43 protein-coding genes are annotated in these 48,647 nt (G+C 71.0%); 25 read left to right on the plus strand and 18 right to left on the minus strand.

Annotated features, from left to right (window positions below; translation table 11 throughout):
• Nucleotides 1-320: 320 nt before the first annotated feature.
• The 3 genes from ABT085_RS07555 to ABT085_RS07565 all read right to left on the minus strand — a co-directional run bounded on the left by ABT085_RS07555 (nucleotide 321) and on the right by ABT085_RS07565 (nucleotide 4,855).
• Nucleotides 321-1,127, minus strand: coding sequence for an HAD family hydrolase (locus ABT085_RS07555; protein WP_351603224.1), 807 nt, complete (start codon nucleotides 1,125-1,127; stop codon nucleotides 321-323).
• Nucleotides 1,127-3,616, minus strand: a complete 2,490-nt coding sequence (locus tag ABT085_RS07560; RefSeq protein ID WP_351603226.1) for a phosphoribosyltransferase — start codon at nucleotides 3,614-3,616, stop codon at nucleotides 1,127-1,129. Before ABT085_RS07560 ends, ABT085_RS07555 begins: the two co-directional genes overlap by 1 nt.
• A gap of 72 nt (nucleotides 3,617-3,688) precedes the next feature.
• Nucleotides 3,689-4,855, minus strand: coding sequence for an HpcH/HpaI aldolase/citrate lyase family protein (locus tag ABT085_RS07565; protein WP_351603228.1), 1,167 nt, complete (start codon nucleotides 4,853-4,855; stop codon nucleotides 3,689-3,691).
• A 202-nt stretch (nucleotides 4,856-5,057) separates the two neighbouring features.
• On the opposite strand from ABT085_RS07565, the gene ABT085_RS07570 reads away from it, so the two are divergent.
• A complete protein-coding gene (locus ABT085_RS07570) occupies nucleotides 5,058-5,861 on the plus strand; it encodes a TerD family protein (protein ID WP_351603230.1) in 804 nt (267 codons plus the stop codon).
• Nucleotides 5,862-6,031: 170 nt separating this feature from the next.
• Here ABT085_RS07570 and ABT085_RS07575 read toward each other — a convergent pair whose 3' ends face one another.
• The 6 genes from ABT085_RS07575 to ABT085_RS07600 form a co-directional block, all read right to left on the minus strand.
• Nucleotides 6,032-6,769: a TerD family protein gene (locus ABT085_RS07575; protein ID WP_351603234.1), complete on the minus strand. Its 738-nt coding sequence runs from the start codon at nucleotides 6,767-6,769 to the stop codon at nucleotides 6,032-6,034.
• Nucleotides 6,770-6,878: 109 nt separating this feature from the next.
• Nucleotides 6,879-8,024, minus strand: coding sequence for a DUF475 domain-containing protein (locus tag ABT085_RS07580; RefSeq protein ID WP_351603236.1), 1,146 nt, complete (start codon nucleotides 8,022-8,024; stop codon nucleotides 6,879-6,881).
• Between the two features lie 224 nt (nucleotides 8,025-8,248).
• Complete coding sequence (locus tag ABT085_RS07585; RefSeq protein WP_351603238.1) at nucleotides 8,249-8,824, minus strand: TerD family protein; 576 nt, start codon at nucleotides 8,822-8,824, stop codon at nucleotides 8,249-8,251.
• A 105-nt stretch (nucleotides 8,825-8,929) separates the two neighbouring features.
• Nucleotides 8,930-9,505, minus strand: a complete 576-nt coding sequence (locus ABT085_RS07590; RefSeq protein ID WP_351603240.1) for a TerD family protein — start codon at nucleotides 9,503-9,505, stop codon at nucleotides 8,930-8,932.
• A 113-nt stretch (nucleotides 9,506-9,618) separates the two neighbouring features.
• Nucleotides 9,619-10,077, minus strand: a complete 459-nt coding sequence (locus ABT085_RS07595) for a peroxiredoxin (RefSeq protein ID WP_351603242.1) — start codon at nucleotides 10,075-10,077, stop codon at nucleotides 9,619-9,621.
• Between the two features lie 154 nt (nucleotides 10,078-10,231).
• Nucleotides 10,232-10,669 carry a DUF3052 family protein gene (locus ABT085_RS07600; RefSeq protein WP_162468281.1) on the minus strand — a complete coding sequence of 146 codons (438 nt, stop codon included), beginning with the start codon at nucleotides 10,667-10,669 and terminating at the stop codon, nucleotides 10,232-10,234.
• A 363-nt stretch (nucleotides 10,670-11,032) separates the two neighbouring features.
• On the opposite strand from ABT085_RS07600, the gene aceE reads away from it, so the two are divergent.
• Both aceE and ABT085_RS07610 read left to right on the plus strand, forming a co-directional pair.
• Entirely contained in the window at nucleotides 11,033-13,765 is a 2,733-nt protein-coding gene (aceE, locus tag ABT085_RS07605; RefSeq protein ID WP_351603244.1) for a pyruvate dehydrogenase (acetyl-transferring), homodimeric type, read from the plus strand.
• Between the two features lie 78 nt (nucleotides 13,766-13,843).
• Nucleotides 13,844-14,611, plus strand: a complete 768-nt coding sequence (locus tag ABT085_RS07610) for a potassium channel family protein (protein ID WP_351603246.1) — start codon at nucleotides 13,844-13,846, stop codon at nucleotides 14,609-14,611.
• A 106-nt stretch (nucleotides 14,612-14,717) separates the two neighbouring features.
• Here the strand turns inward: ABT085_RS07610 and ABT085_RS07615 are convergent, their stop codons facing one another.
• Complete coding sequence (locus ABT085_RS07615; protein WP_351603306.1) at nucleotides 14,718-15,008, minus strand: small hydrophobic protein; 291 nt, start codon at nucleotides 15,006-15,008, stop codon at nucleotides 14,718-14,720.
• A gap of 307 nt (nucleotides 15,009-15,315) precedes the next feature.
• A complete protein-coding gene (locus tag ABT085_RS07620) occupies nucleotides 15,316-16,941 on the minus strand; it encodes an MFS transporter (protein WP_351603248.1) in 1,626 nt (541 codons plus the stop codon).
• A 94-nt stretch (nucleotides 16,942-17,035) separates the two neighbouring features.
• Here ABT085_RS07620 and ABT085_RS07625 point away from each other — a divergent pair, with 94 nt between their 5' ends.
• The 3 genes from ABT085_RS07625 to ABT085_RS07635 all read left to right on the plus strand — a co-directional run bounded on the left by ABT085_RS07625 (nucleotide 17,036) and on the right by ABT085_RS07635 (nucleotide 19,973).
• Nucleotides 17,036-17,689: a TetR family transcriptional regulator gene (locus ABT085_RS07625; protein ID WP_351603250.1), complete on the plus strand. Its 654-nt coding sequence runs from the start codon at nucleotides 17,036-17,038 to the stop codon at nucleotides 17,687-17,689.
• Nucleotides 17,690-17,816: 127 nt separating this feature from the next.
• Nucleotides 17,817-19,034, plus strand: a complete 1,218-nt coding sequence (locus tag ABT085_RS07630) for an alpha/beta hydrolase (protein WP_351603255.1) — start codon at nucleotides 17,817-17,819, stop codon at nucleotides 19,032-19,034.
• A 66-nt stretch (nucleotides 19,035-19,100) separates the two neighbouring features.
• Nucleotides 19,101-19,973 carry a DUF4429 domain-containing protein gene (locus tag ABT085_RS07635; RefSeq protein WP_351603257.1) on the plus strand — a complete coding sequence of 291 codons (873 nt, stop codon included), beginning with the start codon at nucleotides 19,101-19,103 and terminating at the stop codon, nucleotides 19,971-19,973.
• Nucleotides 19,974-19,988: 15 nt separating this feature from the next.
• Here the strand turns inward: ABT085_RS07635 and ABT085_RS07640 are convergent, their stop codons facing one another.
• Together ABT085_RS07640 and ABT085_RS07645 are read right to left on the minus strand one after the other, a co-directional pair.
• Nucleotides 19,989-21,005: an aldo/keto reductase gene (locus tag ABT085_RS07640; RefSeq protein ID WP_351603259.1), complete on the minus strand. Its 1,017-nt coding sequence runs from the start codon at nucleotides 21,003-21,005 to the stop codon at nucleotides 19,989-19,991.
• Entirely contained in the window at nucleotides 21,002-21,490 is a 489-nt protein-coding gene (locus tag ABT085_RS07645) for a MerR family transcriptional regulator (protein ID WP_351603261.1), read from the minus strand. Before ABT085_RS07645 ends, ABT085_RS07640 begins: the two co-directional genes overlap by 4 nt.
• A gap of 168 nt (nucleotides 21,491-21,658) precedes the next feature.
• Between ABT085_RS07645 and ABT085_RS07650 the strand changes: the two genes are divergently transcribed.
• Complete coding sequence (locus ABT085_RS07650) at nucleotides 21,659-22,480, plus strand: serine hydrolase domain-containing protein (RefSeq protein WP_351603263.1); 822 nt, start codon at nucleotides 21,659-21,661, stop codon at nucleotides 22,478-22,480.
• A 42-nt stretch (nucleotides 22,481-22,522) separates the two neighbouring features.
• Here ABT085_RS07650 and ABT085_RS07655 read toward each other — a convergent pair whose 3' ends face one another.
• Nucleotides 22,523-23,179, minus strand: coding sequence for a pirin family protein (locus tag ABT085_RS07655; RefSeq protein ID WP_351603308.1), 657 nt, complete (start codon nucleotides 23,177-23,179; stop codon nucleotides 22,523-22,525).
• 95 nt (nucleotides 23,180-23,274) lie between these two features.
• Between ABT085_RS07655 and ABT085_RS07660 the strand changes: the two genes are divergently transcribed.
• The 5 genes from ABT085_RS07660 to ABT085_RS07680 all read left to right on the plus strand — a co-directional run bounded on the left by ABT085_RS07660 (nucleotide 23,275) and on the right by ABT085_RS07680 (nucleotide 28,219).
• A complete protein-coding gene (locus ABT085_RS07660; protein WP_351603265.1) occupies nucleotides 23,275-24,480 on the plus strand; it encodes a PucR family transcriptional regulator in 1,206 nt (401 codons plus the stop codon).
• A gap of 87 nt (nucleotides 24,481-24,567) precedes the next feature.
• On the plus strand, nucleotides 24,568-25,488 hold the full coding sequence (locus ABT085_RS07665; protein ID WP_351603267.1) for an ACP S-malonyltransferase: 921 nt from the start codon (nucleotides 24,568-24,570) through the stop codon (nucleotides 25,486-25,488).
• A 22-nt stretch (nucleotides 25,489-25,510) separates the two neighbouring features.
• On the plus strand, nucleotides 25,511-26,512 hold the full coding sequence (locus tag ABT085_RS07670; protein ID WP_351603269.1) for a ketoacyl-ACP synthase III: 1,002 nt from the start codon (nucleotides 25,511-25,513) through the stop codon (nucleotides 26,510-26,512).
• 101 nt (nucleotides 26,513-26,613) lie between these two features.
• Nucleotides 26,614-26,862, plus strand: a complete 249-nt coding sequence (locus ABT085_RS07675) for an acyl carrier protein (RefSeq protein ID WP_029384719.1) — start codon at nucleotides 26,614-26,616, stop codon at nucleotides 26,860-26,862.
• A gap of 85 nt (nucleotides 26,863-26,947) precedes the next feature.
• On the plus strand, nucleotides 26,948-28,219 hold the full coding sequence (locus tag ABT085_RS07680) for a beta-ketoacyl-[acyl-carrier-protein] synthase family protein (RefSeq protein WP_351603271.1): 1,272 nt from the start codon (nucleotides 26,948-26,950) through the stop codon (nucleotides 28,217-28,219).
• 362 nt (nucleotides 28,220-28,581) lie between these two features.
• Here the strand turns inward: ABT085_RS07680 and ABT085_RS07685 are convergent, their stop codons facing one another.
• Nucleotides 28,582-29,076, minus strand: a complete 495-nt coding sequence (locus ABT085_RS07685; RefSeq protein ID WP_351603273.1) for a DUF3145 domain-containing protein — start codon at nucleotides 29,074-29,076, stop codon at nucleotides 28,582-28,584.
• 254 nt (nucleotides 29,077-29,330) lie between these two features.
• Between ABT085_RS07685 and ABT085_RS07690 the strand changes: the two genes are divergently transcribed.
• Both ABT085_RS07690 and ABT085_RS07695 read left to right on the plus strand, forming a co-directional pair.
• A complete protein-coding gene (locus tag ABT085_RS07690) occupies nucleotides 29,331-30,221 on the plus strand; it encodes an SGNH/GDSL hydrolase family protein (RefSeq protein WP_351603275.1) in 891 nt (296 codons plus the stop codon).
• Between the two features lie 15 nt (nucleotides 30,222-30,236).
• Complete coding sequence (locus ABT085_RS07695; protein ID WP_351603277.1) at nucleotides 30,237-31,208, plus strand: aldose epimerase family protein; 972 nt, start codon at nucleotides 30,237-30,239, stop codon at nucleotides 31,206-31,208.
• A gap of 486 nt (nucleotides 31,209-31,694) precedes the next feature.
• Here the strand turns inward: ABT085_RS07695 and ABT085_RS07700 are convergent, their stop codons facing one another.
• A complete protein-coding gene (locus tag ABT085_RS07700; RefSeq protein WP_351603279.1) occupies nucleotides 31,695-32,501 on the minus strand; it encodes an EI24 domain-containing protein in 807 nt (268 codons plus the stop codon).
• Nucleotides 32,502-32,792: 291 nt separating this feature from the next.
• Between ABT085_RS07700 and ABT085_RS07705 the strand changes: the two genes are divergently transcribed.
• Complete coding sequence (locus tag ABT085_RS07705) at nucleotides 32,793-33,938, plus strand: serine hydrolase domain-containing protein (RefSeq protein ID WP_351603281.1); 1,146 nt, start codon at nucleotides 32,793-32,795, stop codon at nucleotides 33,936-33,938.
• A gap of 197 nt (nucleotides 33,939-34,135) precedes the next feature.
• Here the strand turns inward: ABT085_RS07705 and ABT085_RS07710 are convergent, their stop codons facing one another.
• Entirely contained in the window at nucleotides 34,136-35,158 is a 1,023-nt protein-coding gene (locus ABT085_RS07710) for an NADP-dependent oxidoreductase (protein WP_351603283.1), read from the minus strand.
• A 107-nt stretch (nucleotides 35,159-35,265) separates the two neighbouring features.
• Between ABT085_RS07710 and ABT085_RS07715 the strand changes: the two genes are divergently transcribed.
• Nucleotides 35,266-35,727, plus strand: a complete 462-nt coding sequence (locus ABT085_RS07715; protein ID WP_351603285.1) for a MarR family winged helix-turn-helix transcriptional regulator — start codon at nucleotides 35,266-35,268, stop codon at nucleotides 35,725-35,727.
• 65 nt (nucleotides 35,728-35,792) lie between these two features.
• Here the strand turns inward: ABT085_RS07715 and ABT085_RS07720 are convergent, their stop codons facing one another.
• Nucleotides 35,793-36,818 carry an SCO2400 family protein gene (locus tag ABT085_RS07720; RefSeq protein ID WP_351603287.1) on the minus strand — a complete coding sequence of 342 codons (1,026 nt, stop codon included), beginning with the start codon at nucleotides 36,816-36,818 and terminating at the stop codon, nucleotides 35,793-35,795.
• A gap of 297 nt (nucleotides 36,819-37,115) precedes the next feature.
• Here ABT085_RS07720 and ABT085_RS07725 point away from each other — a divergent pair, with 297 nt between their 5' ends.
• The 9 genes from ABT085_RS07725 to ABT085_RS07765 all read left to right on the plus strand — a co-directional run bounded on the left by ABT085_RS07725 (nucleotide 37,116) and on the right by ABT085_RS07765 (nucleotide 48,554).
• Nucleotides 37,116-38,276, plus strand: a complete 1,161-nt coding sequence (locus tag ABT085_RS07725; protein WP_351603289.1) for a mandelate racemase/muconate lactonizing enzyme family protein — start codon at nucleotides 37,116-37,118, stop codon at nucleotides 38,274-38,276.
• Nucleotides 38,273-39,304, plus strand: coding sequence for a zinc-dependent alcohol dehydrogenase (locus ABT085_RS07730; RefSeq protein WP_351603291.1), 1,032 nt, complete (start codon nucleotides 38,273-38,275; stop codon nucleotides 39,302-39,304). The genes ABT085_RS07725 and ABT085_RS07730 overlap by 4 nt, the downstream gene beginning before the upstream one ends.
• 208 nt (nucleotides 39,305-39,512) lie before the next feature.
• A complete protein-coding gene (locus ABT085_RS07735; RefSeq protein WP_351603293.1) occupies nucleotides 39,513-40,481 on the plus strand; it encodes a hypothetical protein in 969 nt (322 codons plus the stop codon).
• Nucleotides 40,482-40,625: 144 nt separating this feature from the next.
• The gene (chvE, locus tag ABT085_RS07740) at nucleotides 40,626-41,732 is read left to right on the plus strand and encodes a multiple monosaccharide ABC transporter substrate-binding protein (RefSeq protein ID WP_351603295.1); all 1,107 of its coding nucleotides are present in this window, start codon (nucleotides 40,626-40,628) and stop codon (nucleotides 41,730-41,732) included.
• A 41-nt stretch (nucleotides 41,733-41,773) separates the two neighbouring features.
• Entirely contained in the window at nucleotides 41,774-43,324 is a 1,551-nt protein-coding gene (mmsA, locus tag ABT085_RS07745) for a multiple monosaccharide ABC transporter ATP-binding protein (protein ID WP_351603297.1), read from the plus strand.
• The gene (mmsB, locus tag ABT085_RS07750) at nucleotides 43,321-44,562 is read left to right on the plus strand and encodes a multiple monosaccharide ABC transporter permease (protein WP_351603298.1); all 1,242 of its coding nucleotides are present in this window, start codon (nucleotides 43,321-43,323) and stop codon (nucleotides 44,560-44,562) included. Before mmsA ends, mmsB begins: the two co-directional genes overlap by 4 nt.
• A gap of 54 nt (nucleotides 44,563-44,616) precedes the next feature.
• Entirely contained in the window at nucleotides 44,617-45,762 is a 1,146-nt protein-coding gene (locus ABT085_RS07755; protein ID WP_351603300.1) for an aldose epimerase family protein, read from the plus strand.
• A gap of 153 nt (nucleotides 45,763-45,915) precedes the next feature.
• Complete coding sequence (locus ABT085_RS07760; RefSeq protein ID WP_351603302.1) at nucleotides 45,916-47,562, plus strand: pyridoxal phosphate-dependent aminotransferase; 1,647 nt, start codon at nucleotides 45,916-45,918, stop codon at nucleotides 47,560-47,562.
• Nucleotides 47,563-47,780: 218 nt separating this feature from the next.
• Nucleotides 47,781-48,554, plus strand: a complete 774-nt coding sequence (locus ABT085_RS07765) for an intradiol ring-cleavage dioxygenase (RefSeq protein ID WP_351603304.1) — start codon at nucleotides 47,781-47,783, stop codon at nucleotides 48,552-48,554.
• The last annotated feature ends 93 nt before the right edge of the window (nucleotides 48,555-48,647 follow it).

Here is a 48,647-nt window from a genome sequence, read left to right on the forward strand (position 1 = left end):
GCCCTGCGGGGCCCTCGTGGGGCGCTTGTGGGGCCCTGTGGGGCGCTGTGAGACCCCGGGGGGAAGAAGTGAGGCTCCGTGACGGAGCGGGCGAGCGCGCCGCCGTACGGCACCGCCTCGCCCCGCCGTAGACACCGCCTCACGCCGCTGTACGGGGCAACGTGCCGCCGCCGTACGGCACCGCCTCGCGCCCCGAAACGGCACCGCGCCGCCGCTGTAGGCGCCCGCCTCGCCCCGCCGTACGGGGCACCATGCCGCCGCTGTGCGGCACCGCGCCGCCGCTGTAGGCGCCGCGCGGTGCCTGCAGCGGCGGCTCTCGTTCAGCCGCGGGTGGCGCGCAGGAACTCCCGCAGGATGCGTTCGCCCGCCAGCACACCACGCTCGGGCAGCGCGGTGACCGCGGGGGCCGTCCAGTCGTCGTCGGCCAGTTCGCCGTGGCCGGGCCGCCAGCCCCGGTCCGCCGCCAGCAGCAGGTCCGCGTCGAGCAGGGAGTCGCCCGCGGCGAGGGTGAGGTCGGCGCCGGTGCGGCGCACGACCTCGCGCACGGCCGCGCTCTTGGTGAGCGGCTTCGGCACCGCGTAGATCTTGCGGCCCTGGAGCGACACCGTCCAGCCGAGGTTCTCCGTCCAGGCCGCGAGCTCCTTCACCCACTCCTCGGGCAGCAGTTCACGCTCGACGACCAGATAGGCGAACAGGTCCTCGGCGACGCGCTGCTTGCGCAGCCAGACCGGATCCGCCGAGCGCGCGAGGTGCTCCTGCACCTGGGCCAGCGGCGCGCACTCGTCGGCCAGCCGCGCGGTGACCTGCGCGTGCCAGTCCGGATCCGACACGCCGTCCACCAGCAGATGACCGCCGTTGGCGCAGATCGCGTACGTCGGCGCCGGGCCCGGCAGGTTGATGCGCAGGTACTGCTTGCGGGTCCGGGTGGTGGTCGGCACGAACACCGCCGTGTCACCCAGCTCGGTGAGCAGCGCGGCCGCCGTCTCCGTCATGTACGACAGCGGCTTGTTCTCGTGCACCTCCACGCACAGCAGCCGCGGGGCCCGCGCGTCGGGCATGGTCAGCGCGAGCGCCGCCGCGGAGTAGATGAGCGTACGGTCGAGGTCGCTCGCAACCAGCACCGGCATCAGACCGCCACCGCCTTGCCGTCGGCACCGGTCGCGCCGCGGGTGTACTTGGGGTGGATCAAGCCCACACAGGTGTAGGGGAGTTCGTCGACCTCCTCGACGGGCACGCCTCTCTGCTCGGCCAGCAGGCGTACGTGGTCGAGGTCGGCGCCCGCCCCGGCGCGGGCCAGGATCTTCCACGGCACCCGGCGCAGCAGCACCCGGGTGGTCTCGCCGACGCCGGGCTTGACGAGGTTGACGTCGTGGATGCCGTACTCCTCGCTGATCCGCTCGACGGCCGCCCAGCCCTCCCAGGTCGGGGTCCGGTCGGCGGACAGCAGCTCCTTGACCGCCACGTCCACCGCGTCGACCACCTCGCCGAAGCGCGCGGCGACCGTGTCGAGGAAGTCCACCGAGACGTCCGTACCGGCGAGTTCGCGGTAGAACTTCGCGCCGTGGAAGTCGTGCGGGCCCACCAGGTCCGCGCGCAGCACCGTCCGCGAGATCAGGCCCGAGACGGTCGAGTTGAGGCAGGCGGAGGGGATGAGGTAGTCCTCCCGGGTGCCGTAGGTGCGCACGCACGAGCCCGGGTCGGCCAGCACCGCGATCTCCGGGTCGAAGCCGGTGATGCCGTCGGACTCCTCGAACTCCTTGATGGCGTCGGCGAGTTCGCGGGTGATGGCGCCCTTGCCGGTCCAGCCGTCGACGAAGACCACGTCGGCGGGGTCGTGGTGGGCGGCCAGCCAGCGCAGCGCGTTGGCGTCGATGCCCCGGCCGCGCACGATCGACACGGCGTAGTGCGGCAGTTCGAGGCCGTAGCGGAACTGGGCCCAGCGGCGCATCAGGACGCCGACCGGCGTGCCCGCGCGGGCCAGCGAGACCAGGACCGGGCGGGCCGCGGGGGTGTCCTCGCCGGAGCGGGCCGCGGTCCGGTCCGGGGAGCGCTCCGCGAGCACGGTCTCGGTGACCACGCCGACGGCGTGGGCGATCCGGGCCGCCGAGGTGGCGAGCGCCGCGTGGAAGAGCTCCTGGTAGTGCTCGCTGGGCTGGTACTCCACCGGCAGCGACTCGGCGTAGTGGGCGCCGCCGCTCTGGATGGCCTCCTCGCGCTCCTCGGTCGGCGCCTCCAGAGTGACGTCCGAGAGGTCCTGGAGCAGCCAGCCCACCTCCTCCGGCGCGTACGAGGAGAAGGCGGGGCCGCGAAGGGGCTCGGGCAGCATGGCGGGCCTTTCGGGTACGTGCGGCGGTTCGGGGACGTACGAGGGCACGACCGCGAGCAGGACGTGCGGGGCGTGCGCGGCGAGCTGGGCGAGCAGGCCGTCGGGGGCGTGCAGTTGCGGGGTGTCGGCGGCCGAGTCCACGACCGCCACGACCGCGTCGAAGCCCGCGCCGGCCACGTTGTAGGCGTAGCGCTCGCCGGGGCCGTCGGCCGGGTCGTCGTGGGCGGGGAAGACCAGGCGGCTGCGTATCGCGTAGCCGGGGTCGTCGACGGCCAGGACGGGCGAACGGGTGGTGGTGGAGTAGCGCACGTCGGCGGCCACGGCCTGTTCGAGTTCGCGGGCCAGCCGGAGCGGTGCGTACATCAGCTCTTCGAAGCCGAGGACGAGGACGCGCCGGGCGTCGCCGGGTATCGCCTCGGCGAGCCGGACCGCCATCGCGGGCAGGGCGGCCTCCAGCCGGGCACGGTGGTCGGGGGTGAAGCCGTGCCGTCCGCCGTCGGGCACGGCGCGCGGCCAGTCCAGGTCGACGCGCTCGACCCGGCCGTCCGGGGCCGGGGCGGCCGGTGCGGCGGACTCGTGCCGGGCCACCAGCGCCTGCCCCTTCTCCAGCACGCCCTCGGGCAGCCGGACGGTCCCGGAGGCGACCGCCACCAGGTCGACCCGGGCGCCGATCTCCGCGGCGAAGTCCGTCAGCCGGCCCGCGTCGGCGGCCGAGCGCATGTCGACGAGCGCGACCACGACGTAGCGCCGGCGCGGATAGCGCCCGTGCAGGTCACGGATGGTGTTCAGGACCGTGTTGCCGGTGGAGAACTCGTCGTCGACCAGGACCAGCGGGCCGTCGCCGCGCAGCAGCGCGGGGTCCTCGGGCAGCAGCAGATGGGAGGTGGCGTGCGAGTGGGACTCCTCGAAGCCGCCCGCCCGGTCCACGCCGGGGACCGGACGGCGGGTGGAGTGCAGGTAGGGGGCGAGGCCCAGACCGTCGGCGACACAGTGGCCGAGGCCGGTGGCGGTCTCCGCGTAGCCGAGGACGACCGCCCGGGCCGCCTCCTCGTCGCCGAGCAGGTCGCGCACCCGGCGGCCGAGGTCGAAGCCGTGGCCGTAGACGACGGACGGGGTCTGCGGCACGTGTTTGCCGAGCACGTTCGACACCAGCAGATGGGCCCGCCTGGGGTTGCGGCGCAGGGCCAGCCCCAGCAGGTCGTCCAGCCGGTCGTCGCCCACCAGTTCGAGACCGAGCCGTTCGGCGACCCAGGTTCCGGACCAGACCCCGTCGTTCACTGCGTTGTTCATGCGTCCCTTGTGTGTAGCCGGTTCGTCGGTCGGGTTCGTCGGTCGGGCTCGGCGGTCGGGTTGCGGGCCGGCTCAGCCGGTGATGACTGCGGCGAGCAGGTCCACGAAGCTGACGTCCTCGTGCGCCACGCCGAAGACCTCCGCGCGCAGCATGGTCCGCTCGGCCCAGGCGCGGTGCGGCTTCACCTCGTTCATCTTGTTCGTGTACGCCGACCGCAGCACACCCCCGCCGCCGCGCTCGGGCCGCAGGATGTCCGCCGCGTCGCTGAACTCCTCGTGGCTGACCACGGACAGTGCGTGCACGGCCGGTACGTGGGAGGGGTGGATGCAGGTCTTGCCGAGCAGGCCGTTGGCCTGGTCCAGGGAGATCTCCCGCAGCAGTCCGTCCATGGCGTGCTCTATGAGTATCTCGCGCAGCTCGACGGCCTGTCCCTCCAGGAAGGGGCTGTGCCGCAGCATCGGCTTGAACATGCGCTCCGGGACGCGGAAGTACTCCCACACCGGCCCGGTCACCGTGAAGCCGGTGCCGTCGGCGCGGCCCAGCATGTTCACCACGTCGGAGATCACGGAGGCGACGATCTGGACGTCGTACGCCGTCATGTCGGGGGCCCGGCGCAGGCCGTAGGAGGAGCAGAAGTCGGTCACGCCCAGGCGCAGCGCGAGCACCCGGTCGCGGAACTTGTCGACGGCGCGGGCGATGCCCTCGAGGGTGTCGACGCGCGACTCGCGGTACAGCAGCTCGGGCGACTCCAGCACCGGCATCGCGAACAGGCGGCGGCCGCTCGCCGACTCCGCCGCGGCGAGCGCCTCCAGGAAGGGGACACCGCGCTGCTCGGTGAACTTCGGCATGACGAACCCGGACAGCCGCCGGACGGTGGGGCCGAGGCGGCGGACCAGGTCGGGGATCTGCTCGGGGGTACGGACCCGGATGAACAGCAGCGGCAAGTCTACGCCGGTGCGCGCGTCGAGGTCGGCGAACTGGCGGACGAGGTTCGCCTCGCCCTGCTCGACGTCCGCGTCGGCGATCGAGTCCTCCAGGCACAGCACCATCGAGACCACGCCGCGTTCGGCCTGCTTGACGATGTCGTCGGCGAGCCGCGGGCGGGTCGCCGGACTGTAGAGCGTGGCCCCCAGGGCCGCGGACAGCAGCCGGGCCGGGGAGTCCGTGGTGAACTCGCACGGCTCCTGGACGAAGAGGCGCTTCCGCACCTCAGGGGCGATGTGCCCGAAATGACGCATTGAGCTCCCCCATGGTGACGGAACGGCGCATGAATGTGGCCTGTGAAGTGTCTACGTGTGGCCGGTAATAGTACGTAGGGATCCGAGAAGGAGGTTCCCTCCGGGCGTGAAGTTCAGGTAACGCCGACAAACACAGTGGGTCACCATGCCCGGTTTCACCCCCACATTGTCGTGATCAGGACCGAGAGGGCAGGATGACCGCATGACGCACGCGATGCTGAAGGGGTCGAACGTCCCGCTCGAGGCCACGACGGTGCGCGCCGTGCTGCGCTGGACGCCCGGACAGGGCGCCCCCGACGTGGACGTCTCCGCGCTGCTCCTGGGCCCCGACGGTCGGGTGCGCTCCGACGAGGACTTCGTCTTCTACAACCAGCCCCGGCACCCCTCCGGGAAGGTCTGGCGGCTCGGCAAGAAGCGGGTGGCCGAGGGCCTCACCGATACGATCCAGACAGATCTCGTCGGTGTCGAGCCCAGCGTCGGCCAGATTCTGCTGGTCGCTTCGGCGGACGGCGTCACGTTCGATCGCGTACGGTCACTGCGCATCGTGCTGTACGACGCCTCGGTCGCCGAGGGCGAGCCGCTGGCCTATTTCGACATCAAGCCGGAGACCGGTGAGGAGACCGCGCTGATCTGCGGCGAGCTCTACCGGCGCGGGGACGGCTGGAAGTTCCGGGCGCTGGGCGAGGGCTACTCGAACGGGCTCAAGGGTCTGGCGACCGACTTCGGCATCTCCGTGGACGAGGCGGAGGCCGTCCAGGAGTCGCAGTCCGTCCAGCCGCCGCCCCCCACCACCTCCCAGCCGCTGCCGCCGGAGCAGCCCGCGAACGTCCCCGTCCAGCCCGCCTACGGCTATCCGCAGCCGCCCGCGACGGTCCAGCCGGCCTACGGCTACCCGCATCCGACCAGCCAGCCCGCGTACGGCTATCCCCAGCCCGTCCCGGCCGCCCCGGCCGCGGCCGGGGAGTTGCGGCTGCCTCCGCAGGGCCCGCAGTTCATCGGCCGCTGACGGCACCGCGCCCGCCAGTCCTGTGCGGGCCTGCGCGGGGATGCCTGGCGCCACACCGCGCCTGACCCGGCCTGGGGCCGGTCAGGCCGTCCGGGCGCCTCTGGGGGCCGCGCCGACGACAGCCGACCGGCCGCCGGATCCGCCCGGGGCCCGGGCGGCGGGACCGGGCGTCAGCCGTCGACCTTCGTCTTGTAGCCCCGCCCCCACTGCAGTCCCCAGCCGTACAACCGGTCCAGTTCGGCCTGGAAGCCGTAGACGAACTTCACCTCGCGCCGGACGATCAGCTCGCCCTTGACGTTCTCGATCATCACCACCGCGCACGAGCGGGCCTGCGGGTGGCGTTCGTCCAGGCCGATCTCGATCCGCGGTCCGTTGCTCGGGTACAGGGTGACGATGGCGTGGGTACGGTCGAAGGCGGGCGTCTGGTCGTATATGTAGACGAACACCAGTAGACGCTTGATGTCGTCGCGGTGGTCGAGGTTGATGTAGATGGTCTCGCCGGACGCCGAGCCGAAGCGGTCGTCACCGCTGAGCTTCACGTACGGCGGGGCGTTGACGTCGCCCAGGTAGCCGCCGAGCGGCTGGACGACACCCTTGGTGCCGTCCTTCAGCTCGTACAGGCAGCCCAGGTCGAGGTCGACGTTGACCATGCTCTGGCTGTGGCCGACGACCTCCGGGGGCTTGAGCGCCTTGAAGGGGTGCCGCAGCAGGCTCTCGCGCTGGTTGCCGCCGAAGTCGGAGGTCCGCATCCGCCAGGTCAGGTTGATGCGCAGGTTGCCGGTGGCCGCTCCCTGCTTGGTCAGGGAGACGTAGTGATGCCGTTTGGTCAGCTCGATCGCGTTGCTCGCCGCGCTGCCCGAGTCGAATTCGAGCGCACGCCCGCGCCAGAGCCCGTCGAAGAAGCCCATGCCCCGCCCCCACCCCCACCTTCACCCACACCCGAAAAGCCCGCGGGGCGGCCGGCGGACATCTCTCGCCTGCCGCCCCGCACAGAGCGTTCCCTGACCCGCCCCGTGGTCACACCCCGGACGAGACCTCAGCCTTCTCGTCCGAGCCCGCTTTTCCCTCTGCCGCTGCCAGGGCCCGGTTGCGCCGCACGGAGGACCAGAAGGACAGGGCGATCAGGACGACGCCGACGAGACCGGTGATGACCTCGTTGATCTCGTACTGGATGGTGACCATGAGGATCACGGCCAGCGCGCCGATCGCGTAGTGCGCGCCGTGCTCCAGGTAGACGTAGTCGTCGAGGGTGCCCTGGCGGACCAGGTAGACCGTGAGCGAGCGGACGTACATCGCGCCGATACCGAGGCCGAGGGCCATCAGCACGATGTCGTTGGTGATGGCGAAGGCGCCGATCACACCGTCGAAGGAGAACGACGCGTCCAGGACCTCCAGGTAGAGGAACATGAAGAACGCGGCCTGGCCGGCGAGCACGATGGCCGGCTTCTTCTTGCCGGTCCGCTCGGCCTCCTCCTCCGCCTCGTGCTCGCGCTCCTCCTCTTCCTCCAGCTTGTCCTCGAAGTAGCCGGAGAGCCCGCCGACGACCATGTACGTGATCAGACCGGCGATGCCCGCGATGAGCACCGTCTGCGCCTTGTCGACATGCGCGCCGCCGTGCTGGTGGGCGTGGGCCGCGAAGGTGAAGGAGGTGATCAGCAGAACGACCAGGGCGATGCAGACCGACAGCATGTCGACCTTGCCGAGCTTGGCCAGCGGCCGCTCGATCCAGCGCAGCCACTGGATGTCACGGTCCTCGAAGATGAAGTCGAGGAAGATCATCAGCAGGAACATTCCGCCGAAGGCGGCGATCGCCGGGTGGGCGTCGGTGACCAGCTGCTGGTACTGGTCCTTGTTGTTGAGCGCGAGGTCGACCGCGTCGATCGGCCCGATCTTGGCGGTGATGGCGACGATGACGACGGGAAAGACCAGCCGCATCCCGAAGACGGCGATCAGCACGCCGACCGTGAGGAAGATCTTTTGCCAGAAGGCATTCATCTTCTTCAGGATTCCGGCGTTGACCACCGCGTTGTCGAACGACAGCGAGATCTCCAGGACGGAGAGGATCGCCACGATGCCGAAAGCCTCCCACCCCCCGTAGAAGACCGCTGCGACCAAGCCGAGCGCGGTGACCGCGAACGACCAGCCGAAGGTTTTCAGAAGCACTGGCTACCCAATCCTGTGTGAGGGGAACGTCCCGGACGGAGTCCGGGGAAGCGCCTCCCCCGCGCCACACTCGGCTTTACGAAGTGTTGACCCCGAAGTCTAGAGGGAGAGCTCTGCGGACAACACGGGCGGGCCCATGTGCCTTGCCTGAAGAGCCGAGGTCCGCCGGGTGACGGGCCCGGACCGCCCGCCGAATCGCTCGACGGGACCTCGCCGACATCGCTTTACGAGACGTTGACCCCGAAGTCCAGGGCGATGCCCCGCAGACCCGACGCGTACCCCTGCCCGACCGCCCGGAACTTCCATTCGCCCTGGTAGCGGTAGAGCTCGCCGAAGATCATCGCGGTTTCCGTCGAGGCGTCCTCGGAGAGGTCGTAACGGGCCAGTTCCTGGCCGTCGGCCTGATTGGCGACGCGGATGAACGCATTGCTGACCTGGCCGAAAGTCTGGCCGCGTTCGTCGGCCATGTGGATCGACACCGGAAAAACGATCTTGTCGCAGTTCGCGGGCACCCGGGAGAGGTCCACGAGGATCGACTCGTCGTCGCCCTCGCCCTCACCGGTGAGATTGTCGCCCGTGTGCTCCACCGAGCCGTCCGGACTGGTGAGCTGGTTGTAGAACACGAACCACTCGTCGCCCAGAACTCTTCCGTCCTTGCACAGCAGCGCGCTGGCGTCGAGGTCGAAAGGGGCTCCGGTGGTGGAGCGTGCGTCCCAGCCGAGCCCGACCATCACCTGTGTGAGGTTCGGCGCGGCCTTGGACAGGGAGACGTTGCCCCCCTTGGCAAGCGTGACGCCCATGTTGCTGGTCCTCCCCTAGGTCTTGCTTGTTCGGTTGTCCTGCGCGTCCGGCGCCGCCCGTAAACGGGACGGCGCCGGACGGACGTCCTGGTTCGGGACCAGGTCTCAGACGTTGACGCCGAAGTCCTGCGCGATGCCGCGCAGACCCGAGGCGTAGCCCTGGCCGATGGCACGGAACTTCCACTCCGCGCCGTTGCGGTACAGCTCGCCGAAGACCATCGCGGTCTCCGTCGAGGCGTCCTCGGACAGGTCGTAACGGGCGATCTCGGCGCCGCCGGCCTGGTTCACCACGCGGATGAACGCGTTGCGCACCTGGCCGAAGGACTGCTGGCGGTTCTCCGCGTCGTAGATCGAGACCGGGAAGACGATCTTGTCGACATCGGCCGGGACGCTCGCCAGGTCGACCTTGATCGCCTCGTCGTCGCCCTCGCCCTCACCGGTGAGGTTGTCACCGGTGTGCTCCACCGAGCCGTCGGCGCTCTTGAGGTTGTTGAAGAAGACGAAGTTCGCGTCGCTGGCGACCTTGCCCGCCGTGTTCAGCAGCAGCGCGCTGGCGTCCAGGTCGAAGTCCGTACCGGTGGTGGTGCGCACGTCCCACCCCAGGCCGACGACGACCGCCGTCAGGCCGGGGGCCTCCTTCGTCAGCGAAACGTTGCCGCCCTTGCTGAGGCTGACTCCCACGAGTCCTCCATTGGTGTCCGGGGGGCGGGGAGCCCCTGCGTGCTCTGGCATCGGATCAACGACTCGATCCTAGTGACGGGTTCCCGCACCTTGCAGTCCGTGGAACCGAACCGTCACAGGGTGTCGAGCGCCTTGACGTAGTCGTTCAGGTCGCGCGCGTCCGGCAGGGCGTTGACGACGGTCCAGCGCACCACGCCCGCCTTGTCGATGACGAAGGTGCCGCGCACCGCGCAGCCCTTGTCCTCGGCGAAGACGCCGTAGGCGCGCGAGACCTCGCCGTGCGGCCAGAAGTCGGACAGCAGCGGGTACTCCAGGCCCTCCTGCTCGGCGAAGACGCGCAGGGTGTGGATGGAGTCGTTGGAGACCGCGAGCAGCTGGGTGTCGCGGTCGGCGAACTGCGGCAGGTTGTCACGCAGCTCGCACAGCTCACCGGTGCAGACGCCGGTGAAGGCGAACGGGTAGAAGAGCAGGACCACGTTCTTGCTGCCGAGGAAGTCGGAGAGCTTCACGGCGCTGCCGTGGTTGTCCTTGAGCTCGAAGTCGGGGGCCTTGTCGCCGACCTGGATCGCCATCGTCGTGCTTCCCTTTCGGTGGGCTGCTCGGGTGAGAGCGCTGACAACGCCGAGAACACTGAGAGCGCTGAGCCCAGCCTACGCATCGGGCACGACGAAACTGCGGACGGGCCGGCCGACCTTCACCGCCGACCCGTCCGGGGTGGGAGAGGACCTACTTCTTGGTCTTGGCCGCCTTCGGGGTCAGCAGCCGGCTGCCGATCCAGTCCTTGCCCACGCTGACGCTCTTGGAGGCCGACAGCCCCGCCGTCGTCGCGGCTTCCGAGATGTCGCTCGGCTCCACGTAGCCATCACGTCCGGTCTTCGGCGTGAGAAGCAGGATCGCGCCGCCCTCTTCGATGTACGTGGTGGCGTCCACCAGCACATCGGTCAGGTCGCCGTCCTCGTCGCGGAACCACAGCACCACGGCATCGGCTACGTCGTCGTAGTCCTCGTCCACCAGGTCGCTGCCGACAACTTCTTCAATGGCCTCGCGGAGTTCCTGGTCTACGTCGTCGTCGTAGCCGATCTCCTGGACCACCTGCTCGGGCTGGAACCCCAGCCTGACGGCAGGGCTCGTCCGCTCCTCCGCGTGGTCCGCGGTCGCGCTCACGGGTTGCCTCCTGATCATGTCTTGGTGAATATCTCAGCCACGCGCGTGCGCGAAGCATTGGCCGTAGTCCACACGGGCGGGGCGGATCGCGCAAGTACCCGGCGGTTCAGACCGCCGAAACGGTGACGATCCGGGCCGTGTCGCCCCAACTCCAGGCACGCCGCAGCGGCCGGAAGTGACCCACACCACACCCTTGTGCCCCTTTTGCCACTTTGGGAATCAGGGGGAAGTGACACAGATCCGGGTTACCCCTCGGTAGAGATGACGTTTGTCGCACCGAGGTACACGATGGGGAGCGGCGCAGACAGACCGAGAACCCGGGAAAGAACAGCAAAAGCAGCCCTCTGACAGGTAAGGACCAGCGTGGCTTCCGGATCCGATCGAAACCCGATCATCATTGGCGGCCTTCCGAGTCAGGTTCCTGACTTCGATCCCGAAGAGACCAAGGAGTGGCTCGACTCCCTGGACGCGGCCATCGACGAGCGCGGCCGGGAGCGTGCCCGGTACCTCATGCTCCGGCTGATCGAGCGGGCCCGCGAGAAGCGCGTGGCCGTGCCCGAGATGCGCAGCTCGGACTACGTCAACACCATCCCCACCCGGGCCGAACCGTTCTTCCCCGGCAACGAGGAGATCGAGCGCAGGATCCTCAACGCGACCCGCTGGAACGCGGCCGTGATGGTCTCGCGGGCCCAGCGGCCGGGCATCGGCGTCGGCGGCCACATCGCCACCTTCGCCTCCTCCGCCTCGCTCTACGACGTCGGCTTCAACCACTTCTTCCGGGGCAAGGACGAGGGGGACGGCGGCGACCAGGTCTTCTTCCAGGGCCACGCCTCCCCCGGCATCTACGCCCGCGCCTACCTGCTGGACCGCCTCAGCGAGCGCAACCTGGACGCGTTCCGCCAGGAGAAGTCCAGGGCGCCCTACGGACTGTCCTCGTACCCGCATCCGCGGCTGATGCCAAACTTCTGGGAGTTCCCGACCGTGTCGATGGGCCTCGGCCCGATCGGCGCGATCTTCCAGGCCCGGATGAACCGCTACATGCACGCGCGCGGGATCGCCGACACCTCCAGGTCGCACGTGTGGGCGTTCCTCGGCGACGGCGAGATGGACGAGCCGGAGTCGCTGGGCCAGCTGACCATCGCCGCCCGCGAGGGCCTGGACAACCTGACCTTCGTGGTCAACTGCAACCTTCAGCGGCTCGACGGCCCGGTGCGCGGCAACGGCAAGGTCATCCAGGAGCTGGAGTCGGTCTTCCGGGGCGCCGGCTGGAACGTGATCAAGCTGATCTGGGACCGGACCTGGGACCCGCTGCTCGCCCAGGACCGCGACGGGATCCTGGTCAACAAGATGAACACGACTCCGGACGGCCAGTTCCAGACGTACGCCACCGAGTCGGGCGGGTACATCCGCAACCACTTCTTCGGCGACGACCAGCGGCTGCGCGCCATGGTCGAGCACATGACCGACGATCAGATCCTGCACCTGGGCCGCGGCGGTCACGACCACCGGAAGATCTACGCCGCGTTCAAGGCCGCCGTCGAGCACCGGGACCAGCCCACGGTCATCCTCGCCAAGACCGTCAAGGGCTGGACGCTGGGCCCGAACTTCGAGGGCCGCAACGCCACGCACCAGATGAAGAAGCTGACGGTCGCCGACCTCAAGGGCTTCCGCGACCGGCTGCACCTGCCGATCTCCGACCAGGAGCTGGAGTCCGGCCTGCCGCCGTACTACCACCCGGGCCGCGACTCGGAGGAGATCCAGTACATGCACGACCGGCGCAGGGGGCTCGGCGGGTACGTGCCGACCCGGGTGGTGCGCGCCAGGCCGCTGGTCCTGCCGGACGACAAGACCTACGCGACCGTGAAGAAGGGCTCCGGCCAGCAGTCGATCGCCACGACCATGGCGTTCGTGCGACTGCTGAAGGACCTGATGCGGGACAAGGAGATCGGCAGGCGTTTCGTGCTGATCGCGCCGGACGAGTACCGCACGTTCGGCATGGACTCGTTCTTCCCGAGCGCGAAGATCTACAACCCGCTCGGCCAGCAGTACGAGTCCGTCGACCGTGACCTGCTGCTCGCCTACAAGGAGTCGCCCACCGGACAGATGCTGCACGACGGCATCTCCGAGGCGGGCTGCACGGCCTCCCTGATCGCGGCCGGCTCGGCCTACGCGACCCACGGCGAGCCGCTCATCCCGGTCTACGTCTTCTACTCGATGTTCGGCTTCCAGCGCACCGGCGACCAGTTCTGGCAGATGGCCGACCAGCTGGCGCGCGGTTTCGTCCTGGGCGCGACCGCCGGACGCACGACCCTGACCGGTGAGGGACTCCAGCACGCGGACGGCCACTCGCAGCTGCTGGCCTCGACGAACCCCGGCTGCGTCGCGTACGACCCGGCCTACGGGTACGAGATCGCGTACATCGTGCAGGACGGCCTGCGCCGGATGTACGGCCCCGACAGCGAGGACGTCTTCTACTACCTCACCGTCTACAACGAGCCGATCCAGCATCCGGCGGAGCCCGCGGACGTCGACGTGGACGGCATCCTCAAGGGCATCCACCGGATCGCCTCGGGCAGCGCGGGCACGGTCCCGGCGCAGATCATCGCGTCGGGCGTGGCGGTGCCCTGGGCCCTGGAGGCACAGCGGATGCTGGCCGAGGAGTGGAACGTGCGCGCCGACGTGTGGTCGGCGACCTCCTTCAACGAACTGCGGCGCGAGGCCGTGGAGGTCGAGCGGCACAACCTGCTGCACCCGGAGGAGGAGCAGCGGGTGCCGTATGTGACACGGAAGCTGAGCACCGCCGAGGGGCCGTTCGTGGCGGTTTCCGACTGGATGCGTTCGGTTCCGGACCAGATCTCCCGTTGGGTGCCGGGGACCTACCAGTCGCTGGGCGCGGACGGGTTCGGGTTCGCCGACACCCGTGGCGCGGCCCGCCGGTTCTTCCACATCGACGCGCCGTCGATCGTGGTCGCGGTGCTGACCGAGCTGGCGCGCGAGGGCAGGGTCGACCGCTCGGTCCTGAAGCAGGCCGTCGACCGGTACCAGTTGCTCGACGTGGCGGCGGCGGATCCGGGGACGGCCGGGGGCGACGCGTGACTCCGTGCGCCTGAGCGCGCGTGAGGGCGGCGGGACCCATCGGTCCCGCCGCCCTTACGCGTTCTTTACGATGCGCTCATGGAGGAACAATCGGGACAGGTCCGCTGGGAGCAGCGCACCCAGCGGCCGCTGCTGGCCCTCGCCGTGGTGTTCGCCCTCGCCTATGCCGTGCCGATCGTGGACAGTTCGGCCGGACGCACGCTGACGATCGCGTGCACGGTGACCGAGTGGACGGTGTGGGGGGCGTTCGCCGCGGACTATCTGGTGCGCCTGGCGATGTCCGGGCACCGCCGGGAGTTCGTCCGCACGCACTGGCTGGACCTGGGCGCGGTGGTGCTGCCGATCCTCCAGCCGCTGCGGCTGCTGCGGCTGGTGGCGACCTTGATGCTGGTGGGCCGGCGGGCGCGGATGGCCTCCCAGATCCGGCTGACGACCTATGTGGGCGGGGCGGTCGTCGGGCTGCTGATGTTCGGCTCGCTGGCCGTGCTGTCGGTGGAGCGGGACTCGCCCAACGGGAACATCCGCACGCTGGGTGACGCCGTGTGGTGGTCCTTCACGACGATGACGACTGTCGGGTACGGGGACCACGCGCCGACCACCGGGATGGGCCGGGTGCTGGCCGTCGGGCTGATGCTGTCCGGGATCGCCCTGCTGGGTGTGGTCACCGCGAACATCGCCGCGTGGTTCATCGCCCGGTTCGAGAAGGACGACGTGGAGGAGCGGCGCCAGACGGAGGCGATCGAGCGGTTGACCGAGGAGGTGCGGGCCCTGCGCGCGGAGGTGGCGGCACTGTCGTCCCGGGCGGGGGCCGTACGGGAGCCGGTGGGCGGCGAACAGACGCGCTGAGCCGCGGGCGGGGACCGGCGGTGCACCGGAGGGGTGGGTGCGCACCCGGGTTCGCGGGGTGCCGCCGTGCCCGCCCTCCGGCGCGTCCGGTCTCGCCGCGGCGCGGCTACAGTCCGCCGCCCGCGAGCCACAGGATCGCCATGAGGGTGTCTATGGCACCCAGCACCAGGGCGACCAGGGCCGGGGTCGGCCGGGCACCGGACCAGGTGCGTCCCATGGCGAGCCAGCCGCAGACGACCGCCGCGGGACCGAGGAGGATCCCCAGGGCGAAGAAGCCCGCGATCGCGCAGACGACTCCGATGATTGCCAGGGTCGCGCGGTCCGTCCCGGTCCGCAGCCCCATCCGGCCGCGCGAGCGGGGGTATCCGCGTGTTCGCTGTCCGAAGCCCGCCATCATCAACTCCCAGAACCCCGGGATCAGTTGAATGTGCATCGGGGTTCGGAGGTGCGGGTACCCCCGATCGGGCCGCCAAGTCATCGGCCCGCGGGCCGTCGAGTCGACGGCCCGCGGGCCTCGGCGCGCTGCCCCCCTCCGGCAGCGCGCCGCAGCCCGGCCGTCCTCTTTGCCGTACGGACATGCCTGTGGAACATGCCGTACCGGAGGACTTGACCCACTGTTACGTGCGACGCGTGCCGGCGGACAGGATTCTCCGGCGTTGTCACCCTCATAGGGGAATTACGGTGAAAACGCCGTCAGACTCCCGTCAGATGTGAGCGCCTCCCATACCCGCTTCGGCGTTCTCGCCGCGCTTGGTGAGGAAGGCGACGAAGACCGCCACCACCGCGACACCGGCGGCGACGAGGGACGCCAGGCTCATACCGGAGATGAAGGTGTCGTGCGCGACATCCGTGATCTTCGCGACGATCGCCGCCGGGGTGCCCGGGGCCACCGGCGCCACACCGACCTGGACCGCCTCGGCGGCCTGGTCCAGCTGGGCGGGGGTGAGCGGCGGCAGACCGGCGGCCTTCCAGTTGCCGGCGAGGTCGCTGTCCACCTTCGACGCCATGACCGCACCGAGGACGGCGGTGCCGAGGCTGCCGCCGATCTGCATCGCGGCCTGCTGGAGACCGCCGACGACACCGGAGAGCTCCATCGGGGCGTTGCCGACGATGACCTCCGTGGCGCCGACCATGACCGGCGCGAGGCCGAAGCCCAGCAGGGCGAACCAGAGCGACATGATGCCGCTGCCGGTGTCCGTCTCCAGCGTGGACATGCCGTACATGGCGATCGCGGTGGCCGCCATGCCGCCGGCCAGCGGGATCCGCGGGCCCAGCTTGGTGATCGCAAGGCCGGCCAGCGGCGAGCCTACGATCATCATGCCGGTCAGCGGCAGCAGGTGCAGGCCGGCGTCGATCGGGCTCATGCCGTGCACGTTCTGGAGGTAGAACGTCACGAAGAACAGGCCGCCCATGAACGCGATGGCCATCAGGACCATCAGGACCACGCCCGCCGACAGCGGGACCGAGCGGAACAGCGCCAGCGGGATGAGGGGCTCCGCGACCTTCGTCTCCCAGAAGGCGAACGCCGCGAAGAGCACGGCCGAGCCGCCGATGAAGGCCCAGGTCAGGCCGTCGCCCCAGCCCCACGTCGGAGCCTTGATGAGCGCCCAGACCAGGCAGAACATCGCGCCGGAGAGCAGCGCGATGCCCAGCAGGTCGAAGGAGCGCGGGGCGTTCTCGGCCCGGTGGTCGAGCAGGATCAGGGCGCCCAGCACGAGCGCGACGACGCCGACCGGCACGTTGATGAAGAACACCGACTGCCAGCTGACGTGCTCGACCAGCACGCCGCCGAGGATCGGGCCGCCGGCGGTGGAGGCGCCGATGACCATGCCCCAGATGCCGATGGCCATGTTGAGCTTCTCGGCCGGGAAGGTGGCCCGCAGCAGGCCCAGCGCGGCCGGCATCAGCAGCGCGCCGAACAGACCCTGGAAGACGCGGAAGGTGACGACGAGCGCGATGCTGTCGGACAGGCCGATGGCGCCCGAGGCGGCGGCGAAGCCGACGACGCCGATGAGGAAGGTCTGCCGGTGGCCGAAGCGGTCGCCGAGCTTGCCCGCGGTGATCAGGGAGACCGCGAGGGCGAGGAAGTAGCCGTTGGTGATCCACTGGACCTGGGCGAAGGTGGCGCCGAGGTCCTTCTGGATCGCCGGGTTGGCGATGGCCACGATGGTGCCGTCGAGGGCCACCATCATGACGCCGACGGCGACGGTTATGAGGGTGAGCCACGGGTGCCCGCGCAGTCCGGCGGCCTCCGGGGCCGGACCGGACGGGGTGGCGGCCGGTGCCTTGTCCCCCGGCCCCGTCGTGTCGATGGTGGTCTGACTAGTCATGCCTTCGAGGCTAGTGACAGCCACTGACAATTGACAAACCAGTTCACAAGTCGGTAACTGTCACGCCGCGTCCCGAACAGGCAGGAGAGACCCCATGGACACCGCACCACCGCCCGGACTGCGCGAGCGCAAGAAGCAGCGCACCCGGGAGGCGCTGCTGCGGGCCGCCCTCGACCTGTTCACCGGCCGCGGTTACGAACAGACCACCGTCGACGACATCGCCGAGGCCGCCGAGGTCTCGCAGCGCACCTTCTTCCGCTACTTCGCCGGCAAGGAGGACGCGGCGTTCGCCGTCCAGGAGACGGCGGAGGCGCACTTCGTCGCGTCGGTGGCGGCGCGGCCGCCGAGGGAGGCTCCCATGGAGGCCCTGCGCAACGCGCTGCTGGAGGACTGGGACCGGCTCAGCGAGGTGATCGAGGCCGTCGTACCGGTCGAGCTGTACGTACGGATGTACCGGACCATCGAGTCGACGCCCGCTCTGCTCGCCGCCCATCTGCGCCGCTCCGCGGAGACGGAGGAGCGCATCGCGCGCGTGCTGGCCGAGCGCGAGGGACTCGACCTGGACACCGATCCGCGGCCCCGCCTCGCGGTGGCCGTCTTCGGCGGGGTGATCCGGGTGACGGAACGCCAGTGGAGCACGGGCGAGGACTTCAGCCCGCGGGCGATCCGGGAGCTGACGGCCCGCTACCTCGACCAGGTCGGCGTGGCACTCACCGGACACTGGCGAACCCCCGCAGACCTCACCTGAGAACCGGGCCGCGACCGTGCTCCGGTGGCACCCGAGGGCCCCTGCGAGCATCGTCACCGCCATCGAAACGTGATCCCTGTCACTCGGTTAACGCGTGGCCCTCTCGTTCTCCTAGTGTGTCCTCCCAGTGACTTCCTTCGGCTCCTCCCCGCAACTCAACGTCTGGCGCGCGCTGCTCGCACTGGCCGTCGTGTTCGTGATGCTGGCGACCACCGGCTGGACGGCTCTGCGCCAGCAGCGGGAGGCGACCGCCCTCCAGGCCTCCCTGACGGCCTGGGAGCACGGCCGCGTCGGCGGACACCGGCTGCCCGACCCGCACACGGCGCCCGCCCGGCTGTCCCGGTTCTTCGCCTCGCTCACCCCGCGCGAGCGCAACGAGCTCGCGACCCGCTACCCGCTCGCGGTCGGCAACATGAACGGCGCCCCGGTCCGGCTGCGTTACCGCGCCAACCGGGTCGCGCTCGGGCAGGCCCGCGAGGTCGAGCGGGCGCGCATGCACGACAGCCGGCTCAGCCCGGCGGGTCAGCAGGAGGCGGGGCGCAGGATGCACCGCTTCGAGTCGATGATGAGCGGCGGCCGCCAGATCCTCGCCTTCGACCCGGAGAGCTCCGGCCGCGCCGCCGAGGTGTTCGGGGATCTCGCCAGGGCCGAGCGGATCTCGGTCGTCGTCCCCGGTGTCGACACCGACCTGCTCACCTTCCAGCGCACCAACCGCAGGTACTCGGCGCCCGTCGGCATGGCCAAGTCCCTCCACCGCGCCGAGCGGTCCGTGCGCCCCGCGGTCCGTACCGCGGTGATCGCCTGGGCCGACTACACGGCCCCCGCCGGACTCGGCATCGACTCGGCCACCGCGATGCGCGCCGAGGACGGCGCCGTCCGGCTGAACGCGCTGCTGCGCGCGCTGCCCGGCACCACGCCGGTCGCCATGTTCTGTCACAGCTACGGCTCCGTGCTGTGCGGGGTCGCCGCGCGCGACATGCCCCGCCGGGTGGTCGACATAGCCGTGGCCGCCAGCCCCGGGATGCGGGTGCCGAGCGTCGCCCACCTGGGCACCTCCGCCCGGGTGTGGGCGATGCGGGACGCGAGCGACTGGGTGCAGGACGTACCGCACCTGGAGGTCGGGGGCCTCGGCCACGGCGCCGACCCGGTCTCCCCCGCGTTCGGCGCCCGGGTGCTGTCGGCGCATGACGCACAGGGGCACAGCGGCTATTTCGAGCCGGGCACGGACAGCCTGCGCAACCTCGCCGACATCGGCACGGGCGCGTACGGGGCGGTGCGGTGCGCCCAGCAGGACAAGGGGTGCCGGGCGGGCCTGCCCGGCAAGGCAGCGGCAGAACGCGCGTAGAGACGTAGAAATCGCGGTCTGCCCGGGGAGGCGACGGAGGAGCTCGTGCCGCATACGATGAGCCGCATGGGTGACGTACTGGCCGGATTTCATGCCGCCTGGGAGTTCGAGTCCGACTCCGTGCTCATCCGCTACGAACGGGGGATCCGCACACCGAAGCTCTTCCAGGCGCTGGGCGAACGGCGCGTCCCGCTCGCGGCGATCGAGGCGGTGACCCTCACTCCCGGCAAGCGCGGCACGGTCGTCCTGCGGGCCGAGCCCCGGCCGGGCGCCGACCCGTTGATGGAGGCGGCCGACGGGCAGCTCAAGGAGGGCGCCGACCCCTACCGGCTGGTACTGCCGGCCGAGCGCGCGACGCTCGCCGAGTACTACGCCGACGAACTGCGCGCCCTGCTGACCGAGTCCGGCCCGGCCGAGCGCCATCTGGTGCCCGCGCCCGAGGCGCCCCGGCAGTTCAAGGCGTACGACGCGAAGGCGTCCTTCGACGGCCGGACGGTGGCCTTCCGCTGGTTCTGGACGGGCGCGTCCTCGGCGAAGTGGAAGGCCGGCGACCAGAGTTTCCCGGTCACCGGCCTCGCCGGGGTCGAGTGGCGCTCCCCCGAGGTCTTCGAGGGGCATCTGCGGCTGCTGCTGCGGGACCCGGCCGAGCAGCAGGCCGCGCAGGCCGACCAGGACCCGGCCGCGGTGGTGTTCGGCCTGGGGTACGGACCGGTGCACGAGTCGCTGCCGTTCGCCGCGGCCGTGCTGGCCGCGGTGCGGGCCGGCGGGCCGGCGGCCGCGCCTGCCGTACCCGCGGCCGCGCTCGGCGTCCCGGCGCCGCGCCGTGACCCCGCCGACATCGCCGAACGGATCCGTCATCTCGGCGAGCTGCACCGGGCCGGGCTGCTGACGGACGAGGAGTTCTCGGTGAAGAAGGCGGAGCTGCTCGCGGAGTTCTGACGCCCCGGGGACCGGCTACTCGCGCCCGGCGGAGGAGAACGACATGTCCGGGTACCGGGTGCCCGCCACCTGGCCGGCGATGGGCTCCAGCAGGGCCAGCTCCTGCTCCGTCAGGACGACCCGGGTCGCCGCCACGTTCTCCTCCACCCTGCGGCGTCTGGTCGTACCCGGGATCTGCACGACCGGCAGACCGTGCACCGCCGAACGCTGCTGCACCCAGGCCAGGGCGATCTGCGCGAGGGAGACGCCATGGGCCTCGGCGACCGTGCGCAGCGGCTCCAGGAGGGCCGCGTTCGCCACCGCGTTCTCCCCGCTGAAGCGGGGCATCGTACGGCGGACGTCGTCGTCGGACAGCTCCTTGGCCGCGTCGGCGAACGTCCCGGTGAGGAAGCCGCGGCCGAGCGGCGAGTAGGGCACCAGGGCCACGCCCAGCTCGGCGGCGGCCGGCACCACCCGGGCCTCGATGTCCCGGCTGAACAGCGACCACTCCGACTGCACCGCGGCGATGGGGTGCACGGCCTGCGCGGCGCGCAGCTCGTCGGCCGTGACCTCGCTCAGACCGAGGTGGCGCACCTTGCCCGCGCTCACCAGCTCGGCCATCGCGCCGACGGTCTCCTCGATCGGCACGTTCACATCGCGCCGGTGCATGTAGTAGAGGTCGATGACATCGACGCCGAGACGCCCGAGACTGCCCTCCGCGGCCTGGCGGACGTATGCCGCATCGCCCCGGACGATCCGCCTGCTGCGGTCCTCGGGCGGCACCCGGACGCCGAACTTGGTCGCGATCACGACCTCGTCCCGGTGCGCCTCGAAGAACGGCGCGAGGAACCGCTCGTTGTCCCCGTCGCCGTAACCCTCGGCGGTGTCGTAGAGAGTGACGCCCAGTTCCAGTGCACGCTCCAGGGCGGCGCGCGACTCCTTCACGTCGGGTGCGCCGTACGCCCAGCTCATGCCCATGCAGCCGAGTCCCTGGACGCCGACCTCGGGACCGCTCCCGCCGAGCCGCACGGTCCGTATCCTGCCGTCCGTCATCCTGCGCGCTCCGTTTCGCGGACGCCTCCGGCGTCCGTATAGAAGTTGATCTTCCGGTCGAGCACGGCGAGCGTGTCCCGCAGTTCGGCGATCCGGGCCCGGACGTCCCGCCGGGTCGCCTCCAGGAGGTCGCGCCGCTCGCCGTAGGTGCTCTCGCCCTCGCGCACCAGCTCCGCGTACCGGACCATGTCGGCGACCGGCATGCCGGTCAGCCGCAGCTTGCCGACGAGGTCGAGCCAGTCCAGGTCCCGGTTGCTGTAGCGGCGCTGGCCGGTGTGCGAACGGTCGATGTGCGACATCAGACCGATCCGCTCGTACCAGCGCAGGGTGTGTGCGGTCAGACCGGTGAACGCGACGACCTCGCTGATCGTGTAGCGGTCCCGGCCGTCGGGGCGTGGATACCGGCTGGGCGGCGGGGTGGAGCAGATGTCCGTGGGGGCAGGAGCTTGTTCGGTGGCCGCGGGCGTGGTGTGCATCACCGTCATGACCCCCAAGCTATGACCTTCGAGTGCACTCCAGGCAAACGGAAAGGCCGGAAAACAAGGAGCATGGCGTGATCACGCCGACCGGCGTGCCGTGCATGGGTCTCGTGCGCCGTGCCAAGCCCGACCCCTTGACGGAGCTGCTCCCGTGAGCCGCTTAGGCTCTGGACCATGCCCCTGAACAGCTTGGCAATGATCGAGAACTGGCCGGTTCCCACCGCTGCGGCGGGTGTCGTACGGGCCGACGGCACGGTCCTGGGGACCCATGGACCCGCCGGGCGGCGTTTCCCGCTGGCCTCGGTCACCAAGCCGCTCGCCGCCTACGCCGCGCTCGTCGCGTACGAGGAGGGGGCGATCGAGTTCGACGAGCCGGCCGGCCCCGCGGGCTCGACGGTCCGTCATCTGCTCGCCCACACCTCGGGGCTGGCGTTCGACGAGCACCGGGTGATGTCGGCGCCCGGGGAGCGGCGGCTGTACTCCAACGCGGGCTTCGAGGTGCTCGGGGAGCACATCGCCAAGGCGACGGACATCCCGTTCGCCGAGTATCTGCACCAGGCGGTGCTGGAGCCGCTCGGCATGACGGACACCAGCCTCGACGGCTCCCCGGCGAAGGACGGGGTGTCGACGGTGACGGACCTGCTGCGGTTCGCCGCGGAGGTGCAGGCGCCGCGGCTGCTCGACCCGCGGACCGTCGCCGAGGCGATGACCGTGCAGTACCCGGGCACGAAGGGCGTCGTGCCGGGCTACGGCCACCAGAACCCCAACGACTGGGGCCTCGGCTTCGAGATCCGGAACACCAAGTCGCCGCACTGGACGGGCGCTTCGTCCTCGCCGCGGACGTTCGGGCACTTCGGGCAGTCGGGGACGTTCCTGTGGATCGACCCGGACGCGCGGCTCGCGTGCACCGCCCTGGCCGACCGCGCCTTCGGGCCCTGGGCCGTCGAGGCGTGGCCGCCCTTCACCGACGCGGTGCTCGCCGAACTCGCCCGCTGACCCGCGGGGTCCGGCCGGGAGGCAGGGCGGCGGGCCGCCCGGTCAGGCCGCCGCCATCTCCCACAGCAGCAGCTCCGCCGCCGTCACCCCCACCGCCTCCAGGTCCTTCGCGTCGGTGATCCGCGCCGCGTCCCCCGCCGCCAGCTCCGCGCCGTCCAGCCGCACCGCGCCGCGTACGACATGGACGTACACATGGGCCGCGTCCGGTACCGCCGTCCGCTCCCCCGCCACCAGCCGCCGTACGTGCAGCATCGCGGCCGCCTCCGGGACCGCGTAGGGGGTGGAGTCGGCGATGCCCCGGACGATCTCGTAGACCGGATCACCGCCCGGTTCGCGCGGGGCCAGCCACATCTGGACGAAGGTCAGCGGGACGGCGGCGTCGTTGCGCTCCACGTGCCGGACACCGGAGGCCGCGCTCAGGCGCTGGACGTCCCCGGCGCGCACCACCATCTCGCGGCCGAGGGAGTCGCGGTGGGTCAGCTCGCCCTCGACCACCCACGTCACGATCTCCGTATGACTGTGCGGGTGCTCGTCGAAGCCGGCGCCCGGGGCGAGGCGCTCCTCGTTGCAGGCGATCACCGCGCCGAAGCGGAGGTTGCCGGGGTCGTAGTGGGGGCCGAAGGAGAAGGCGTGCCGGGAGTCGATCCCGGCCCGCGGATCCCCTCCGCGGTAGCGCTCGCCTGCGCGCCGTACGTCCATCACGACCACCACGGTAGCCCCGCGGGGGACCCGCCGCGGACCGCGCGCGCGACCCGGCGGCACACGTCGGCGTCCCGATAAGGCAGTCTTGTCCCGTGCCCGAACCCGAAACCAGCAAGTCCCCCAGCGCAGCGCACGACGTCCAGACGCACGCCGCGACCCTGAAGCGGCTGGAGAAGTCCGCCGGGACCCTCGCCGTCCAGGCCATCGCCCGGATGGACGAGACGCTGCCGTGGTACCGGGCCATGCCCCCGGAGAACCGCTCCTGGATCGGGCTCGTCGCGCAGGCCGGTATCGCCGCCTTCACCGAGTGGTTCCGGCATCCCGACGCCCCCCAGGCCATCTCCACCGACGTGTTCGGCACCGCGCCGCGCGAGCTGACCCGGGCCATCACCCTGCGCCAGACCGTCGAGATGGTGCGCACCACCATCGAGGTCATGGAGAGCGCGATCGACGAGGTCGCGGCCCCGGGGGACGAGCGCGTGCTGCGCGAGGCGCTGCTCGTCTACGCCCGCGAGATCGCCTTCGCCACCGCCCAGGTCTACGCCCAGGCCGCCGAGGCACGCGGTGCCTGGGACGCGCGGCTGGAGTCGCTCGTCGTCAACGCCGTGCTCAGCGGGGAGGCCGACGAGGGCGCGGTGAGCAGGGCCGCCGCGCTGGGCTGGAACGCGCCGGAGCATGTGTGCGTGGTGCTGGGGACCGCCCCGGACGGCGACTCCGAACTGACCGTGGAGGCCATCCGGCGGGCCGCCCGGCACGCCAAGCTCCAGGTGCTCACCGGGGTGCTGGGCAGCCGGCTCGTGGTGATCGCCGGTGGCAGCGACAACCCCCTCGCGGTGGCCAAGTCGCTGATCGGGCCGTTCGCCCAGGGGCCGGTCGTGGCCGGTCCCGTCGTCCCCGACCTGCTGGCCGGAACCCGGTCCGCGCAGGCCGCCGCGGCGGGGCTGAAGGCGTGTTCCGCCTGGCAGGACGCCCCGCGTCCGGTGCTGGCGGACGATCTGCTCCCGGAGCGCGCGATCGCCGGCGACCCCGGCGCGCGCGAGCAGCTGGTGGAGGAGATCTACAGACCGCTGGAGGAGGCCGGCTCCGCGCTGCTGGAGACGCTCAGTGTCTATCTGGAGCAGGCGAGCAGCCTGGAGGGTGCCGCCCGGATGCTGTTCGTGCACCCCAACACCGTGCGCTACCGGCTCCGACGTGTGACGGACGTCACCGGCTGGTCGCCATCCGATGTACGATCCGCGTTCACACTGCGGATCGCGCTGATCCTGGGGCGTCTGGTCGATGGAGATCCCCAGACCTAGGTTTGTCGAAGGCCTACAAAACCCCCTGCTGTTCTTCGTCCCTGTCCCCACGGGCGGCCGTGGCCGTCCCCAAGAGAGAGTGTGAGAGTGCTCGTACTCGTCGCTCCCGGCCAGGGCGCTCAGACGCCCGGCTTCCTGACCCCCTGGCTCGAACTGCCCGGATTCGCCGACCGCCTCGCCGCGTGGTCGGACGCCATCGGGCTGGACCTCGCCCACTACGGCACGCAGGCCGACGCGGACGCGATCCGGGACACGGCTGTCGCGCAGCCGCTCCTGGTCGCCGCCGGACTGCTGTCCGCCTCGGCACTGGGTGCCGTCACGGACATCGCCCCGGGCGCGGTCGCGGGCCACAGCGTCGGCGAGATCACCGCCGCGGCCTTCGCGGGCGTCCTCGACGACACCACCGCGCTGAGCCTCGTGCGCAAGCGCGGCCTGGCCATGGCCGAGGCCGCCGCGATCACCGAGACCGGCATGTCGGCGCTGCTCGGCGGCGACCCCGAGGTGACCGTCCCGCATCTGGAGAAGCTGGGCCTGACCGCGGCCAACGTCAACGGCGCGGGCCAGATCGTGGCCGCGGGCACGCTGGAGCAGCTCGCGGCGCTGGAGGCGGACAAGCCCGAGGGCGTACGCCGGGTCGTCGCGCTGAAGGTGGCCGGCGCCTTCCACACGCACCACATGGGACCCGCGGTCGAGAAGCTGGCCGAGGCCGCGAAGGAGCTCGTGCCCGCCGACCCGAAGGTCGTGTACGTCTCCAACAAGGACGGACGGACCGTCGCCACCGGCGACGAGGTCGTCGCCCGGCTGGTCGGCCAGGTCGCCAACCCGGTCCGCTGGGACCTGTGCATGGAGACCTTCAAGGAGCTCGGCGCGACCGCGCTGATCGAGGTGTGCCCCGGCGGCACGCTGACCGGTCTGGCCAAGCGCGCGCTGCCCGGCGTCACGACGCTGGCCCTGAAGACCCCCGACGACCTGGACGCGGCTCGCGAACTCATCGCCGAGCATGCCTGACGACCCGAGGAGCCGACCGATCATGTCGAAGATCAAGCCCAGCAAGGGCGCCCCGTACGCGCGCATCCTCGGCGTGGGCGGCTACCGTCCCACCCGGATCGTGCCGAACGAGGTGATCCTCGAGACGATCGACTCGTCCGACGAGTGGATCCGCTCGCGCTCCGGCATCGAGACGCGGCACTGGGCGAGCGACGAGGAGACCGTCGCCGCGATGTCCGTCGAGGCCTCCGGCAAGGCGATCGCCGACGCCGGGATCTCCGCCGAGCAGATCGGCGCCGTCGTCGTCTCGACCGTCTCGCACTTCAAGCAGACCCCGGCCGTCGCCACCGAGATCGCCCACAAGCTGGGCACCGCCAAGGCCGCCGCCTTCGACATCTCGGCCGGCTGCGCGGGCTTCGGCTACGGCCTGACCCTCGCCAAGGGCATGATCGTCGAGGGTTCGGCGGAGTACGTCCTGGTCATCGGGGTCGAGCGGCTGTCCGACCTGACCGATCTGGAGGACCGGGCCACCGCCTTCCTGTTCGGTGACGGCGCGGGCGCGGTCGTCGTGGGCCCCTCCAAGGAGCCGGCCATCGGCCCGACCGTCTGGGGCTCGGAGGGCGACAAGTCCGAGACCATCAAGCAGACCGTGCCGTGGACGGACTACCGCACCGGCGAGGTCGAGAAGTTCCCCGCGATCACCCAGGAAGGCCAGGCGGTGTTCCGCTGGGCCGTGTTCGAGATGGCCAAGGTCGCCCAGCAGGCGCTGGAGGCCGCCGGGATCACCTCGGACGAACTGGACGTCTTCATCCCGCATCAGGCCAACGAGCGGATCATCGACTCGATGGTGAAGACACTCAAGCTGCCGGAGACCGTCACCGTCGCCCGGGACGTGCGCACCACCGGCAACACCTCGGCCGCCTCGATCCCGCTCGCGATGGAGCGGCTCCTGGCGACCGGCGAGGCGAAGAGCGGCGACACCGCGCTCGTCATCGGCTTCGGGGCGGGTCTCGTGTACGCCGCGACGGTCGTTACCCTCCCCTAGGCACTCCGTGCCGGATCATGCATCCGGGACGGGAAACGCAACACCCGCCGCGCACGCGGTGGGAGCCACACCCTCTGGAACATCTACGAAGGAGCGCCGACATGGCCGCCACTCAGGAAGAGATCGTCGCCGGTCTCGCGGAGATCGTGAACGAGATCGCCGGGATCCCGGTTGAGGACGTCCAGCTGGACAAGTCCTTCACCGACGACCTGGACGTCGACTCGCTGTCCATGGTCGAGGTCGTCGTCGCCGCCGAAGAGCGCTTCGACGTCAAGATCCCGGACGAGGACGTCAAGAACCTCAAGACCGTCGGTGACGCGACCGAATACATCCTCAAGCACCAGGCCTGAGCAACCCCTTAGGCCGGGAGCTGCCGGCCCCGCCACCCGGCGGTGGCGCCGCTGAATCCTCGTATCCGTTGGAGAAAGAATTCCCGTGAGCCCGACCAATCGCACCGTGGTCGTCACCGGTATCGGCGCAACCACACCGCTGGGTGGCGACGCAGCCTCTACCTGGGAGGGCCTGATCGCCGGTCGTTCCGGCGTCAAGCCCCTCGACAAGGAGTGGGCGGCCGACCAGGCCGTCCGTATCGCGGCCCCGGTCGCCGTGGAGCCCACCGAGGTCATCCCGCGGCCGCAGGCCCGCCGTCTCGACCGTTCGGCGCAGTTCGCGCTGATCGCGGCCCTGGAGGCCTGGGCCGACGCCGGCTTCACCGGCCGTGCCGGTGAGGACGGCGCGGTCGACCCCGACCGTCTCGGAGCCGTCATCGCCTCCGGCATCGGCGGTGTGACGACCCTCCTCGACCAGTACGACGTGCTCAAGGAGAAGGGCGTCCGCCGCGTCTCCCCGCACACCGTGCCGATGCTCATGCCGAACGGCCCGTCCGCCAACGTGGGTCTGCTCGTGGGCGCCCGCGCGGGTGTGCACACGCCGGTCTCCGCCTGCGCGTCGGGCGCCGAGGCCATCGGCTACGCCATCGAGATGATCCGTACCGGCCGTGCCGACGTCGTCGTCGCCGGTGGCACGGAGGCGGCGATCCACCCGCTGCCCATCGCCGCGTTCGGCAACATGATGGCGATGTCCAAGAACAACGACGACCCGCAGGGCGCCTCGCGTCCCTACGACGTCGACCGCGACGGCTTCGTCCTCGGCGAGGGCGCCGGCGTGATCGTCCTGGAGTCCGCCGAGCACGCCGCCAAGCGCGGTGCGCGGGTGTACGCGGAGGCGGTCGGCCAGGGCATCTCCGCCGACGGCCACGACATCGTGCAGCCGGAGCCGGAGGGCCGCGGCATCTCGCACGCCCTCCAGCACCTGCTGGACAGCACGGACCTGGACCCGGCGGAGATCGTGCACGTGAACGCGCACGCCACCTCCACGCCGGCCGGTGACATCGCCGAGCTGAAGGCGCTGCGCAAGGTCTTCGGCGACGACACGGACCACATGGCCGTCTCGGCGACCAAGTCGATGACCGGTCACCTGCTCGGTGGCGCGGGCGGCGTCGAGTCCGTCGCGGCCATCCTCGCCCTGTACCACCGGGTGGCGCCGCCGACCATCAACGTGGAGAACCTCGACCCGGAGGCGGAGGCCAACGCCGACATCGTCCGCGGCGAGGCGCGCAAGCTCCCCGTCGACGGCCGGATCGCCGCGCTGAACGACTCGTTCGGCTTCGGCGGCCACAACGTGGTGCTGGCGTTCCGCACGGTCTGAACCCACCGTCCTCGGCGCTGACTTCGAGGACCCCCGACGGCCCGTCCCCCGCGCTCCCGCGCGGGCGGCGGGCCGCGGTCCGTTCCGGGGCAGGCCGGCTCGGAAAGCCACGGGAGCCCACGGGAGGCAGCAGGACGCGTACGCCACGGACTCCGCGCGGGCGCCGTCCGACGGACCCGCGACCGGCCCGCGTACGGCGTGCACGACGGACGTACGTGACGACGTGCAGGGCGGGCGATACGGGACGGCGTACGCGACGGGCGATACGCGGCGGGCGTACGTGACGGCGTATCCGGCGTGGCGATACGGGACGCCGTACGCGGCGGGCGTACGGGAGGGTGTCGCGGCGGCGTGGCGGTGGGTCAGACCACCTGGTGCAGCCAGCGCACCGGCGCGCCCTCGCCCGCGTACCGGAACGGCTCCAGCTCGTCGTCCCAGGGCTTGCCGAGCAGCCTGGTGAGTTCGGCCTCCAAGTCGGTCTCGCCTCGCTGCGAGCGCTGGAGGGCGGCGCGCAGCCGGTCCTCGGGGATGAGGATGTCGCCGTGCATCCCGGTCACCGCGTGGTAGATGCCGAGCTCGGGGGTGCAGCTGTAGCGCTCGCCCTCGGCGGTGGGGCAGGGCTCGGCGGTGACCTCGAAACGCAGCATCTGCCAGCCGCGCAGGGCGGAGGCGAGCTTGGAGGCGGTGCCGGCCTCGCCCTGCCAGGAGAACTCCGAGCGCCAGGTGCCCGGCGCGGCGGGCTGCCGGATCCAGTCGAGGTTGACGCGCGTACCGAGCACCCCGGCGACGGCCCACTCGACATGCGGGCACAGCGCGCGCGGCGCGGAGTGCACGTACAGAACTCCACGTGTCGTCACCGGGACCTCCGGGCAGAGCGGGACATCTTGCTACTGGGGCCATGCTCAGTGGCATGTCGCCACGTTGATGGCGAGGCTACCGTGCGGCGGCGCAAGGAGTGTGACGTACCGTCGGTCCCGGTACTCCCAATCGTCTGCCATTCACCCGGGGGGACGCTTGTACGCGGTGCGGCGTTGCACCGGACCGGCCGGGAACTCCCGCACGTTGTGATGGAGGGGCAGGACGTACGGGACGACCGAGGGGATGGCCGAGGATGCGGAAGCGGAGCAGCCGGGTGCGAGCCGTCGTCGCCGTCGTGGTGGCGGCCGTCCTTGGGGCCGGGGGGTGCGACGCGGCCGGCGGCGACCCGCCGGGTGCGGGCGGCTCGCAGGCGCGGGCGAAGCCCTCGCCCACCCCGGTGTGGGACCGCAGCCCGGAGTCGGTGGCGGCGGTCGGCGACTCCATCACCCGTGGCTTCGACGCCTGCGCGGTCCTGTCGGACTGCCCGGAGGTGTCGTGGGCGACGGGCGGTTCGGCGAAGGTCGACAGCCTGGCCGTACGGCTGCTGGGGACGGCGGGCGCGGCCCGGCGGAGCTGGAACTACGCGGTGACCGGGTCCCGGATGGCCGACCTGCCCGCGCAGCTCGGGCGGGCGGCGGCCCGGCGGCCGCAACTGGTGACGGTGATGGTGGGCGCCAACGACGCCTGCCGGTCCTCCGTCTCGGACATGACGCCGGTGGACGACTTCCGGGCGGACTTCGAGAAGTCGCTGCGCACTCTGCGCGCGCGGCTGCCGCGGACGCAGGTGTACGTGGCGAGCGTGCCGAACCTGAAGCGGCTGTGGTCGCAGGGGCGCACCAACCCGCTCGGCAAGCAGATCTGGCAGCTCGGCCTGTGCCCGTCCATGCTGCGCGACGCGGACGCGCTGGACGCGGAGGCGACCGAGCGGCGCGACACGGTGCAGCAGCGGGTGGAGGCGTACAACGGGGTGCTGCAGGAGGTCTGCGAGAAGGACGCCCGCTGCCGCTTCGACGGGAACGCGGTGTACGACTACCGCTTCGACACCGACCAGCTCAGTCACTGGGACTGGTTCCACCCGAGCACGGACGGGCAGGCGCGGCTCGCGGAGATCGCCTACCGCACCGTCACGGCGCGGGAACCGTGACCTAGGGTTTCCCACATGAGCGAACTTTTCGGCACACTTCCCGACGGCACCCCGGTCCATGTCTGGACCCTGGAACGGGCCGGGACCCGGGTCCGGATCCTGTCGTACGGCGGGATCGTGCAGTCCCTGGAGGTACCCGACCGGGACGGCCGCCCGGGGAACGTGGTGCTGGGGTTCGCCGACCTGGACGGTTATCTGACGCACACGGGGCCGTACTTCGGTGCGCTGGTGGGCCGTTACGCCAACCGGATCGCGGACGGCCGTTTCCCGCTGGGCGAGCTGACGTACGCGCTGGAGCCCAACAGTCCGCCGAACTCGCTGCACGGCGGTGAGCGCGGCTTCGACAAGCGGGTGTGGGACGTGACGCCGGTCGAGGACGGGGTGCGGCTGAGCCGGGTCAGCCCGCACGGCGAGGAGGGCTTCCCGGGCCGGCTGGAGGTCTCGGCGACGTACGCCCTGGACGCGTCCGGGGCGCTGCGGATCGCCTACGAGGCCACCACGGACGAGCCGACCGTGGTCAACCTCACCAACCACAGCTACTTCGACCTGGGCGGGGCCGGGAGCACCGGCGGACACGAGTTGCGGATCGCCGCCTCGCGCTACACGCCGGTCGACGCGGACCTGATCCCGACCGGTGTGCTGGAGGACGTGACGGGCACCCGGTTCGACTTCCGCGCGGTCCGCAAGGTGGGCACCGGCTACGACCACAACTTCGTCCTGGACAAGGGGGTGACGCCGGCCGTCGAGGAGGTGGCCGAGCTGCACGACCCGGTGTCCGGGCGGGTGCTGACGGTGGCGACGACCGAGCCGGGGATGCAGCTGTACACCGCGGACCATCTGGAGGCCCCCTTCGCGCCCGGCGACGGGGTCGCGCTGGAGACGCAGCACTTCCCGGACTCCCCGAACCGTCCGGAGTTCCCGAGCACCGAGCTGCGGCCGGGTGCGGTGTACCGCTCGGCGACGGTGTACGCGTTCTCGGCCCGCTGACCGGCCGCGGCGGGCCGGCCCGGGGCACCGGCCCGGTTCACCGGCACCGGCGCCGGGCAGAAATGAGCCCCGGTCCGGAGGTCAGGTCACCGGACCGGGGCTGCTCGGGGGGCGCCGGAGCCCGGGCCCTGAGGCCCCGGGGCGTGGGCGCCCGGATCAGACGTTAACCTTCGTGCTCGCTCCGCGGTCGGCGATCGAGCGGCCGAGGCGAAGTTCGTACGAACCCTTCACAAATACCCACGATCTCGCCTTCTATCCCAAATCTCGAGGGGAACGCTGCGAAATTTTCGTCGGTGGCCTCGGCGATGCCGCCCTGCACGGCCCCGGCACCCGGAGAACCGGCAGGTCGGCGGGGCCGCGGGCGCGGGCGCACGACGAGGACGCCCCCGGCGCGGGCGGTGTACGCGGCGCCGGGGCGGGGACGGGGGTGGAACGGGCTTCCGGCCCCGGGCGGGCGTCTGCGCCCATGCCCCCGGAGGCGGCGGGTCAGCCGGTGGCGTCCGCCTCCTGGCGGGGCTCCTCGGTCTCGCGGTCCGCGCCGTCGGTGATCTCCTCGCCCCGCAGGTCGCGGGCGAGGAGGGTCGCGCCCGCGACCGCGCCCGGCATCAGGAACACCGCGACGAACGGCACCAGGAAGGCCAGGCCGAGCGGGGTGCCGAAGCCCCAGACCAGGGTCTTGCGGGAGCGCAGCAGCGCGAGCCGGTCACGCAGCTCGACGCCGCGGCGCTGGAGGGCGACGGCGGCGAGTTCCTCGGTGAGGAAGAAGCCGGTGACGAAGAAGCCGATCACCGGGACGACCGTCTGGCCGACCACGGGCAGGAAGCCGAGGGCGAAGAGGAGGACGCCCCAGACGAGGGCGCGCAGCACGATGCGCAGGCTGTCGCGCGCCGAGATCCACAGTTCGCGCCAGAGCGGCAGCTGCGACTCGGGGGCGATGCCGTCGGGCGAGACGTCTCGGTCGACCTTCTCGGAGAGGTTCTCGTAGAAGGGCTGGCCTATGAGGAGCGTGACCGCGGTGAAGGTGAGGACCGCGAGCAGCAGGCCGAGCGCGAACAGCACGGCCGTGAGGAAGCCGCGGAACAGGCCCTGCCAGGGGCTCGACCAGTCGTCCGCGAACGGGGTCGACCAGGAGACGAGGTCCTCGCCCCACAGGCCCAGGGCCACCAGCGCCGCCGCGTAGAGGACGAGGGTGATCAGACCGGGCAGCAGGCCGAAGCCGTACTGCTTTCCGTGCCGGGCCACCCAGCGCTGGCCCTTCAGGAGATAGCTGAAACCCACCCCGAGATCGCGCATGCCCGGAACTCTATCGGGTGATTCCCGATCAACCTCCGGCCAGAGCGTCACCTTCCGGTACCGAACGCCCGCCGCTGTTGAGTCGAACGGGTACGTCGCGCCGTACCGATCCCGGGAAGCCCGCAGAAGGTGCGCGTGCGTCGAGCGCCTTCCGCGCGGCCGCCCGAGGACGGCTTCCGGGGCCGCCCGCACGCGACTTCCGAAACGACCCGAAGGGGGAGTTCCCCCAGCTCGGACGGGCAATGATCACCATGGCACACGCGCACAGCGGCTGAAGTTGGAGGAGAGCGCATGACGCAGGAGATCCACGGCACCGTCGCGGACGGCTTCGAGGCGGTGCGAGCGGAGTTCGCGGCGCTCGTCGCCGGGGAACGGCCCGACTACGAGGGGCAGCTGACCGCGTACGTGCACGGGCGGCTGGTCGTCGACCTGTGGGCGGGCACCGACGCCGACTCCCTCTACGGCGTGTACTCCTCGACCAAGGGGGCCGCCCATCTGGTCGTGGCGCTCCTCGTGCAGGAGGGCACCCTCGAACTGGACCGGAAAGTCACCTACTACTGGCCGGAGTTCGGCTCCGAGGGCAAGGGGTCGCTGACCCTGCGGGACCTGCTCGCGCACCGGGCGGGCCTGGTCGGCACGGACACCGGTTTCAGTGCGGCCGAGCTCGCCGACGACCGGCTGATCGCCGAACGGCTCGCCGACCAGCGGCCGTTCTGGCGGCCGGGCACCGCCTTCGGCTACCACGCCCTGGTCATCGGCGCGTTGACGGGCGAGGTGGTGCGCCGCGCCACCGGCCGCACGCTCCAGGAGGTGTACGAGGAGCGGATCCGCGCCCCGTACGGGCTGGACTTCTTCCTGGGCCTGCCCGCGGCCCACGAGCCGCGCTTTCGCACCGTGCAGCCGATGATCCCGACCGCCGAGCAGCGGGCCCTGCTCGACGCGCTGCCGCAGGGGCCGCACACGCTGGCGTCCATCGCCTTCAACACGCACACGGCCGAGCCGACCGACCTCGCGCTGCTGCCGAACCGGCCGGAGATCCGCGCCAAGGGCCCGGCCTCGGTCGGCGGGGTGGCCTCGGCGCGCGGGCTGGCGGGGCTGTACGCGGCGGCCGTCAGCGAGATCGACGGGAAGGCGCCGCTGCTGAAGGAGGACACGGCGGCGGAGTTCGGGCAGTTCCACTCCGTGGGGTACGACCTGGTGGCCCGCACCCACAAGTCGTACGGGCTGGGCTTCCAGGCCACCGCGGACACCTGGCACCCGTTCCTGGGCGCCGGGGCGTTCGGGCACAGCGGAGCGGGCGGCAGCCAGGCCTTCGCGGACCCGCGCAGCGGCCTGGCCTACGGCTACACCCGGCGGCGCAACGCCTTCCCGGGCGGGGCCGCGCCCGAGAACGCCGCGCTGGCGGCGGCGGTGCACCGGGCGGCGCTGGCCGCGTGAGACAGGCCGCGTGAGACGGGCCGCGTGAAACGGGCCGCGTGAGACGGGCCGCGTGAGACGGGCCGCGTGAGGCGGACGCACGCCGGCCGTGCGACATGCACGCGCGAAGGCCGCGCCCCGGAGTCGGGGCACGGCCTTCCCGGCCCTCCGGGGACACGGCGCTCGCCGCCCTCCGGGGGCGCGGCCCGGTTCGCCGGTCAGAGCTTGACGATCATCTTTCCGGTGTTGTCGCCGCGCAGCACCCCGAGGAACGCCTCCAGGTTGTTCTCGATGCCCTCGACGACCGTCTCGGTGTACTTGAGCTCGCCGGAGCGGATCCAGGCGCCGACCTCCTGGACGAACTGCGGCTGAAGGTCGTAGTGGTCGCCGACGAGGAAGCCCTCGATCCGGCCGCGGGTCTGGATGAGCCGGGCGAGGTTGCGCGGGCCGGGGGCGGCCTCGGTGTTGTTGTAGACCGAGATCATGCCGCAGACCGCGATCCGGCCGCCCTGGTTCAGCGAGCCGATGGCCGCCTCCAGGTGGTCGCCGCCCACGTTGTCGAAGTAGACGTCGACGCCGTCGGGGGCGGCCGCGCGCAGCTGCTCGGAGACCGGGCCGCTCTTGTAGTTGAAGGCGGCGTCGAAGCCGTACTCCTCGACCAGGAGCTTCACCTTCTCGTCGGAGCCGGCCGAGCCGATGACCCGGGAGGCGCCCTTGAGCCTGGCGATCTGTCCGACCTGGCTGCCCACGGCGCCCGCGGCCCCGGACACGAACACCGAGTCGCCCTCCTTGAAGGAGGCGGTGCGCAGCAGTCCGGCGTAGGCGGTGAGGCCGGTCATGCCGAGGACGCCGAGGTACGTCGACAGGGGCGCGGCCTCGGGGTCGACCTTGACGGCCTGCGCGGCGCTCACCGTGGCGTACTCGCGCCAGCCGCCGAAGTGCAGCACGTGGTCGCCGGGGGCGATGCCCTCGGCACCGGAGGCGACGACCTCGCCGACGGCGCCGCCCTGCATGACCTTGCCCAGCTCGAAGGGGGCGGCGTAGGACTTGGCCGCGCTCATCCTGCCGCGCATGTACGGGTCCACGGAGACGTAGGCGTTGCGCACCAGCACCTCGCCGGGGCCGGGCTGCCGGATCTCCGCCTCGACCAGGGCGAAGTCCTCGGGCTTGGGCCAGCCGACCGGGCGGCTGACCAGGTGCCATTCACGGCTGGTGGCGGGGAGCGTGGGGGTGTCGGACATGGGAACCGGGCCTTCCTCGGTGCTTCACACGGTCAAATACTTCAGTACCTGAAACAACCATGCGCCTGAATATTTCAGGATGTCAAGTAAAGGGGTACCCTCGGAGCATGCCCACCTCACCGCGGACGCCCCGCCCCGACACCCTGACCATGGACGTAGTCGAGCTGATCGGCGAGGTGGTGACCCGGTACTACGAGGACTACGAGACCGCAGCCGGCGACCACGCCCTGACCGGCGCCCAGGCCCGGCTGCTGAGCCTGCTCTCGCTGGAGCCGCTGCCCATGCGCAAGCTGGCCCAGAAGCTGAAGTGCGAGCCGTCGAACGTCACCGGAATAGTCGACCGCCTCGAATCACGCGGTCTGGTGGAGAGGCGCCCGGACGCCGCCGACCGCAGGGTGAAGCTGGCGGCGGCCACGGACGAGGGCGTCCAGGTGGCCCGCAGCCTGCGCGAGTCCCTGCACTTCGCCCGCGAACCGCTGGCGGGGCTGAGCGAGGAGGAACGGGTGGTGCTGCGGGGGCTGCTGCGGCGGATGCTGGAGCAGCCGGGGACTCCGCGGAAGCCCGCATAGGCCCGCCTGGATCCGCCCAGGCCCGTCCAGGCCCGTTCAGCGAGCCGCGGGTGTGCCGCGGAGCCTCAGGTGCACCACCACAGGAACTTGCTGCACGTCTCCGAAGGGGTCGGGTCGGGCGTCGGGTCCGCGCTCGTCGGCTCGGCCGTCGGGGTCTGGTCCCCCGTGGGGGTCGCCGCCGAGGACTGCGCGGCGGTCGGCGCGGCCGAGGCCGGGGAGGTGCTGTCCTCGCCGGCCGGGTCGGCGGAGCCCGACGCGTCGGCCTTCGGGGACTTCGACGCCGTCGCAGCGGCCGAGCGGGAGGCCTGGGCCGAGGCCGTGGGGGTGGCCGCCGCGCTGTCGAGGGTGCGGGCCGACGCGGACGCGGACGCCTCGCCGGGGGCGCCGTCCCGCGTCGAGGGGTCCACGGCGGCCGCGGGCTGTTCGGAGGAGAAGCCCGGCGCGTCGACGCCGAGCTCGGCGAGGCTCAGCCCGCCGGCCGCGAGGACGAAGCCGGTGGCTATCAGCAGGGTGCGACGGCGGCGTCGGCGATGGGCGGCCGCCTTGCGATCGCGACGGCTGGGGACGGGCCCGCGCTCCTGCTCCGCCGGGTCGTCCTCGTCGTAGTCGTCGTACTCGGGCTCTTCGGTCCGCCCGGTGCCGTCCGCCGGGTGGCCGAGGTCCTCGGACAGCCCGGCGCCGCCCGCCCAGTGGCCCCGCTCGTCGTGGTCGGGTTCGTAGCCGCGGCCGTCGTGGTCCAGCTCGTAGCCGCGGTCGTCGTGCTCTGGCTCGTAGCCGTGGCCGTCGGTCCGCTCCGTCCCGTCCGGCCGGCGGTCCTGTCCGTCGGCCGGCCCGGCACCGGCCGGCCCGGCCTCGTTCCGCCCGCGCCTGCGGCCCCCGCGGCCCTGCTCCCGGCGCCGGGCGGCGCGGCCGCCCGGTTCCGGGTGCGAACCGGCACCGCCGTGCTCGCGCGCACCCTCGCCGGACGACCCGTCGGCGTCGCCGGTGTCGTTGTCGTCCGCGTCCGCGCGCAGCTGGTCGGCAGGGGTGCCGCATCCCGGGCACGCGAAAGCGCCGTTGAGATGCCGTCGGCACGAGTGGCAGTAGTCCATGACGCGGGAAGACTAAGTTCCCGGAGGGCGGCGTTCCTAGGGGGTGCTGTGGAATTTTTGTGCGAGAACAGGTTTAACCGCGCGAGATGTCGTGCGAAGCGCCCGAGGCGGCGTGAAGCATCCGCCAATGCCCCGAAAGTCGACTTCGAAACTATCGAAACCCTTATGCGTCCGACCCATTGACACCCCGACCGCACCGTCCTTACTGTCACGCCAGCATTTCGAACGTGTGACGAAATATCGAACACATCGGAACGCCAGCCAACCGAGCCGACGAAGCAGCAAGGGGCAACTGTCGTGCGCATCACCGGAATCAGCACACACGTGGTCGGGACGCCGTGGCGCAACCTGACCTACGTCCAGGTGCACACCGACGAGGGGATCACCGGAGTCGGCGAGACCCGGATGCTGGGCCACACCGACGCTCTCATCGGATACCTGCGCGAGGCCGAGGCCAATCACATTCTCGGCTCCGACCCGTTCGCTGTCGAGGACCTGGTGCGCCGTATGAAGTACGGCGACTACGGGCGCGCGGGCGAGATCGTGATGTCGGGCATCGCGGTCGTCGAGATGGCCTGCTGGGACATCAAGGGCAAGGCGCTGGGCGTGCCGGTGTGGCAGCTGCTCGGCGGCAAGGTGACCGACAAGGTCAAGGCCTACGCCAACGGCTGGTACACCACGGAGCGCACGCCCGAGGCGTACCACAAGGCCGCCCGGGCGGTCATGGAGCGGGGTTACCGGGCGCTGAAGATCGACCCCTTCGGCACCGGCCACTTCGAACTGGACCACGAGCAGAGCCTGTACGCCGTCTCGCTGATCGAGGCGGTCCGCGACGCCATCGGGCCGGACGCCGAGCTGATGCTGGAGATGCACGGCCGCTTCTCTCCCGCGACGGCCGTGCGCCTGGCCCGCGAGCTGGCCCCCTTCAAGCCGGCCTGGCTGGAGGAGCCCTGCCCGCCGGAGAACCTGAAGGCGCTGGAGAAGATCGCGGCCAAGGTCGACATCCCGGTCGCCACCGGTGAGCGCATCCACGACCGGATCGAGTTCCGGGAGCTGTTCGAGAGCCAGGCCGTCGACATCATCCAGCCCGACGTGGGCCACATCGGCGGCATCTGGGAGACCCGGAAGCTGGCCGCGACCGCGGAGACCCACTACATGCTGGTCGCCCCGCACAACGTCGGCGGGCCGGTGCTGACCGCCGCCTCCCTCCAGGTCGGCTTCACCTCCCCGAACTTCAAGATCCTCGAACACTTCAACGACTTCGCGGACGCGGAGATCAAGAAGGTCGTCAAGGGCGCCCCGCAGGTCGTCGACGGCTACTTCCACCTCTCCGACGCGCCGGGCCTCGGCGTCGAGCTGGACGTCGACGCGGCCGCCGAGTTCCCGCAGCAGCAGGCCCGCTTCGACCTGTGGGCCGAGGGCTGGGAGCAGCGCAAGCCGAAGGGCACCCAGCCGTGAGCACCGGGGAGAACACCGCGGCGGGCGCCGCCGCCGTGGTCGTGGAGGCGCCCGGCGAGCACCGCATCACCGCGCACGAGCCGCGGCGGCCGGAGGCCGGGGAGGCGCTGGTGCGCGTCCACGCCACCGGGATCTGCGGCAGCGACCGCGAGGTGTACCAGGGCAACCGGCCCGAGGGGTACGTCCGTTATCCGCTCACCCCCGGGCACGAGTGGTCGGGGACCGTGGAGGCGGTCGGCGCCGGGGTGCCCGAGTCGCTGGTCGGCCGGAAGGTCGTGGGCGAGGGCTTCCGCAACTGCCAGGTGTGCGACCGCTGCCACGCGGGCGAGACCACGCTGTGCACCGACGGGTACGAGGAGACCGGCTTCACCCAGCCGGGGGCCATGGCCGCCACCCTCACCCTGCCGGCCCGGCTGCTGCACGCCCTGCCCGACGACGCGGACCTGACGGCCGCCGCGCTGCTGGAGCCGGCCGCCTGCATCGCGGCCGCCGCGCTCAAGGCGAACGCGCGGCCGGGCGAGCGGGTCGCGGTGGTCGGCACCGGGACGCTGGGCATGTTCGCCGTGCAGTTCCTCCGGGCGGGCTCGCCGGGCGAGCTGCTGGTGGTCGGCACCCGCGACGACCGGGAGGCGCTCTCCCGGCAGTTCGGGGCCACCGACTTCCGCACGAAGGACCAGGAGCTGCCCGGCGACTTCGACGTGGTGATCGAGACGGCGGGGTCGGCGTCGGCCGCGCGGACCGCCGCGGCACTGCTGCGGCGCGGCGGGCGGCTGGTCCTGACCGGGATCCCGGCGCCGGGCGCCGACGGTCTCGACCCCACCGACCTGGTCGTACGGCAGCTGGAGGTGCACACCGTCTTCGGTGCGCCGCCGGACGCCTGGGCGCACACGGTGCGGGTCTTCGCGGCCGGGCTGCTCGATCCGCTGCCGCTGGTCACGCACGAGCTGCCGCTCACCGAGTTCTCCGCGGCGATCGAGCTGGTGGGGTCCGGCGACCCGAAGGTCGGCAAGGTCCTGCTGCGCCCCTAGGGCCGCGGGCGGGCCCGGAGTCCGCTCCGCTCCCCTCCCGTGGCCGTACGACGGCACGCAGGCCCCCGCACCACCCCCCGCCGGCCCCACCCCCGGCCGTACGCCGGCACGAAGGCAACCTGACGGCCCTCGTGCCGGCGTACACCCCGCCCGTTCCACGCCTTGAGCCGCGAACCTCGTCCGAAATACCGAACAAGAAGGACAGCTTGTGACCGACGCTTCCGCCACGGCAGCCCGTCGACCCGGCGAGCGGGCGCTCGCCGCACTGGGCCTGGGCGCACCCGCCCTCGATCCCGCCGACGCCTCGCCCCACAGCTTCCCGGGCGGTGGCCGCTGGCGCACCGAGATCCCCTCCTGCGAGGGCCCCGAGGCGCTGGCCGTCGTCCTGAAGGAGGCCTCGCGCCTGGACGTGCCGGTCCACCGGATCAGCCAGGGCAGCGGCGTGTGGATGCTGACCGACGCCGAGATCACGGAGATGGTCGACGCGACCGGCGAACGGGACATCGAGCTCTGCCTGTTCACCGGCCCGCGCGGCACCTGGGACATCGGCGGCTCGGTGCGCACCGACTCGCGCGGCGGCGGCACCCGCGCCCGCGGCCACGACGCCGTCGCCGGGTGCGTCGAGGACGCCGTACGGGCCACCGAGCTGGGCGTCAGATGCCTGCTCGTCGCCGACGAGGGGGTGCTGTGGACGCTGCACCGGGCGCGCCTGGCGGGCATCATCCCGGCGGACACCACCCTGAAGGTGTCCGCGCTCATCGGCCCGGTCAACCCGGCCGCGTACGCGGTGTACGAGGGGCTGGGCGCCGACTCGGTCAACGTGCCCAGCGATCTGACCCTCGATCACCTCACGGAGATCCGGCGGGTGTCGGCCGCCCCCATGGACATGTACATCGAGGCCCCCGACGATCTCGGCGGGTACGTCCGGATGTACGAGGTCGCCGAGCTGATCCGGCGCGGCGCACCGCTCTACCTCAAGTTCGGCCTGTCCAAGGCGCCCGGAATCTACCCGTACGGGCACCACTTGAGGGATCTGACCCTGTCCACCGCACGGGAACGGGTGCGGCGCGGCCGGCTGGCCCTGGATCTGCTCGAACGGCACGGAGTCGACGGCGAGATGGCCCCCCTGGGGTCACGCCTGCCCGGCGCCCTGAAGCGGTTCGAAACTTCCGCATAACGTTCCGGACAATCCCCCTTCACAAAAGACGACGCAGTCGAACACAATCCCACAACCGCTCCTCGGACTTGCCGCACCGCCCGGACGAGCAACCGCACCCCCGCCAGACCGAGCCCTGCTCCACACACATCAAGGATGATGATCATGCGTACTCGCAGAGCCGCCCTCGCCGCCATAGCCGGAGCCGCCTCCCTCGCGCTCACCCTCACCGCCTGCGGTCAGAGCGGTGAAGGCGGCAGCAAGGAGGAGTCGGGCAGCGCCAAGGGCGGGACCATCGGCATCGCGATGCCGACCAAGTCGTCCGAGCGCTGGATCGCCGACGGTGACAACGTCGTCAAGAACCTCCAGGCCAAGGGCTACAAGACCAAGCTGGTCTTCGGCGAGGACGACCCCGACCAGCAGGTCTCGCAGATCGAGAACCTGATCACGCAGGGCGTCAAGGCGCTGATCGTCGCGGCCATCGACAACAAGTCCCTGAACAACGTGCTCCAGCAGGCCGCGGACGCGCACATCCCGGTCATCGCCTACGACCGTCTGATCCTCGGCACGAAGAACGTCGACTACTACGCGTCCTTCGACAACAGCAAGGTCGGCGAGCTCCAGGCCAACTACATCGTCGACAAGCTCGGTCTGGCGAGCGGCAAGGGCCCGTTCAACATCGAGCTGTTCGCCGGCTCCAACGACGACAACAACACCAAGTACTTCTTCAACGGCGCGATGAGCGTGCTCCAGCCGTACATCGACAGCAAGAAGCTCGTCGTCCAGTCCGGCCAGACCGGCCTCACCCAGGTCACCACCCTGCGCTGGGACGGCGCCACCGCGCAGAAGCGCATGGACGACATCCTCACCAAGTCGTACTCGAGCAAGAAGGTCGACGCGGTCCTCTCGCCGTACGACGGCATCTCCATCGGCATCCTGTCGGCGCTGAAGTCGGACGACTACGGCTCCAAGGCCAAGCCGCTGCCGGTGCTCACCGGCCAGGACGCCGAGCTGGCCTCGGTGAAGTCGATCATCGCGGGCGAGCAGACGCAGACCGTCTACAAGGACACCCGTGAACTGGCCAAGGTCGCCTCGAACATGGTCGACGCGGTCCTCAACGGCAAGAAGCCGGAGACCAACGACACCAAGACCTACGACAACGGCGCCAAGGTCGTCCCCGCCTACCTGCTCCAGCCGGTGAGCGTCGACAAGACCAACTACTCGCAGGTCCTGGTGGACGGCGGCTACTACACGGCGGACGAGCTCAAGTAGCCACCGGTCGCACCGACTTCTACGGATTGGAAGGCACGACCATGGCGGGACCCGTCCTGGAAATGCGCTCGATCGTCAAGACCTTTCCCGGCGTCAAGGCACTGTCGGACGTCACACTGACCGTCCGCCAGGGCGAGGTCCATGCCATCTGCGGGGAGAACGGCGCCGGCAAGTCGACCCTGATGAAGGTCCTCTCCGGCGTTCACCCGCACGGGAGTTACGAGGGCGAGATCCTCTTCGAGGGTGACGTCTGCCGCTTCCGGGACATCCGGGCGAGCGAGCAGCACGGCATCGTGATCATCCATCAGGAACTGGCGCTGGTGCCGTTCCTGTCGATCGCGGAGAACATCTTCCTCGGCAACGAGCACGCCAAGCGCGGGTTCGTCGACTGGAGCGAGACCCTGCGGCACGCCAGCGAACTGCTGCGCCGCGTCGGCCTCGACGAGCACCCCGAGACCCGCGTCGCCGACATCGGCGTGGGCAAGCAGCAGCTCGTGGAGATCGCGAAGGCACTGTCCAAGGAGGTGAAGCTGCTCATCCTCGACGAGCCGACCGCGGCGCTCAACGACGAGGACAGCGGCAAGCTCCTGGACCTGATCCTGGAGCTGAAGAACCAGGGCATCACCTCGATCATCATCTCCCACAAGCTCAACGAGATCCGCCGGGTCGCCGACTCGGTGACGATCCTGCGCGACGGGCGGTCCATCGAGACACTCGACGTGAAGGCGGCGGAGACGACCGAGGACCGGATCATCAGCGGCATGGTCGGCCGGGACCTCGACCACCGCTTCCCCGAGCGCACCCCGCACCACCCCGAGGAGGGTGCGGCCCCGGCGCTGGAGATCCGCGACTGGACCGTGCACCACCCGATCGACCAGCAGCGCAAGGTGGCCGACGAGGTGTCGCTCCAGGTGCGGCGCGGGGAGATCGTCGGCATCGCGGGCCTGATGGGCGCCGGCCGCACCGAGCTCGCGATGAACGTCTTCGGGCGCAGCTACGGCCGGTACGCGGGCGGCACGGTCCTCAAGGACGGCAAGGAGATCCGTACCAGGACCGTCGCGGAGGCGGTCGGGCACGGCATCGCGTACGTCACCGAGGACCGCAAGCACTACGGCCTCAACCTCATCGACACCATCAACCGCAACATCTCGCTGACCGCCCTGGGCAAGGTCGCCAACCGGGGCATCGTCGACGAGCACGAGGAGCGCCAGGTCGCCGAGCGCTACCGCAAGTCGATGAACATCAAGGCGCCGACCGTCTTCGAGCCGGTCGGCAAGCTGTCCGGCGGCAACCAGCAGAAGGTCGTCCTCAGCAAGTGGATCTTCGCGGGTCCGGACGTGCTGATCCTGGACGAACCGACCCGCGGCATCGATGTGGGAGCCAAGTTCGAGATCTACACGGTCATCGACAAGCTGGCCGCCGAGGGCAAGGCGATCATCTTCATCTCCTCCGAGCTGCCCGAACTGCTCGGCATGTGCGACCGCATCTACACCATGGCCGCCGGGCGGCTGACAGGCGAGTTCTCGCGGGCCGAGGCCACGCAGGAAGTGCTGATGCGTCAGATGACGAAGGACAAAGAGGTAACGCGATGAGCACCGATGTGACCAACAGCCCGGCCGAGGCACCACCGGGCAGGGGCGGCGGCGAGACCGGGGAGAACCTGGTGCGGCTGATGCTCGACGGCCTGCGCCGCAACATGCGCCAGTACGGCATGCTGATCGCGCTCGGCCTGATCGTCGCCCTCTTCGCCGTGTGGACCGACGGCGACCTGCTGCTGCCGCGCAACGTCTCCAACCTGGTCCTGCAGAACAGCTACATCCTGATCCTCGCGATCGGCATGATGCTGGTGATCATCGCCGGCCACATCGACCTGTCGGTCGGCTCGCTGACCGCGTTCGTGGGCTCGTTCGCGGCCGTACTGATGGTGGAACACCGGGTGGCCTGGCCGCTCGCCCTCGTGCTGTGCCTGCTGGTGGGCGCCGTGGCGGGCTCGATCCAGGGCTTTCTGATCGCCTATCTCGGCATACCGTCCTTCATCGTCACCCTCGCCGGGATGCTGCTCTTCCGCGGTCTGACCGAGATCCTGCTCAAGGGGCAGACCCTCGGCCCGTTCCCGGACGGCCTGCAGAAGATGGGCAACGGCTTCCTGCCGGAGGTCGGCCCGACCACCAACTACCACAACATCACCCTGCTGCTCGGCCTCGCCGTGATCGTCTTCGTGGTCCTCCAGGAGGTCCGCGACCGCAAGCGCCAGCAGGAGTTCTCGCTGGACGTGCTGCCGGCCCGGCTCTTCCTGCTGAAGATGGTCGCGCTGGTCGCCGCGGTGCTCACCGTCACGATGCTGCTCGCCAGCTACAAGGGCGCGCCGATCGTGCTGCTGATCCTCGGCGTGCTGGTCGTCGGCTACGGCTACGTGATGCGCAACGCCGTCTTCGGCCGCCACATCTACGCCATCGGCGGCAACCTCCCGGCGGCGAAGCTGTCCGGCGTCAAGGACAAGAAGGTCACCTTCTATGTCTTCCTCAACATGGGCATGCTCGCGGCCCTGGCGGGTCTGGTGGTCGCCGCCCGCCTGAACGCGGCCTCTCCGAAGGCCGGCCTGAACTTCGAGCTGGAGGCCATCGCCTCGTCGTTCATCGGCGGCGCGTCCATGAGCGGCGGTGTCGGCACCGTCCTCGGCGCGATCATCGGCGGTCTGGTCCTCGGCGTGCTGAACAACGGCATGAACCTCCTCAGTGTCGGCACCGACTGGCAACAGGTCATCAAGGGCCTGGCCCTGCTGGCGGCGGTCGGGTTCGACGTATGGAACAAGCGCAAGTCCGGTTCGTAACTCATCAGGGCCCCACCCGAAAGGTGGGGCCCCTTCCATTTGCAGGAGCCGCACATGGACATGAGCAGACGTACGGTCATCGCAGGAGCGGCGGCAGCGGGGTTGACCGCCGCCACCATCGGCACGGCGCACGCCTCGGGGGGCAGGAAGCCGGTGAAGGAGCTCTTCGGCACGCTCGCCGACGGGACCAAGGTCCACCGCTGGTCGCTGGAGAACGGCGGCACCCGGCTCAAGGTGCTGTCCTACGGCGGCATCGTCAACTCCCTGGAGATCCCCGACCGGCACGGCCGGTACCGGAACGTCTCCCTGGGCTTCGGCAACATCGAGGACTACGTCGCCAAGAGCCCGTACTTCGGCGCCCTGATCGGCCGCTACGGCAACCGCATCGGCAAGGGGCAGTTCACCCTCGACGGCACCGCCTACCAGGTGAGCGTCAACGACGGCGTGAACAGCCTGCACGGCGGCGCCCAGGGCTTCGACAAGCGCGTCTGGGACGTCGAGCCGTTCACCAAGGGCTCCGACGTGGGCCTGCACCTGCACTACACCAGCGTCGACGGCGAGATGGGCTACCCGGGCACGCTCCGGGCGAAGGTCACCTACACCCTCACCCGGTCCGGCGACTGGCGCATCGACTACGAGGCCACCACCAGCAAGGCCACCGTCGTCAACCTCACCAGCCATGTGTACTGGAACCTGGCCGGCGAGGGCAGCGGGTCCATCTACGACCACGAGCTGTCCATCGCCGCCGCCCGCTACACGCCGGTCGACTCGGGGCTGATCCCCACGGGCGAACTGGCGAAGGTCGCGGGCACCCCGTTCGACTTCCGCAGGACGAAGGCGGTCGGCGCGGACATCCGCGTCGCGCACCAGCAGCTCCTGTACGGCAAGGGCATCGACCACAACTGGGTCCTCGACAAGGGCGTCACCGCGAAGCCCGTGCACGTCGCGACCCTGCGCGACCCGTCCTCCGGCCGCTCGCTGAGCATCGCGACCACCGAGCCGGGTCTCCAGTTCTACTCGGGCAACTTCCTCGACGGCACCCTCGTCGGCTCCGGCGGCCGCATCTACCGCCAGGGCGACGCACTCTGCCTGGAGACCCAGCACTTCCCGGACTCGCCGAACAAGCCGTCGTTCCCGTCCACCGTGCTGCGGCCGGGCCGGACATACCGGACGTCGACGGTCCATTCGTTCGGCGCCTGAGACCGGGCCGGGGGAAGTCACACTTCTTTCACCAGAGTTGAACAGCGCCTCCCAGGAATCCGTATGTAAGGGCGGCCCGTGCTCCCCCGCGCGGGCCACCCAATGACGACGGGCCCGGACGTCCCCTCCGGGCCCGCCCCATATGGAGGATCCATGGCCGACAACGTCACCTCGTTGTTCCGCAGCACAGCGGCGCACAGCCCGTCGATGGCGGCGCTGACGCGGGAGGGTGACGGATCGGGGCCCGTGGACTTCTGCATACCCTGCAACCCGTACTTCCCCACGCCCGCGATGTTCGACGAGATGGCCGCCCGGCTGCGGGACATCATCACGTACTACCCGAGCAGCGCCGACACGATCACCGGCGAGCTGTGCAACCTGCTCCAGCTGCCGCCGCAGTGCGTGGCCATGGGCAACGGCTCCACCGAACTCATCACCTGGATCGACCACCTGCTGGTCCGCGAGTCCCTCGCCATCCCCGTCCCCACCTTCGGCCGCTGGACCGACCAGCCGATGGAGACCGGCAAGCGCGTCGACATGTTCCCGCTCCAGGAGTCCAACGGGTTCGTCCTGGACCTGGCGCAGTACGCCGAGTTCATCCGCAAGCGCGGCACCCGGGTCGCGGTGATCTGCAACCCGAACAACCCCGACGGCGGCTTCCTGCACAAGCAGCAGCTCGTGCAGTTCATGGACGCGATGGCCGACCTGGACCTGGTCGTCATCGACGAGTCCTTCCTGGAGTTCGCGGACGCGGAGGCGGAACCGAGCGTCGTCCAGGAGGCGATGCTGCGCCCGAACGTCGTCGTCCTGCGCAGCCTGGGCAAGAACTTCGGCCTGCACGGCATCCGCTTCGGCTATCTGGTCGCCAACCCGTCGCTGGCCGGCAAGGTCCGCTCCATGCTGCCCAAGTGGAACCTCAACTCCTTCGCCGAGCACGTGGTGTTCATGCTCAAGGAGCACGGCACCGAGTACCTGCAGAGCCTGCAGCAGGTGCGCCGCGACCGTCTGGACATGGCCGCCCAGCTCTCCGCGCTGCCCGGTCTGACGGTCTACCCCTCGCAGGGCAACTTCCTCTTCGTGCGCCTTCCCGTCGGCGCCGAGGGCACCGTGGTGCGCGACCGGATGCTCACCGAGCACCGGATCCTGGTGCGCGAGTGCGGCAACAAGGTCGGCTCGTCCAGCCGCTTCCTGCGTCTCGTGGTGCGCCCCCAGGTCGACGTGCGTCGCCTGGTCGCCGGCCTGGAACAGGTGCTCTACGGGACCAGGAAGGGAGCCGCCGTGCCCGAGCTCGCCACTGGGACCGGCTACAGCTCGGGCACGGCGGCGGTGGACCGGCTCGTCGGCGCCACGAACGGTGCGGGCATGCCGGCGCTCGCCGCCCAGGCGATGGCGGGCCAGTCCATGGGCGCGGGGACGCCGATGCCGGTGGCGGCCCAGGCCGCGGCACCGCAGCAGATGCCGCAGCAGATCCCTCAGCAGGCTCCCCAGCAGATCCCTGCGCCGGTCCCGCAGCCGGTCCCGGCCCAGTTCCCGCAGCAGGTGCCGCAGCAGTTCCCGCAGCCGATGGCGGCCCCGGCCCCCGCCGCGTACCCCGCGCAGCTCCCGGCCGCGGCGCAGATGCCCGCCCCGGCACCGGCTCCCGGGCCGGCGGCCGGCCCGACCCCGCCCGGGGTCCCCGCCCGCGGCGGTCTCACCGCGGCCCAGGTCAGAGGCACCAACGGCCTCTCCCCCGCCCCGGCGACGGGCTGGCCCCAGGCGCAGAGCTGGCCGAACGCGGCGGGCATGGGCCAGACGGGCTGACCCCGGCCACGACCGACGACCCGGCCGGCCCGTTCGGTACGCGACGGACCGGCCGGTGCTCCGGAGGCCGTCTCCGGAGGCCGTCGCCGGTGGCGGCCGTACGTTCGCGCGACCGGGATCCCACGCGGCTCACAAGGCACTTGACGGACCGTCATTTTACGGAACTGACAGCCGTCCGACAGGGCTCCGACAGCATCCCTCCCTACGGTGCCGTGTCCATGACAGACACCCCTGAGAAAACAGGAACCCGCATCGGACGCCGTACCGTGCTGATGGCCACGGGCGTCACCGTCGCGACGCTGGCCGTGGGTGCGGCCGTCGCGTCCGAGTCCCCCACTGCGGAAGCCGCCCCCGGCCTGGTCCCCGCGGCCGCCGCGGCTGTCTGCACCCTCACGAAGGAGATGACCGAAGGCCCCTACTACCTCGACGGACAGTACGTCCGCGCCGACGTCACCGAAGGCAAGGCCGGTGCCCCGCTCAAGCTGGCGCTCACCGTCGTGGACGACGACACCTGCGTCCCGGTGTCCGGCGCGCTGGTGGAGATCTGGCACTGCGACGCGCTCGGCGAGTACTCCGGGTTCGTCGGCAACAACGGCCACAGCGAACCCGACGACGGCACCTTCCTGCGCGGCGGAGTGCTCACCGACTCCAGCGGCCTCGCCGCCATCACCACGATCTACCCGGGCTGGTACCGCGGCCGCTGCGTGCACATCCACGTCAAGGTGCACACCGGCGTCACGCTCACCTCGGACGGCTCGTTCACCGGCGGCCGGGAACTGCACACCGGCCAGCTCTTCTTCAGCGAGACGGTGACGACCGCCATGGCGAAGATCTCGCCCTACTCGACCAACAAGGTCACCCGCACGACCCTCACCCAGGACTCGGTCTACGACGGCGGAGGCGCCGCGTCCGGCCTCCTGACCCTCACCGCCCTGGGCAGCTCCGCCTCCTCCGGCTACGCCGGCACCCTCACCCTGGGCGTCGAGCAGTAACCGGCACTCCCCCCACCCGAAAGACCCTGGGTGACCTCGATGACGGCGTCGGCGTCCAGCACGTGCAGGGTGCCCTGGTTGCGGACGTTGAGG

Source organism: Streptomyces sp. NPDC002265 (genome assembly GCF_040296125.1).
Taxonomy (GTDB): domain Bacteria; phylum Actinomycetota; class Actinomycetes; order Streptomycetales; family Streptomycetaceae; genus Streptomyces.

Bases quoted from the DNA above. Each gene is read 5' to 3' on its own strand.
- ABT085_RS07555 (WP_351603224.1), bottom strand. From the start codon at position 1,127: ATGCCGGTGCTGGTTGCGAGCGACCTCGACCGTACGCTCATCTACTCC.
- ABT085_RS07560 (WP_351603226.1), bottom strand. From the start codon at position 3,616: ATGAACAACGCAGTGAACGACGGGGTCTGGTCCGGAACCTGGGTCGCC.
- ABT085_RS07565 (WP_351603228.1), bottom strand. From the start codon at position 4,855: ATGCGTCATTTCGGGCACATCGCCCCTGAGGTGCGGAAGCGCCTCTTC.
- ABT085_RS07570 (WP_351603230.1), top strand. From the start codon at position 5,058: ATGACGCACGCGATGCTGAAGGGGTCGAACGTCCCGCTCGAGGCCACG.
- ABT085_RS07575 (WP_351603234.1), bottom strand. From the start codon at position 6,769: ATGGGCTTCTTCGACGGGCTCTGGCGCGGGCGTGCGCTCGAATTCGAC.
- ABT085_RS07585 (WP_351603238.1), bottom strand. From the start codon at position 8,824: ATGGGCGTCACGCTTGCCAAGGGGGGCAACGTCTCCCTGTCCAAGGCC.
- ABT085_RS07595 (WP_351603242.1), bottom strand. From the start codon at position 10,077: ATGGCGATCCAGGTCGGCGACAAGGCCCCCGACTTCGAGCTCAAGGAC.
- ABT085_RS07610 (WP_351603246.1), top strand. From the start codon at position 13,844: ATGGAGGAACAATCGGGACAGGTCCGCTGGGAGCAGCGCACCCAGCGG.
- ABT085_RS07615 (WP_351603306.1), bottom strand. From the start codon at position 15,008: ATGATGGCGGGCTTCGGACAGCGAACACGCGGATACCCCCGCTCGCGC.
- ABT085_RS07620 (WP_351603248.1), bottom strand. From the start codon at position 16,941: ATGACTAGTCAGACCACCATCGACACGACGGGGCCGGGGGACAAGGCA.
- ABT085_RS07625 (WP_351603250.1), top strand. From the start codon at position 17,036: ATGGACACCGCACCACCGCCCGGACTGCGCGAGCGCAAGAAGCAGCGC.
- ABT085_RS07635 (WP_351603257.1), top strand. From the start codon at position 19,101: ATGGGTGACGTACTGGCCGGATTTCATGCCGCCTGGGAGTTCGAGTCC.
- ABT085_RS07640 (WP_351603259.1), bottom strand. From the start codon at position 21,005: ATGACGGACGGCAGGATACGGACCGTGCGGCTCGGCGGGAGCGGTCCC.
- ABT085_RS07645 (WP_351603261.1), bottom strand. From the start codon at position 21,490: ATGACGGTGATGCACACCACGCCCGCGGCCACCGAACAAGCTCCTGCC.
- ABT085_RS07650 (WP_351603263.1), top strand. From the start codon at position 21,659: ATGCCCCTGAACAGCTTGGCAATGATCGAGAACTGGCCGGTTCCCACC.
- ABT085_RS07655 (WP_351603308.1), bottom strand. From the start codon at position 23,179: ATGGACGTACGGCGCGCAGGCGAGCGCTACCGCGGAGGGGATCCGCGG.
- ABT085_RS07670 (WP_351603269.1), top strand. From the start codon at position 25,511: ATGTCGAAGATCAAGCCCAGCAAGGGCGCCCCGTACGCGCGCATCCTC.
- ABT085_RS07675 (WP_029384719.1), top strand. From the start codon at position 26,614: ATGGCCGCCACTCAGGAAGAGATCGTCGCCGGTCTCGCGGAGATCGTG.
- ABT085_RS07690 (WP_351603275.1), top strand. From the start codon at position 29,331: ATGCGGAAGCGGAGCAGCCGGGTGCGAGCCGTCGTCGCCGTCGTGGTG.
- ABT085_RS07695 (WP_351603277.1), top strand. From the start codon at position 30,237: ATGAGCGAACTTTTCGGCACACTTCCCGACGGCACCCCGGTCCATGTC.
- ABT085_RS07700 (WP_351603279.1), bottom strand. From the start codon at position 32,501: ATGCGCGATCTCGGGGTGGGTTTCAGCTATCTCCTGAAGGGCCAGCGC.
- ABT085_RS07705 (WP_351603281.1), top strand. From the start codon at position 32,793: ATGACGCAGGAGATCCACGGCACCGTCGCGGACGGCTTCGAGGCGGTG.
- ABT085_RS07710 (WP_351603283.1), bottom strand. From the start codon at position 35,158: ATGTCCGACACCCCCACGCTCCCCGCCACCAGCCGTGAATGGCACCTG.
- ABT085_RS07715 (WP_351603285.1), top strand. From the start codon at position 35,266: ATGCCCACCTCACCGCGGACGCCCCGCCCCGACACCCTGACCATGGAC.
- ABT085_RS07720 (WP_351603287.1), bottom strand. From the start codon at position 36,818: ATGGACTACTGCCACTCGTGCCGACGGCATCTCAACGGCGCTTTCGCG.
- chvE (WP_351603295.1), top strand. From the start codon at position 40,626: ATGCGTACTCGCAGAGCCGCCCTCGCCGCCATAGCCGGAGCCGCCTCC.
- mmsA (WP_351603297.1), top strand. From the start codon at position 41,774: ATGGCGGGACCCGTCCTGGAAATGCGCTCGATCGTCAAGACCTTTCCC.
- mmsB (WP_351603298.1), top strand. From the start codon at position 43,321: ATGAGCACCGATGTGACCAACAGCCCGGCCGAGGCACCACCGGGCAGG.
- ABT085_RS07755 (WP_351603300.1), top strand. From the start codon at position 44,617: ATGGACATGAGCAGACGTACGGTCATCGCAGGAGCGGCGGCAGCGGGG.
- ABT085_RS07760 (WP_351603302.1), top strand. From the start codon at position 45,916: ATGGCCGACAACGTCACCTCGTTGTTCCGCAGCACAGCGGCGCACAGC.
- ABT085_RS07765 (WP_351603304.1), top strand. From the start codon at position 47,781: ATGACAGACACCCCTGAGAAAACAGGAACCCGCATCGGACGCCGTACC.